This is a genomic window from Oleidesulfovibrio alaskensis DSM 16109, from assembly GCF_000482745.1.
Classification (GTDB): Bacteria; Desulfobacterota; Desulfovibrionia; order Desulfovibrionales; family Desulfovibrionaceae; genus Oleidesulfovibrio; species Oleidesulfovibrio alaskensis.
The window spans coordinates 230,687-288,357 of sequence record NZ_KI519494.1; the positions used below are offsets into that span (position 1 = coordinate 230,687).

At 57.5% G+C, this 57,671-nt stretch carries 50 protein-coding genes (1 of these 50 cut by a window edge); 39 read left to right on the forward strand and 11 right to left on the reverse strand.

The annotated features are described in order from the left end of the window. Window positions 1–218 precede the first annotated feature (218 nt). Window positions 219–578 (forward strand): YhdT family protein, encoded by a 360-nt coding sequence (locus H586_RS19260; RefSeq protein ID WP_011369049.1) that lies wholly within the window; start codon window positions 219–221, stop codon window positions 576–578. After that, complete coding sequence (gene panF / locus H586_RS0113040) at window positions 575–2,059, forward strand: sodium/pantothenate symporter (protein WP_011369048.1); 1,485 nt, start codon at window positions 575–577, stop codon at window positions 2,057–2,059. The genes H586_RS19260 and panF overlap by 4 nt, the downstream gene beginning before the upstream one ends. A 111-nt stretch (window positions 2,060–2,170) precedes the next feature. Here panF and H586_RS0113045 read toward each other — a convergent pair whose 3' ends face one another. Beyond that, complete coding sequence (locus tag H586_RS0113045; RefSeq protein ID WP_027182279.1) at window positions 2,171–3,076, reverse strand: glycosyltransferase family 2 protein; 906 nt, start codon at window positions 3,074–3,076, stop codon at window positions 2,171–2,173. Between the two features lie 259 nt (window positions 3,077–3,335). Between H586_RS0113045 and H586_RS0113055 the strand changes: the two genes are divergently transcribed. From H586_RS0113055 to H586_RS0113085, 7 genes are all read left to right on the forward strand, one after another. Continuing rightward, a complete protein-coding gene (locus tag H586_RS0113055; protein WP_027182280.1) occupies window positions 3,336–4,292 on the forward strand; it encodes a lysylphosphatidylglycerol synthase transmembrane domain-containing protein in 957 nt (318 codons plus the stop codon). A gap of 17 nt (window positions 4,293–4,309) precedes the next feature. Continuing rightward, window positions 4,310–5,041 (forward strand): class I SAM-dependent methyltransferase, encoded by a 732-nt coding sequence (locus H586_RS20230; protein ID WP_027182281.1) that lies wholly within the window; start codon window positions 4,310–4,312, stop codon window positions 5,039–5,041. A gap of 5 nt (window positions 5,042–5,046) precedes the next feature. Continuing rightward, window positions 5,047–6,936: an asparagine synthase (glutamine-hydrolyzing) gene (gene asnB, locus H586_RS0113065; protein ID WP_027182282.1), complete on the forward strand. Its 1,890-nt coding sequence runs from the start codon at window positions 5,047–5,049 to the stop codon at window positions 6,934–6,936. Between the two features lie 2 nt (window positions 6,937–6,938). Continuing rightward, on the forward strand, window positions 6,939–8,126 hold the full coding sequence (locus H586_RS0113070) for a glycosyltransferase family 4 protein (RefSeq protein ID WP_027182283.1): 1,188 nt from the start codon (window positions 6,939–6,941) through the stop codon (window positions 8,124–8,126). Window positions 8,127–8,145: 19 nt separating this feature from the next. Then, window positions 8,146–9,675, forward strand: coding sequence for an ArnT family glycosyltransferase (locus H586_RS0113075; protein WP_027182284.1), 1,530 nt, complete (start codon window positions 8,146–8,148; stop codon window positions 9,673–9,675). A 136-nt stretch (window positions 9,676–9,811) separates the two neighbouring features. After that, the gene (locus H586_RS0113080) at window positions 9,812–10,363 is read left to right on the forward strand and encodes a hypothetical protein (RefSeq protein ID WP_011369041.1); all 552 of its coding nucleotides are present in this window, start codon (window positions 9,812–9,814) and stop codon (window positions 10,361–10,363) included. Window positions 10,364–10,470: 107 nt separating this feature from the next. Continuing rightward, entirely contained in the window at window positions 10,471–10,914 is a 444-nt protein-coding gene (locus H586_RS0113085; RefSeq protein WP_011369040.1) for a DsrE family protein, read from the forward strand. Window positions 10,915–11,226: 312 nt separating this feature from the next. Here the strand turns inward: H586_RS0113085 and H586_RS19270 are convergent, their stop codons facing one another. After that, on the reverse strand, window positions 11,227–12,363 hold the full coding sequence (locus H586_RS19270) for a substrate-binding domain-containing protein (RefSeq protein WP_081428192.1): 1,137 nt from the start codon (window positions 12,361–12,363) through the stop codon (window positions 11,227–11,229). Window positions 12,364–12,701: 338 nt separating this feature from the next. Here H586_RS19270 and H586_RS0113100 point away from each other — a divergent pair, with 338 nt between their 5' ends. Next, window positions 12,702–13,541, forward strand: a complete 840-nt coding sequence (locus H586_RS0113100; RefSeq protein WP_027182286.1) for an ABC transporter substrate-binding protein — start codon at window positions 12,702–12,704, stop codon at window positions 13,539–13,541. A gap of 335 nt (window positions 13,542–13,876) precedes the next feature. On the opposite strand, the gene H586_RS0113110 is transcribed toward H586_RS0113100, so the two are convergent. The 6 genes from H586_RS0113110 to H586_RS0113135 all read right to left on the reverse strand — a co-directional run bounded on the left by H586_RS0113110 (window position 13,877) and on the right by H586_RS0113135 (window position 21,150). Further along, window positions 13,877–15,307, reverse strand: a complete 1,431-nt coding sequence (locus H586_RS0113110) for a sensor domain-containing diguanylate cyclase (protein WP_011369037.1) — start codon at window positions 15,305–15,307, stop codon at window positions 13,877–13,879. A gap of 213 nt (window positions 15,308–15,520) precedes the next feature. Next, the gene (locus H586_RS0113115) at window positions 15,521–16,195 is read right to left on the reverse strand and encodes a S1 family peptidase (RefSeq protein WP_027182288.1); all 675 of its coding nucleotides are present in this window, start codon (window positions 16,193–16,195) and stop codon (window positions 15,521–15,523) included. Between the two features lie 18 nt (window positions 16,196–16,213). Then, window positions 16,214–17,119: a glycine betaine ABC transporter substrate-binding protein gene (locus H586_RS0113120; protein ID WP_027182289.1), complete on the reverse strand. Its 906-nt coding sequence runs from the start codon at window positions 17,117–17,119 to the stop codon at window positions 16,214–16,216. 37 nt (window positions 17,120–17,156) lie between these two features. Then, on the reverse strand, window positions 17,157–18,794 hold the full coding sequence (locus H586_RS0113125) for a BCCT family transporter (RefSeq protein ID WP_011369034.1): 1,638 nt from the start codon (window positions 18,792–18,794) through the stop codon (window positions 17,157–17,159). A 288-nt stretch (window positions 18,795–19,082) separates the two neighbouring features. Then, a complete protein-coding gene (locus H586_RS0113130; protein WP_027182290.1) occupies window positions 19,083–19,856 on the reverse strand; it encodes a sulfite exporter TauE/SafE family protein in 774 nt (257 codons plus the stop codon). A gap of 322 nt (window positions 19,857–20,178) precedes the next feature. Then, window positions 20,179–21,150: a class I SAM-dependent methyltransferase gene (locus tag H586_RS0113135; RefSeq protein ID WP_027182291.1), complete on the reverse strand. Its 972-nt coding sequence runs from the start codon at window positions 21,148–21,150 to the stop codon at window positions 20,179–20,181. Window positions 21,151–21,848: 698 nt separating this feature from the next. On the opposite strand from H586_RS0113135, the gene H586_RS0113145 reads away from it, so the two are divergent. From H586_RS0113145 to H586_RS0113180, 4 genes are all read left to right on the forward strand, one after another. Next, complete coding sequence (locus tag H586_RS0113145; RefSeq protein ID WP_034619287.1) at window positions 21,849–23,015, forward strand: amino acid permease; 1,167 nt, start codon at window positions 21,849–21,851, stop codon at window positions 23,013–23,015. Between the two features lie 190 nt (window positions 23,016–23,205). Next, a complete protein-coding gene (locus H586_RS0113150) occupies window positions 23,206–23,781 on the forward strand; it encodes a YceI family protein (RefSeq protein ID WP_011369029.1) in 576 nt (191 codons plus the stop codon). A 478-nt stretch (window positions 23,782–24,259) separates the two neighbouring features. Continuing rightward, window positions 24,260–26,422, forward strand: a complete 2,163-nt coding sequence (locus tag H586_RS19275; RefSeq protein ID WP_051364020.1) for a methyl-accepting chemotaxis protein — start codon at window positions 24,260–24,262, stop codon at window positions 26,420–26,422. 885 nt (window positions 26,423–27,307) lie between these two features. Continuing rightward, window positions 27,308–29,470 (forward strand): methyl-accepting chemotaxis protein, encoded by a 2,163-nt coding sequence (locus tag H586_RS0113180; RefSeq protein ID WP_027182295.1) that lies wholly within the window; start codon window positions 27,308–27,310, stop codon window positions 29,468–29,470. Window positions 29,471–29,683: 213 nt separating this feature from the next. Here the strand turns inward: H586_RS0113180 and H586_RS0113190 are convergent, their stop codons facing one another. From H586_RS0113190 to H586_RS0113200, 3 genes are all read right to left on the reverse strand, one after another. Next, entirely contained in the window at window positions 29,684–30,553 is an 870-nt protein-coding gene (locus H586_RS0113190; protein ID WP_011369024.1) for a choline utilization transcriptional activator, read from the reverse strand. Between the two features lie 301 nt (window positions 30,554–30,854). After that, window positions 30,855–31,121, reverse strand: a complete 267-nt coding sequence (locus tag H586_RS0113195; protein WP_011369023.1) for a hypothetical protein — start codon at window positions 31,119–31,121, stop codon at window positions 30,855–30,857. 4 nt (window positions 31,122–31,125) lie between these two features. After that, complete coding sequence (locus tag H586_RS0113200) at window positions 31,126–32,205, reverse strand: membrane protein (protein ID WP_011369022.1); 1,080 nt, start codon at window positions 32,203–32,205, stop codon at window positions 31,126–31,128. A 938-nt stretch (window positions 32,206–33,143) separates the two neighbouring features. Here H586_RS0113200 and H586_RS21250 point away from each other — a divergent pair. From H586_RS21250 to H586_RS0113335, 25 genes are all read left to right on the forward strand, one after another. After that, a complete protein-coding gene (locus H586_RS21250; protein WP_011369021.1) occupies window positions 33,144–33,770 on the forward strand; it encodes a BMC domain-containing protein in 627 nt (208 codons plus the stop codon). 81 nt (window positions 33,771–33,851) lie between these two features. Next, entirely contained in the window at window positions 33,852–35,360 is a 1,509-nt protein-coding gene (locus H586_RS19280) for an aldehyde dehydrogenase family protein (RefSeq protein WP_081701854.1), read from the forward strand. A 31-nt stretch (window positions 35,361–35,391) separates the two neighbouring features. Continuing rightward, window positions 35,392–37,932, forward strand: a complete 2,541-nt coding sequence (gene cutC / locus H586_RS0113215) for a choline trimethylamine-lyase (protein ID WP_011369019.1) — start codon at window positions 35,392–35,394, stop codon at window positions 37,930–37,932. A gap of 56 nt (window positions 37,933–37,988) precedes the next feature. Next, on the forward strand, window positions 37,989–38,921 hold the full coding sequence (cutD, locus tag H586_RS0113220) for a choline TMA-lyase-activating enzyme (RefSeq protein ID WP_011369018.1): 933 nt from the start codon (window positions 37,989–37,991) through the stop codon (window positions 38,919–38,921). A gap of 49 nt (window positions 38,922–38,970) precedes the next feature. After that, the gene (locus H586_RS21170; RefSeq protein ID WP_027182296.1) at window positions 38,971–39,594 is read left to right on the forward strand and encodes a BMC domain-containing protein; all 624 of its coding nucleotides are present in this window, start codon (window positions 38,971–38,973) and stop codon (window positions 39,592–39,594) included. Between the two features lie 4 nt (window positions 39,595–39,598). Beyond that, a complete protein-coding gene (locus tag H586_RS0113230; protein ID WP_011369016.1) occupies window positions 39,599–41,059 on the forward strand; it encodes an acetaldehyde dehydrogenase (acetylating) in 1,461 nt (486 codons plus the stop codon). Window positions 41,060–41,113: 54 nt separating this feature from the next. Then, entirely contained in the window at window positions 41,114–41,398 is a 285-nt protein-coding gene (locus H586_RS0113235; protein WP_011369015.1) for a BMC domain-containing protein, read from the forward strand. A 292-nt stretch (window positions 41,399–41,690) separates the two neighbouring features. Beyond that, entirely contained in the window at window positions 41,691–42,395 is a 705-nt protein-coding gene (locus H586_RS19285) for a phosphate propanoyltransferase (protein WP_034619297.1), read from the forward strand. Continuing rightward, window positions 42,376–43,197, forward strand: a complete 822-nt coding sequence (gene eutJ / locus H586_RS0113245; RefSeq protein WP_011369013.1) for an ethanolamine utilization protein EutJ — start codon at window positions 42,376–42,378, stop codon at window positions 43,195–43,197. The genes H586_RS19285 and eutJ overlap by 20 nt, the downstream gene beginning before the upstream one ends. Window positions 43,198–43,207: 10 nt before the next feature. After that, window positions 43,208–43,801, forward strand: a complete 594-nt coding sequence (locus H586_RS0113250) for a hypothetical protein (RefSeq protein WP_027182297.1) — start codon at window positions 43,208–43,210, stop codon at window positions 43,799–43,801. 13 nt (window positions 43,802–43,814) lie between these two features. Beyond that, entirely contained in the window at window positions 43,815–44,090 is a 276-nt protein-coding gene (locus tag H586_RS0113255) for a EutN/CcmL family microcompartment protein (protein ID WP_011369011.1), read from the forward strand. Between the two features lies 1 nt (window position 44,091). Next, window positions 44,092–44,640, forward strand: coding sequence for a BMC domain-containing protein (locus H586_RS0113260; protein WP_011369010.1), 549 nt, complete (start codon window positions 44,092–44,094; stop codon window positions 44,638–44,640). A gap of 3 nt (window positions 44,641–44,643) precedes the next feature. Continuing rightward, complete coding sequence (locus tag H586_RS0113265; RefSeq protein WP_011369009.1) at window positions 44,644–44,994, forward strand: hypothetical protein; 351 nt, start codon at window positions 44,644–44,646, stop codon at window positions 44,992–44,994. Window positions 44,995–45,016: 22 nt separating this feature from the next. Further along, on the forward strand, window positions 45,017–45,298 hold the full coding sequence (gene eutM, locus H586_RS0113270; protein WP_027182298.1) for an ethanolamine utilization microcompartment protein EutM: 282 nt from the start codon (window positions 45,017–45,019) through the stop codon (window positions 45,296–45,298). A 371-nt stretch (window positions 45,299–45,669) separates the two neighbouring features. Further along, window positions 45,670–46,779, forward strand: a complete 1,110-nt coding sequence (locus tag H586_RS0113280) for a 1-propanol dehydrogenase PduQ (protein WP_011369006.1) — start codon at window positions 45,670–45,672, stop codon at window positions 46,777–46,779. 92 nt (window positions 46,780–46,871) lie between these two features. Beyond that, the gene (locus tag H586_RS0113285; RefSeq protein ID WP_027182300.1) at window positions 46,872–48,200 is read left to right on the forward strand and encodes a 4Fe-4S dicluster domain-containing protein; all 1,329 of its coding nucleotides are present in this window, start codon (window positions 46,872–46,874) and stop codon (window positions 48,198–48,200) included. Between the two features lie 15 nt (window positions 48,201–48,215). Then, the gene (locus H586_RS0113290; RefSeq protein ID WP_027182301.1) at window positions 48,216–48,767 is read left to right on the forward strand and encodes a BMC domain-containing protein; all 552 of its coding nucleotides are present in this window, start codon (window positions 48,216–48,218) and stop codon (window positions 48,765–48,767) included. A gap of 81 nt (window positions 48,768–48,848) precedes the next feature. Continuing rightward, window positions 48,849–49,208, forward strand: coding sequence for a BMC domain-containing protein (locus tag H586_RS0113295; protein ID WP_011369003.1), 360 nt, complete (start codon window positions 48,849–48,851; stop codon window positions 49,206–49,208). 14 nt (window positions 49,209–49,222) lie between these two features. Next, window positions 49,223–49,645: a EutP/PduV family microcompartment system protein gene (locus H586_RS0113300; RefSeq protein WP_011369002.1), complete on the forward strand. Its 423-nt coding sequence runs from the start codon at window positions 49,223–49,225 to the stop codon at window positions 49,643–49,645. 591 nt (window positions 49,646–50,236) lie between these two features. Continuing rightward, a complete protein-coding gene (locus H586_RS0113310) occupies window positions 50,237–52,048 on the forward strand; it encodes a methyl-accepting chemotaxis protein (RefSeq protein ID WP_027182303.1) in 1,812 nt (603 codons plus the stop codon). A gap of 777 nt (window positions 52,049–52,825) precedes the next feature. Continuing rightward, window positions 52,826–53,743 (forward strand): hypothetical protein, encoded by a 918-nt coding sequence (locus tag H586_RS0113315; RefSeq protein ID WP_155891399.1) that lies wholly within the window; start codon window positions 52,826–52,828, stop codon window positions 53,741–53,743. A gap of 55 nt (window positions 53,744–53,798) precedes the next feature. Further along, window positions 53,799–54,791: a methyltransferase domain-containing protein gene (locus H586_RS0113320; RefSeq protein WP_027182305.1), complete on the forward strand. Its 993-nt coding sequence runs from the start codon at window positions 53,799–53,801 to the stop codon at window positions 54,789–54,791. A gap of 23 nt (window positions 54,792–54,814) precedes the next feature. Beyond that, window positions 54,815–55,492 (forward strand): imidazole glycerol phosphate synthase subunit HisH, encoded by a 678-nt coding sequence (hisH, locus tag H586_RS0113325; RefSeq protein ID WP_051364022.1) that lies wholly within the window; start codon window positions 54,815–54,817, stop codon window positions 55,490–55,492. Next, window positions 55,485–56,351, forward strand: a complete 867-nt coding sequence (locus H586_RS20235) for a HisA/HisF-related TIM barrel protein (RefSeq protein ID WP_051364023.1) — start codon at window positions 55,485–55,487, stop codon at window positions 56,349–56,351. The genes hisH and H586_RS20235 overlap by 8 nt, the downstream gene beginning before the upstream one ends. A gap of 83 nt (window positions 56,352–56,434) precedes the next feature. Then, window positions 56,435–57,671 carry the 5' portion of a PEP/pyruvate-binding domain-containing protein gene (locus tag H586_RS0113335; protein WP_027182307.1) on the forward strand. The gene runs 1,142 nt beyond the window's last position, so the window shows 1,237 of its 2,379 coding nt (coding positions 1–1,237); it begins with the start codon at window positions 56,435–56,437; its stop codon lies off the right edge, out of view.

Here is a 57,671-nt window from a genome sequence, read left to right on the forward strand (position 1 = left end):
GCGTGCTGCCAATGTGACAGCCGTGTGACCGGCCGGTGCGCTGCTGTCGGCGGCAGCAAGCCGCTGCCGGGTACACGGGGCAAGGTTGACACTGCTGCCGGTGCCGCATACAGACGCAGGCGCACCGCCGGGGTGGTGCTGTCCGGCGGCGCGGTCTGCGGGTACTGCCGGTTTGCAACCATGGTTTTTTGTTTTTCCAGACGCACAAGAGAGTTGTTATGAAAACGCGCAAGGACCGCCGGTTCACACAGGCCAACAAAGAGGCCGGTTTTGCTCTGGGGGCGTATGCTTTGTATTTTATCTGGTGGTATGTCTGTGCCTACGGGCTGGGTGACAGCGACCCGGAGCAGTACGGTTATGTGATGGGACTGCCGGAATGGTTTTTTTACAGTTGCATTGTGGGGTACCCGCTTATCACGCTGTTGCTGTGGGGTATTGTGAGGTTGTTTTTTCGCGAGGTGCCGCTGGATGACGGTCAGGACAGCACCGCACAGGCTGCCGGAACTGCCGGGGACACGGCGTATGGTGCCGGCGGCGGGGCGGGTGCTGTTGCAGACAAGGACGGTGGACAGCAATGAGCGCTCCGCTGATGACTGCCATTCCTGTTGTGCTGTACCTTGCCTTTTCGTTCGCGGTGGCGTTGTGGGCGCGGCGCAAGGCTGATTCGCAGGCCACATCACAGGGTGTTCTTGAGGAATATTATATCGGCGGACGCACCATGGGCGGCTTTGTGCTGGCCATGACCATCATCGCCAGCTACACCAGCGCCAGCAGCTTTGTGGGCGGGCCGGGAGTTGCCTACCGGCTGGGGCTCAGCTGGGTGCTGCTGGCCATGATTCAGGTGCCCACAACCTTTCTGACACTGGGTGTGCTGGGCAAGCGCTTTGCCATTGTGGCGCGCAGAACCGGTTCCGTGACACTGACGGATTATCTGCGGGCACGATATGCCAGCAATACAGTGGTCAATCTGTGTTCGCTGGCGCTGCTTGTTTTTTTCATGGCAGCCATGCTGGCTCAGTTCATCGGCGGGGCGCGGCTGTTTCAGGCTGTTACGGGGTATCCGTATGTGGTCGGGCTGGCGCTGTTCGGCATAACGGTGGTGCTGTACACTTCGGTGGGTGGCTTTCGTGCCGTGGTGGTTACTGATGCCGTGCAGGGCATAGTAATGGTGATTGCCGTGGTTGTGGTGCTGCTGGCCGTGGTGGACGCAGGCGGAGGCATGGCACAGTGCGTGGCCACGCTCAAGGCTATCGATCCCGGTCTGATTACCCCTTCGGGGCCTGATAATGCGGTGCCCAAACCGTTTATTCTTTCTTTCTGGGTTCTTGTCGGCCTTGGTGTTATCGGCCTGCCGCAGACGGCGCAGCGTTGCATGGGATACAAGGACGCGCGCGCCATGCACAACGCCATGGTCATCGGGACGCTGCTCATCGGCTTCATGATTCTGTGCGCCCATCTGGCAGGCACGCTGGGACGCGCCGTGCGGCCGGACCTGCCTGCGGGTGACCTTGCCATTCCCACGCTTATTGTCGACCTGCTGCCGCCTTTCTGGGCAGGGGTGTTTATTGCCGGACCGCTGGCCGCCATCATGTCCACGGTGGATTCCATGCTGCTGCTGGCTTCCGCCGCCATCGTCAAGGATCTGTATGTGCACTACCGGCTGCAGGGCGATGCTTCAAGGCTGAAACCGGTCACGATGAAAAAGATGAGTCTTGCCAGCACCGGTGTCATCGGTGTGCTGGTTTTTCTGGCGGCCGTGGAACCGCCCGACCTGCTGGTCTGGATCAACCTGTTCGCATTCGGCGGGCTGGAGGCCGTTTTCCTGTGGCCCATTGTGCTGGGGCTGTACTGGAAAAAAGCCAACGCCGCCGGAGCCGTGGCTTCCATTGTAACCGGTGTGTCCGTTTTTATCAGTCTTACGCTGCTCAAACCGGACATGGGCGGTATTCATGCCATTGTTCCCACCACACTGGCGGCGCTGGCGGCATTCATAGCAGGGGCCTGTTGCGGGCGTGCTCCCGACAGCCGGGTGGTTTCCGTGTTCTGGGACGAGCGCTGACCGGCCACGCGCGGCAGAAAAGCGTAACGTAAAGCCCCCGCAGCACACGACAGATGTGGCGCGGGGGCTTTTTTGCGTATCAAGACAGACTGGCGGTTTGTGTTTACAGCGCTATTTGCAGGAAAGCTGCTCCATTTTTATGTCACGCAGCAGCAGGTCTCTGCGCAGCCCTGAAATCTGATCCGCGAGCAGGGCCATGCAGAAAATGAACAGACCGCCCAGACCGCCCACCACTGTGGCGGTGGTTATATCCAGCCCTTGTGTGGCAAAAACGTACATCTGGTTGATGAACGTGGCAGCGAACAGTATAAGACTGAGCGGCAGAAATACACGCAACGGTTTGAAAAGAGTGATCAGCCGCAGGATGAGCATGAGCGTGTAAAAACCGTCTCTGACCTGCTTCACGGTGCTTTTTCCGATGCGCTCATCAACTGTTACAGAAACGAACTGCACACGGCAGCCCAACTGCAGCAGACAGACAAGAGTGCTTGTGGAAAACGAAAAACCGTCGGATGTGAGCGACAGCAGGCTGAGCATGAATCTGCGGCGGAGTATGCGCAGGCCGCAGTTGATATCCGGAATTTTTCTGCCTGTGATGAAGTTTGCAGCGTGCGCCAGTACCCATTTGCCGGGCATTCTGACAAAAGGCACATGAGAACTTTTGTCCCGCTTGCCGATAAGCGCGTCCACGTCGTCGTCTTCCAGCCTGGCCGCCATGGCTTCCAGATCTGCAATGCGGTGCTGTCCGTCAGCATCCATGGAGGCAACCCACTCGGTCTTTGCCGCCAGAATACCACGCTTGATGGACGCGCCGTATCCCATGTTCACCTCGTTGGTGATGACGGTGACCGCGGAGTCGAATTCCTGCAGGGCAGCCACAGTATCGTCAGTCGAGCAGTCGTTGACAACGATGATTTCCCATGCGTTTTCTTTGGCTTTGTTGATAAGCGGCGGCAGGGACTGGCGTAAGCCGGAAGCATCGTTATATGAAGGAATAATAATGGTTATGTTGCTCATGGTGCTGCAAGTTGTTGTTTTTTGTAGTGTTTTTTAACTTTGGTATGTAAGTGGAGATTTGCGGGTTGTCAATCAAAACTTAAAATCTGTATCGGTATGCCGTCTGCGGTCAGAGGGCTGGTTGCTTTCACGTCTTTTATCCTCTAAAGAAGGCCACTGCGCGTGTGCTGCTCCGTATGTTTTATGATGGCGCATGCGTACCGCAGCCTCCGGCTGCGCATTCAGAGAGTATATGGTCAAACATCTGTCCGGAAGCGGTATGAGTGATCGCAAAAAATGGCTGGTGCTGCTTCAGATTGCCGTGACAGCCGGGTTGCTGGCCTGGGTTTTTGCCGGTACTGACTGGCAGCCGCTGGCTGCATTGTTTAAAACCATTGATCCGGCACTGATGCTGGCCGTTTTTGTGCTGATCAACATCTGCTATCTGCTGCAGGGATGCAGACTGTTTCTGCTTCTGCCCAAAGAAAATCCCGGCGACGGGTCTGTCCGCTGCCGGGTCACTTTTTTTCCTTATCTGTATCACTTCTGGCGATCGACCTTTCACGATATTTACGTGCCGGGAAAGCTGGGCGGAGATATTGCACGCTTTGTCTATCTCCGGCGCATGGGGCTTGAAAGTTCGCGTCTGGTAGTGCCTTTTCTGGCCTTCCGGCTGCAGGGGCTGGCACTTTTGTGTTATGCCGCCCTGTTTATACTCGCCGAAGCTGTTTTTTCGTTTAACGCATGGTGGCTTGCGGCGGCAGCGCTGGCAGTTGTGCTTTGCTGCCGGTACGTTGCCGGTAAGCTGCTGATGCTGCCCGGCGTACTGCGTTTCTGTGCCCGCTTTCCTGTGCTGGATGCCGTGGTGCACAGTACCCGCGCTCTTTTGAGCGATCCTGTACGACTTGTGCTTACGTCGCTTATCTATATTATTTTTCTTGCCGTCACAGTGCTGATATACGGACTTGCGGCGCAGGCCATGAATATCGTTCTGCCGCCGGACAAGCTGCTTACAGGAGTGCCGGTACTCATGTTTGCGGCTATGGTGCCGGTAACCATACAAGGGCGGGGGCTGACGGAATTTCTGGCCGTGGCCATATGGGGCGGCACCATATCAAATGAACAGATAGTGGCCACATGCCTGTGCATCTTTGGCTGCACTCTTGCCATGCAGCTTTTGGCGGGCCTTTTCTGGGGGGGTAATGCCCTGCACAGCCGCGGATCTGCACCTTCTTAGCAAACCGAAGGGTTATTATGTCGAACGAATTTGATTCAGACCGTTATTCCACATACTGGGCCGAGGAATGGCTCGATGTGAAGCAGTACTCGCCTATCGGGCGGCATACCCGTCGCAAGATAATGCAGCTTCTTGCCAGATGTCCCGCTCCCGACACGTTCGCCGACTTCGGTTCCGGCGAGGGCAGTCTGTTGTCCATGGTGCACGCCAAATACCCTGCTGCACGGCTTTTCGGGTGCGACTTTGCCTCAGAATCCGTCAGACGCTGCCGGCAGCGTCTGCCTCAGGCAGAGATCGTGCTTAAAGACCTGACAGACCCGGAGCCACCGTTTGCCGGGCGTGTCTCTGTGGGCGTGTGTTCAGAAGTGCTTGAGCATATTGAAGATGATGCCCGTGCGCTGCACAACCTGGGCACATGGGCCGAGCATATTATCATCACCGTGCCCGGTGGAGAGCTGGATGAGTCATCGCGGGCTGTCGGGCATCTGCGGCATTATACCAAAGACTCTCTGCGGGGGCTTGCACGCCGCGCAGGGCTTGAGGTGCTCCACCTGGAAGAATGGGGATTCCCCTTCAGCTACCCGTGGTACGCACGGGTCAGAAACAAGGCCGGTTACGGGATGATGGTCGGCAGATACAGCATGCGCAAAAAACTGCTCTGCCATGCGTTGTATCTTCTCTTTTTCGGCAATGACCTTTTTTCTTCGGGCAACAAGCTGTTCATGCTGTGCCGCGGCAGTAAAGCGTAACGGCCATGTGCGGAATAGCAGGATATTGCGGCGCCTGTGGCGTTGCTGACACCACAGAAAAGGAACGTGCCGGACGTCTTGAGGCGCTGCTGGCCGGTATTGTCCATCGCGGTCCCGATGATGCGGGCATTACCTGTGCGCATAATGTGGCCATAGGCATGCGGCGGCTTTCCATCATCGACCTTGCTGGCGGGCATCAGCCCATGTTGTCCGGAGACGGCCGCTATGCGCTGGTGTTCAACGGCGAAATATACAACTTCAGAGAACTGCGCAGCGAACTGGCGGAGGCGGGATACTCATTCGCCACGGACAGTGACAGCGAAGTACTGCTCAAGGGGTATATGGCGTGGGGCAGGGGGGTTCTTGACCGGCTTGACGGCATGTTCGCCTTTGCCGTGCATGACAGACATGCCGGTACAGTGTTTCTGGCGCGTGATCATCTGGGTATCAAGCCGCTGTATTACATCCATTTGGGCGGGGTGTTTGCTTTCTGTTCCGAACCTGCTCCGCTTCTGGAACTGCCGCAGGTCCGCCGCAGGCTTGACCACGACGCGCTGGCAGCGTTTCTGAGCTTTAAGTATGTGCCCGCACCGGATACGTTTATCAAGGATATCAAAAAGCTCGCAGCAGGCCACACGCTTGAGTATTCGCCGCGCGGCGACATGTTGCGCACGGAGCGTTACTGGCAGCTGCAGGGCCGCGAAGGCAGCAGTGATGCGGGTGAACTGGCTGAAAGACTGACCCGTGCGGTTGACAGCCAGATGGTCAGCGATGTGCCGCTGGGGGTTTTTCTGAGCGGCGGCATAGACAGCGGGCTGCTGACATGGGCCGCCGCAGGGCAGGGCGGAGAACATTTCACGGGCGGCTATACCGTAGCCTTTGACGAGACAGGCCGTAAAAAAGGCCTGTGCGCGGGCGGTTCATTTGATGAAAGCCGTCTGGCCGCCCTGAGTGCCGCGCATCTGGGTGTGCCTCTTTCCAGCACTACGCTTGCAAGTCCGGCACAGGCGACACTGGATGACTGGATACGGCGGTTTCAGGAGCCGTTTGCCAATACCAGCATACCGGCCAATTTTTTGCTGTGCCAGTGGGTTGCCCGGCACGTCAAAGTCGCCCTGAACGGTTCAGGTGCCGATGAGCTTTTCGGCGGGTATGACAGGTACTACGCCGTGCATCCTCCGGCAGCCCTGCGCGCCCTGCACTGTGCGGCGCCGCTGCTGCGGCGTGTGGCGGACATGCTGCCGGTAGGGGGCGGAAAGAACTCTCTGGTGCACCGTGCCAGACGCTATCTGGCAGGCTGTGCACTTGCCCCCGCGCAAAAACATGCCGGCAGCATCAGACTGTTTACCGATACCCAGCTTGCAGCCATTGCTCCCGGTGTTGTGCCGGCGACTTTTGTACAGGATGCTTTTGCCGGTGCGCCTCAGGGCAGCCTGCTGTACAAGGCCACATGGACAGATATGCAGACCATGCTGCCGGACGACTATCTGACTCTGGTGGACAGAACCAGCATGGCGGCTTCGCTGGAAGTACGTGTACCGTTTCTTGCCAGGGATTTTGTGCAGTACGCCTTTTCATTGCCGCCGGCCGCAAAGATTGCGGGGTGGAAAAAGAAAACCGCCCTGCGTGCGCTTGCCGCAAAGCACCTGCCCGAAGACATTGCACGCCAGCCTAAAATGGGGTTTGAATCGCCGGTGGGCCGGTGGTTCCGTGACGGGCTGGGTGAGGCACTGTGCCGGCAGCTGGCGCAAAGCCCGCTGCAGAATATTATATCGGTACGGGGGGTGCAGGCGCTGGCACAAAGCCACAGCGCCGGTCAGGTGGACGCAGCCAAGCCGCTTCTGGCTTTGTACACCCTTGTGCGCTGGATGGATATGTACAGGGTGGAACTTTAGCCATGCAGATCAGCTTCATATCACACGAATATCCCCCTGTGAGCGGCGGCGGGTCCACGGCCCTGCACGAGTATGCCTCGGGGCTTGCCGCCCGCGGTCATGCGGTGCAGGTGGTAACCGTAGGCACCGGAGCTCATGACACCGTCGACACAGAGGACGGCGTGCAGGTTGTGCGTCTGGCTGCCGGCAGAAAAAGCCTTCTGGCTCCTTCCAAGGCGGAGCTGATACGTTCCTGCGCCGCGTTACGGCTCAAGTCCATGCCGCATTTAAGACGGCATGAACCGGAAGTTCTGGTGGCTTTCTTTGCTTTCCCTGCCGGTTTTCTGGCAGCCCCGCTGGCTGCAAAGCTGAATATACCTCTGGTCGTTTCGCTGCGCGGCTCTGATGTTCCCGGATTTTCCGCAAAACGCCTCGGCGTGTTCGGTCCGCTGCTGCCGTATCTTTTCCGTCGGGCCACACGGCATGCTGCTGCTGTGGTGCCCAACGGGCGGCGGCTGGCAGACATGGCCGCACCGTATCTGCATACGGGGTCCCGGGTGCGGGTTATACCCAACGGAGTAGACACCCTGCGTTTTGCTCCGCAGGGTGCGGAGCACGGCAGCATGGGCGGCCCGTTACGGGTGCTTTTTGTGGGGCAGATGATTGCCAGAAAGCAGTGTCTGGTGCTGGCGCAGGCGCTGCATGAGGTGGCGGCGCGTGGCGTGCCCCTGCAGGTCAGTTTTGCCGGTTCCGGGCCTCTGGAGCAGGATATCCGCAGGATCGTTTCTTCTCTGGACCCTGTTGTCGGTGTGACGTTTACCGGCCATGTACCGCGCAATGCCATTGCAGACCTGTACGGCGCACATGATGTGCTGGTGCATCTGTCGCAGGCTGAAGGTGTTTCCAATGTCCTGATGGAGGCGCTGAGCAGCGGGCTGTGTCTTGTGGCCGCGGATACCGCCGCGGACGCCGCCATTGACGGAGTGCCCCGGCAGGCGCCCGCTGAAGACGGCGGTATCATACTGCTGCCCGTGGACTGCGGTCCTGCCGTTCTCGGGGCGACCCTTGCCGGACTGGCCTGCAACCGCTCACTGGTGGAGGAGCAGCAGCGCCTTGCACGCCGGACAGCTTTGAAAAACAGCTGGCAGGTCCGGGTCGGCGAGCTGGAAGACCTGCTCACCGGCAGTATTGCCGGTTGTCAGGCATCTTAGGGAACTCATGGAGACAACGATGGCTGCTTTTCTTCCTCGCCATGCCGACGGGCGGCAGGTTTTTTTTACGGGCCTGCTGATTGCTCTGGGCGCTGTGCTGTATCACTGCATTCTGGTGCAGCCCATCGACCACGGGGGCGACGCACTTTTCAAGTGGCAGGTGCACAGGCAGATGCTTGCTCTGGGCGCCATTCCGCCGCAGTTTTATGAAAATCCGGCCCATATGCTGCGCTGGGCCAGCAATCTTCCGGTTCTGGGCGTGCAATGGCTTTTTGATTCGCATCCCAGTTCGTATTTTTTGTGTCCTGTACTTATCGCGGCAGGCAATGCCGTGTGGTGTTTTGTGCTGGGGCGCAGACTGGGCGGTCAGGCTGCGGGCATTCTGACGGCGCTGGCCTTTACCGCTGCGCAGACAACACTGCACTGGGGTACGCAGTTTCTGCCCATGAGCACCGCTACATTTTTTATGCTGGGGGCGTTGTGGTTCCTGCTGCGGTGGATGGAACGGGAACACTATTCTGACCTGCTGGCGTGCAGCGTGATGTTTTTTGTTTCCTACGGCGCAAAGGTTACAGCAATCTATTATGTGCCGGCCATATGCATTCTGCTGGTGTACCATGTGCGCTCAAAGGGAAACAGCTTCAGGGACGCTGTGCCGCATGTAGGTACTTTTCTCGGAGTCCTTGTTCTGCTTTTCTGCATTGAAACAGTTCTGATAAGCAGCTTTACGTCAATTTCCGGCGGACGCTTTGCCGGCATTCTGGCAGGGCATAATCCGTCTGTATGGGACAAGGATATTTTTGCGGCACAGGATGCCAGATGGTATGATCCGCTTATCGGAATATACAGGGACTGGCGGCCCTCATCAAAATCGCTCTTGCAATACATCGGCAATTTTTTTGTGTATACGCGTCATCCGGGCAAAACCCAGAGTATTACGTATTACGCGGCATTCATTCTTTGCGTGTATGCGTTGCGGACCCGCAAAAAAACGTATTATCCGGCTGTTGCCATATATCTGTCGGGTTTTTTTGCCAGTGCCTACGCCATAGTGTCGGTTTTTCCCTTTGTGCGTCCCGAGCGGGTACTGTTCCGCTACCACACTATTTTTTACACACTCGGCCAGATGATGGTAATCAGCTTTCTGCTGCATACGCGTTTCCCTCTGATTGCCAGATATTGCAAGTGGTTTAAGGATAGTTATGTCCGGCCGCTCAGGGTCGTGCTGCTTCTGGCTTTTTTTGCCCCTTTGGCGGTTGAAGCCGTAAAATACTTTCCGGTTCCCAACAGCATCATAGCCGCTGCGGATGCGTACGACACAGTACAGCAAGCACGCGGCGAAGGGCGCGATGTATTTATTCCGGTACATAAGTGGCCGGAAAGAACAGAAAAGCTGCAATGGAAGTATGTGGCGTTTTACAGCGACCTGAAGCGGGTTCCACCTCCGTATTCTGAAGAGACTCCGCATATTGTTGTCAACGGGCAGCGTTATTTTCGTGTGGAAGAAGGTACAACCCGCGAAAATCCCATACTTCTTGATCATTACTGACCATAACTGCCGGTGACGGCTGTCTGCCGCCGCCGGTAACGGGGCATTTCCGGATACCTCATCTGTCCGGCACCGTGTACATGCTTCCCCCGGCCATCAACCGGGGGCTTTTTTTCTCTTTTTTACAGGACATTATATGAAACGTATCGCTTTTATCATGCTCTGCCTTTTGGCCCTTGGCTGCACTGCTGCGAAAAACAGGCATGACTCCGGAATGATAATAACGCCTGCAGAACTTGCAGAGATGAACGGGGCACAAGTTGAAAATGCTCTCATCAACGGACACCCTGCAAATTATTTCACGCTTGCCGCCAAGCTGTTTTCGGAAGGAAATAAGCAGGAAGGAGTGAAATGGTTTTATGTGGGTCAGATCCGCTACAGAGCGTATCTGCAGGCCAATCCTTCGTTGGACCCTTCCGGTGATCCGGCCCTGTTCTCGTCGCTGATGTATACGGTGGGAACGCCCCTGAACGGGTATATCGGCGGCGACACCGATGCATGGATGGCCACCATCGACAGTGCCGTGCAATGGCATGACGGACATCCTGACAACTTCCTTGATAAAGATAAAAATCAGGCGGTGTATGCAGCTGTCTTGTCTGGTCTGGACAGTCTGAAGCAATATATTGCCGACAATAAGGATGCCATCCGCAAGGAACGTGAGGCCAACGGTCTGGAAAACCGCTGACCGCAGGCATGCGGAAGAAGCGGCGCGCGGATAATCATGGCGGCAGGTGAAAGGCCGGGTAGTATACCGGAATAGCCGATAATTTCACCGGAACAGAGGAGAAAACCATGAAGAACCGCTGTTGTGTTGCCATTTTGGTGCTGTTATGTGTGTTTCTGGCCGGTATTGCTCCTGCAGGAGCGGATGACGGGGACATACAGCGCGTCGTGACAAGTGTGACTACGGATGACGTAAACCGCGCAGCCATGGCCATTGCCTTTACCAGAGGCATCATGCAGGAAAAACAGGTGGAAGGGATTTTGTTTTTCAATGTATATGGTGTGAATCTGGTTAATGCGGGCAAGGATTCGCCTGTGTACGGCAATGGAAAAACCGTGGCGCAGATGCTCAGAGAGTTTATGGACGCCGGCGGTGTGGTCATGGCGTGCCCCATGTGCATGCAGCATGTGGGCGGCATGACATCCGCAGATCTGATACAGGGAGTCAGCGCGGTGAAAGGCGGCGGAGTCAAGGCCGTATCCGGTCCCCGCACACTGGCGCTTTCTTACTAGCCGTATCCTCCGGTATGGGCAGGCCCCGTGTGCCGGATTATACGTTAAAACATGTCAGGTATCAGGCAGGCGGCACCTCGTGCGCCTGCCTTTTTTTATGCGGGGGAGGCCGCAGGAGTACTGTACAACCGTTGCGGCAGCCTGATTGCTGCCGAAGGGGAGTCCCCGCTGGTGCGCACAGCCTCAGGCGTGACACAGTGCCGTGCAGTGGCTGCGCGCATGGGTACGTGCCGGTAAAAGCGCACCAGATTCACCGGCGGCAGCCTTCGGCTGTCACGCCTGCAACGCTGTCTGCAGGCGGACCGCGCAGGCCTACTGTGAAGGCACGGCGGCCGTATTGCTTTCAGTAAGGTGACCGGTGCCGGAATCATCCCACCCAGAGTAGCGGAAGGCTCTTTTTTTCAGGTACTCAAGGGTGTCGTGTCCGATGTCTTTGCGGACAAGGACAAATTCGCCGGAAAAAATGACAGGTATTTCATGCGGACGGCCTTCAAGGTCCAGTCGTATGGCTTCCGCCATGGCCACACCGTTATCGTCGTTCATCCGCATCACGGTCACATCCAGTTTCCCCGCCAGCAGGGCTTGCAGCTCCGCACTGCCTCCTCCCCAGCCGTTAAGCAGTACCTTACCCTGCATGCCCGTCTGCTCCATGGCTTCTGCCGCTCCCAGCGCCGTGTCTGTGGCGCAGGCATATATCAGGTCGACATCCTGCGAAGAAAGTATGTCCAGTGTCGCCTGCCTTGCCTTTGCGCGTATGCCGTCGGTGTAATAGGTACCGGCAAGCTTCCAGTGGGGGTGAACGAATGCTTTAAAGGTGTCACCGCGCATGGTGCTGACATAGCCCTGCGAAAAGTACAGCATGGCATAGGTGCCGCCCTGCGGGCGGTTCAGCATGAAGTGGTCTGCCAGCAGCCGTGTGCCGCTGATGTGGTCGAAACCTGCGTACAGCAGTGGCTGCCTGTCTTCCCAGCTGCGTAGCGGAGTCGTGATGTTCTGCAGTATTATCTTGGGTCTGCCGCGTTCAAGTACCTGCTCTATCATTTTTTTGTGCCGCCCCACATCAAGGGTGAAGACAAGATAGTCCGGGTCGGCCTGCAGTGCTTCGCGCAGTTGCTGTTCCTGCAGGCGTACATCCAGTGTGGGGCGAGAACGGAATTCAAGCAGTTCATAGCGCAGCCCCAGCTCGTCCATGCGTGCTTTGAAAGAAGCGGCGCTGCGTTGCCAGTAGTCGGAAGCCTGAACTCCCGGATGAATGAAGGCAATGCGTATGTGTGGCAGATTGCGCGTAACAGGGGTGGCACCACCGCGCACCAGTGTCTGAAAGCGCATCATGGTGCGCAGTTGAGCGGGGTGTTTTTTCTGATATTCTTCGACGGTATAATATTCTTCTGCAGAAAGCTGCGTCGCCTGAACCGCGGGGGCAACGGACAGTACAGCCCAAAAAAGCATCGGAAAAAACGCCGTTGCGTGTAGAAAAAAAGTGCTGGTGAAACGCATGAGCCATCTCCGGTGCTGCGTTGTCTGCAGTGGGCCGGCCGCCGTGAAGTCTGACCGGAATTGTTTGTAAAATATGTTTAGTTACAGGATATTATATCTTGTTGCATGGGGTTTTTGCCGGGTGAAATGGGGTACAGACCGTATTGTAGAAAGACTGTGCGGCAGGGGCCATTATAGACATCGTGTACATAGTGTTGTTATTTTCAGTATCTTTAAGTTTTTTTAAGCATGTATATTGACCGGACGTTTTTTTTCTGCTTTCTCCAAGGAAAAAACCGATGGAGGATGACATGAAGAAACTTGCTGTGACCTTGGCGCTCGTGTTGTGCCTGCCCGTGATTGCCCTTGCCGCGGACTGTACAGCTGTTTACGGCGACGGATCCACCACGCTGAAGCTGGCGACGGGAAGCCCGGGAGAGCTGGGCCTGCTGGAAGAACTGGCAGGTGCGTTCAATGCGGAGCATGACACTACGCTGTGCTGGGTGAAGGCCGGTTCCGGCAAGTCACTCAAGTTGCTTCATGAAGGCGACGTTGATCTGGTGATGGTGCACGCGCCCGCAGCAGAGAAAAAAGCCGTGCAGGAGGGCTGGGCCGGTGAACGTACGCTCATAGGCTCCAATGAATTTTATATTGTGGGGCCGGAAAATGACCCTGCAGATATCGCTTCGGCTGCTTCAGCGGCAGATGCCTATGCACGCATTGCTTCGGCACAGGCGCTTTTCTTTTCGCGTGGTGACAATTCCGGAACCCATAAAAAAGAACTGGCCATCTGGAAGCAGGCAGGAGTCGCCCCGCAGGGGGCATGGTACACCGTAACAGGTGACTTCATGCAGGCCACGCTGCTCAGAGCCGATGCCGAAAAAGGGTATTTCATGACCGATTCGTCCACATGGGTGGCCACCAAAAAAGAGGTCCATAATCTCAAGGTGCTGTTCAGGGGCGATATCTTTCTGGTGAATACCTATCACGCCCTGCTGGGAACAAAGGGGCACAATGCCGCACTGGCAGACAGCTTTATCAAGATGCTGGGCAGTGACAAAGGGCAGCAGATGGTACGTGACTACGGAAAAGATCTGTACGGCGAAGGCATGTACAATGACGCGGAATACGCTGCGCAGTATGACCATTAACAGATAATGCCGCCGCGGCGGTGACGGCGCCGGCAGTTCTGTACGGAGCAGGCGTCATTGCACGGATGCTGGCGGAAGAACGGATACCGCAGGCGGCGGTAACACAGGGTGCATCGCCGGACGCTTCAGAGCGTCCGGCGTTTTTGTTGCGCGTACATGGGCTGGCGGATTGTTACCGGCCGCATAACGGGCTGCGGGCAGCGGGAACGCATGCGCGGTGCCGTGCAGGGGCAGAACCTGCAGCCGGCGGTCTCTGCCGGCAGACCGGGATGGACGGCATCCGGTTGTGTCCGCCTGCATCCTCTGCCCGTGACGGGCGGCACATGTCAGCCTGTTTACAAATCTTCCGCTGCCATGACGCAGTCGCCGCCCCGTGCTTTTGCCTGATACATGGCGTTGTCGGCCCTTCGGGTCAGGGAGGTCAGGTCGTCGCTGTCGCGGTAGGCCGCCACACCGGAACTGAACCCCACAGGAATGTCGGGAGCGGCGCATACTGCGGCGGATATGCGCCGTGCCAGCGCCCGGGCGCTTTCTTCATTTCCGTCCAGCAGGATGATGAATTCGTCTCCGCCCCAGCGGGCCAGAAGATCGGTGGGGCGCAGCCTGCCGCGTATGACGCGGGCCATGGATGCCAGTACTTCGTCACCGGCAAGATGCCCCAGCCTGTCGTTTACTTCCTTGAAACCGTCCAGATCGATGATCAGTATGGAGAAGGGGATTCCGTCGCGCGACGCCCTGTATGCGGCCAGGTCAAAGCGTTCCTCCAGCTCGCGGCGGTTGGCTGCTCCTGTCAGCGGGTCTGTTCTGGCAAGATGCTCTATGCGTGCCTGATATTTGTTAACCGCCAGCACGCACAGGGCCAGTATGACAAGTGTGGAGACAAACCCCATGGCCAGCGTGCGCATGAAGTTGCCTCTGGCCGTGCGCAGGGCTGTCATTTCATCCTGCACCACCAGCAGATGCCATTTGAATTCCGGGATATAGCGCGACGTAAGCAGGTAATGTCTGCCGCCGGCGTCGTACTGCAGGCTGACTGCATCGCCCTGACCTGCCAGTATGTCCGGCGCAATGTCACGCAGCCCGTCCATTTCGGTTATGTAGGCTTTTTCCACCAGTGACGTGTCCGGATGTATCTGTATCAACCCGTCCTGATCGATGAGGAAGGCCTGACGCAGATACGTGCGCTGTGCTTCATCCAGCAGCTCCAGAGCCTTATCCAGCGCTATGCCTGCCCCGGTAACGCCCAGCAGCCTGCCGCGGTCGTCTTCAAGGCGGAAGTTTACAAACACGGTCATGGTGTTGCCGGCAGCCTGATTGACGTCGATATCAAGGTCGTATGGCTCTTTGTACCGTGTGAATGCGTAGAACCACACATCATGCGGATCGCGCGGACCGATTTTTTTCAGAATGCCGTCCGGTGTGTAATAGCGGTCGGTTACCGCCGAAACGAAAAAGGTGCTTAAAAATCCATATTCCTTTTTGATTCTGGAAAGATACCGGCGCACTGCGTCCTCATTCTGTTCGCCTCCGGTCACCCAGTCGCGCAAAAAGGTGTCGTTGGCCATGGCCGAAGACACCAGAAGGGGACGCATGAGCGCACTGTGAATTTCGGAATAAATGTTTTTGCCGGTCAGCGGCAGGGCGGAGCGGAGCAGATCGTCACGCACTGCATTGCGGGTGACAACATAGTTGATGATGCTTGTCGCCAGAAAAACTGTAATGAGAATGGCCGCCAGTGCGGAGATGAGACGTGTTTTGAGCTGCATTGTCTGTTCCGCGACGCGGAGCCGCCGTAGGGGTGCAGAGGATGATGATGCGTGTGCCTGCGCCGGAAACAGCGCCTGACAGGGGCCTGCCCGCGGCAGCGGGAAAATGTGCCGCACGAAAATATCTTAGTTGCACAGGTGCTGCGGGTCAACGCTTTGTGCAGGCAGATAAAATACCAAGCCCGCCTGTCCGGGCGGGCTCGGGGAATGTTATCAGATGGGTTCCAGCCCTTCTTTTTCCAGCAGCGGAACCGCGTATTCGATGGATACCGCATATGAAAAGCTTGTCGGCATGGGTTCTGTGCCGTCCACAACGGGAGTTGCTTCCAGCGGGTCAAACCTGCCGCTGACAATGCCTATGACGCGCAGGTCGTCCAGCCCCACCAGCGGGCCGCCTTTTGATCCGCCGTGTACTCTGCTGTCAAACAGAAACATGTTTGTTTCGTTTGTTGACCGCATTTTGGCGCAGATGACAGCCTGCTGCAGCACCTGCGTGTAAATGCACTGAAAGCCGAAAGCAAAACCCAGACTGGCAACGCCGTTGCCTTCCGAAACATTTTCGGGAACGCCGATGACATGGTCGGGCATGGTTATTTCCACAGGGTCGGTGAAGGCCAGCAGGGCCATGTCCCGTTCTTTGTCCATCCGGGCAAGCCGCACGGGAATGGCGGCCAGCGCCTCGCTGCTTACCGGATGAAACCCCGCCTCGGCAGGGGCGGGTACAACCATGAGCGTATCGTCGGGGCTGATGGCATGCGCCACGGTAAGCAGATAGCCCTGCGGGTGAATGACAAAAGCGGAAGCCAGAAAAACAAGCCGGTTTCTGCTGTCGGTTTTAAAAAGCTTCATGCAGCCGTTACGATAGCGCATATGAACATCTTGAAGCATATATGATATTCTCCGTGGTTACGGTTGTTCGGCCAGCCAGCGGGTAACCTTTTCGGGATGCGTGCGAATCCAGCGGAGCGCTTTTTCGTAGGGGAAAAGCCCTTCGTCGTCCTGAATCCACAGCATCAGCTGGCCCATGTCTTCGGGAGACCAGTAAAATGCGTCCAGCAGGCGGAATACCGCCTGATTCTCTTCGGCCAGACCCTTGCGGGTCATGGTATGTATGCTGCCGCTTTCAGAAAAAACGCCTTCGGGGTCTTCCAGAAACTCCAGATTCCAGCGTGCGAACGCCCAGTGCGGCAGCCAGCCGGTAAATACGACCCACTCCTGATGCCGTACGGCGTGCGAAAGCTCCGCCATCATGGCCACTTCGCTGCCGGACTCCAGCCAGAAGCTGTCCCTCAGCCCGTAGACATCAAGAGCCCGTTCCGCCTTTTCCATCACACCGGCATCGGGTTCTATGCCGATGATGCGGTGACGGTAACGCTGGGCATCTTTACGCAGTGCGGGTATGGATGCGGTGGTCACATACGGCCTGTTGCGCAGCCCCGTACCGGCTGTAAATCTGCCTGCCGTTACCCGCGGAACCACCAGTCCCGTGCGGGTGCCTTCCAGATTGGGGCCCAGGTCGTCCAGCATACCGGCGTATCTGGCGCGGTAGGCGGAGTGTGTGTGCGGCAGCCATGCGGAAAGCATGGCGTCCGCCTCGCCGGCGGCCACCATGCGCCACATTTCTCCGGCGCCGGCAGCCACCAGCGTGCAGGGAATCCCCAGTTTTTCCTGAATGAGCGCCTTCATCAGATTGGCACTGGCTATGGAGGACGACCATTGCGCATATGCTATGGTCACGGGTTTTTCAGCCGCGCGGACAGGGCCGGCTGCCAGAATAAGCACCGCTGCGACAAAAACGATAACTCTGCGCATGATGGTTCTCCTTGTCAGGCTGAGGAAACAGGGGCTGCTACCAGAACTTGCGCCTCCCGAAGGTTCTGTCCAGTACAGGTTTGCGCTTCACCCGGAAGCGTACCTGCTGCTTGGGAATACCCAGCGTAAATTCCTGCGGGCCGGAGTATTCTTTGAGCCCTTTGTGCAGTGAATAGCACATGCCGAGCAGGATGACCGCAAAAGGCAGCCCCGTGGTGATGGTGGCTGTCTGCAGCGCCACCAGTCCGCCGCCCATCAGCAGCACCGCGGCCACAACGCCTTCGAGCAACGCCCAGAAAAGGCGTGAAAGAACAGGCGGGTTGGGGTCTCCGCCCGAAGTTATGATGTCAATGACCATGGAGCCGGAGTCGGAAGAGGTCACAAAGAAGGTTATGACCACCACGATGCCCAGAAAGCAGGTGACAGAGCTGAGCGGGAAGTTTTCCAGCATGACGAAAAGGGATACCGGCAGGTTTTCCTGCACGGCGGTGGCAATGCCGCCTGCCCCGAACATTTCGATGTTCAGTGCTGTGTTGCCGAAGATGGTGATCCACAGAAACGTGATGAACGTGGGTACCAGCATGACTCCCATGATGAATTCGCGGATGGTGCGCCCGAAAGATACCCGGGCGATGAACATGCCTACAAAAGGTGACCAGGCGATCCACCAGGCCCAGTAAAAAATGGTCCAGCCGTGCTGCCATTCGGTATGTTCATATGTCTCGTTCCATGTGGAAAGCTGCGGCAGAAACTGAATGTAATAGCCTATGTTTTCCAGTGTGGCGTTAAGGATGAAAAGCGTGGGACCGAGAAAAAGCACAAACAGCGCCAGCATGCCGGCAAGAACGATGTTGATCTCACTCAGCCGGCGGATGCCTTTGTCAAGACCCGCGACGACACTCCATGTGGCAACAGCGGTGATGGCCGCAATAAGAATGACCTGAATGCCCGTGGACTGTCCGATACCCCACAGATGGTCCAGTCCCGCATTGACCTGCTTGACTCCCAGACCCAGCGACGTGGCCACCCCGAACAGGGTTGCCACCGTGGCCATGATATCGATGGCGTTGCCCACAGGGCCGTAAATCCGCTCGCCCAGCACGGGGTAGAATGCGGTCCGGATGGAAAGGGGCAGACCTTTGTTGAATGAAAAAAAGGCCAGCGACAGGGCGACAACGCTATACACAGCCCACGGATGCAGGCCCCAGTGCAGAAACGTGATGTCCATGGCTTTGCGGGCGGCTTCCGTTGTTCCCGGTTCTGTCAGCGGATTGGCAACATAGTGGAACATGGGTTCTGCCACTCCGTAAAACAGCAGGCCGATGCCCATGCCAGCGGAAAACAGCATGGCAAACCACGCCATGGTGGAAAATTCTGGCTCGGCATCGGGACCGCCCAGTCGGATGTCTCCGTAGCGGCTGACAGTAAGCAGCAGAACAAACAGCAGTACAATGTTCATCGTGGCGATGAAGAACCAGCCCGTGTAGGTGGACATGTAGGACTGCATCGTCTGGAATACGTCGCCAAGAAAATGCTGGAAAACTAAGGTGATGCCGACGAAGAGGAAGATAAGCCCCGCGGAGCCGAAAAAGACCCACGGATGTACTTCCAGATGAAACCAGCTCGGTTTCGTATCTGCTTCAGGAGTGGAGTTTTTGTTGCTTTGTTCGTTCACAGTCTCATCCTTGTGTAGGGGGCGGCCGTCCGGCACGCTCCGTTCAGCACGGAGCGCATCCTGCCCGGCGTAAACCGGAATAAGCCGGTACGTATCCCGTCACGCAGTTGCGGTTGCGAAAACGACTATCCCCCGAAATGTTTTTGGTGGTTTTTAGGCCAAAAATAATACGTCAAAGCAGGCCTGCCGTCAAAGCTGCGGCCGGATAATTGTCAAACCATCCGGTGAGGCATGACGGACCGTAAGAGAAACAATCAGGTGCAGGGCAAAAAAGCTGTGCCGTGATGCTTAGATATTGCGGATAATGAGTATGATTGCGCTTAACGCGGAAACAAGGAATACCACCGGCCGGGTGTAGCCCGCGTCGCACAGTGCCGCGGCACGGCGCGAGGCCAGATAGCCCAGTGCCACAGCGGGAGCCAGCATCAGCGCTACTGTCAGTTCGCGTTGGCCTATTTTACCCACATAGGCCAGTGCCGCCTGAGCCATGATAATGGAAATGAGACCTACAAACGCCAGCGTGCCGCGCAGCCTCGGTCCCGGCTCGTTCTGAAGAGCCAGTGCCAGCGGCGGCAGGCCGACACCGCTCACCGTGCCCATGAATCCGCCCACCAGACCGGCGGAGAGCAGAGTGGCTTTGCCCTGCGGCACCGGCAGCCCCGAAGCGCTCATGCCGACAGCAGCCAGAATGAGCGCGCTGAGCAGCAGGGCTGTTTCCCGCTGCGGCAGACTGCTGATGAGAGCTGCGGCGACAACGGTTCCTATAAGGTAACCGCCTATGGTCCCTCTGACACTGGGCATGCTTACATGTCTGCGGCCGCTATAGGCCATCAGTGCCGTGATGATGCTGACCAGCAGCACAACAGGACCGGGAAGAAACACCGGGTCGATGATGTTGAGCAGAGGGCCGATGAGCAGAGCCAGACCGAATCCGGCGACTCCCTGTGCGAAAGCGCCGAAAAACACAATGATAAACGCAAGCCCGAGGCTTGAGAGTGAAAGTCCTGTTTCAAGCATGGAATAATGAAAAAAGGCTAGATGTGAGTGTGTTGTATCCATCATTGCCGCCCGTGCCGTGATGAGAAAGCACGGGACGCTTTTGCAGTACGGTCAAGCCGTCCGCGGTACGATGTTGCGCAGCGTGGCGGCTTCCTTCCGGTCTGCGGCAGGCGGGAAGAAGGCCGTGCCACCTTCAATGGTATGGTTGGACATGAAATGAAATGTGTCAATTCATAATTCGCCCATGCGGGGCGTAAGCATGGTGAACCAGCCTGAACGGGATGAAAAACACGAAGATGCAGCATGCATTGCACGGAGCGCTGTTCTGAGTTTGCTGTTTTTGCCGTCGGTGCAGCTCGGTTTTTCTATCTGCTGGTTGAGTGTACTACGGTGCTATCCCGTCTTTTTTCTGTCCGATGCACAGCCCTACTGATTCATTGATGTTGTCAAGTGAACCGGAGAGTATTGTCAGGTTTTCGGACAGAAATTGAAGCGTTTCTGTCCGTTCTTTGACACCGCCCGGTGTGTCCAGTTCTGTCGCCTCACCGGAGAGAATATAATCAAAAACAAAAATGCCGCCCGGCGCCAGATGGTCCAGCAGATGTCTGGCAATGGTCAGGGGTTTGTGCAGGTGCTCAAAAACAGTGGTGATGACAATGAAGTCGTAGACTTTTCCGTCCTCAAGCGGCTGATCGAATTTTTCGGGAGAGATTACCGGCATGTCGGTGACGGCGTCGTCCCGCATGTATAAATGGCGCGCATAATGGAAAGGAAAGTTGGCGATATCCGTAAGTGTCCATGATACTGGGATATGGTTATAATAGTTTTTCCATGTGCGGTAGTACGGAGCGAGTGAGCAGCCGAATTCAAGAGCGCGCATGCCCGCAGACAGGTGCCTGAAGGCTTTGTAGGCGCGTATGGGGCGCAATGCGAGCCCGTAAACGTAAGAAAATGTGGAGTATATGTTGTGCGGCTTCTGCCAGTTGGCAAGGTGCAGGTCAGGACTGTCCCATCGGTAATCCGCAGGATTCTGGACTTTCAGCCTGTATGCGTGACGCAGGGCGTGAAAATCGGCAATATAAAGGGGACGGCCGTTAAGGGCATTGCGCCAGTAGTCCTCAAAGTCCGTGAACCATTTTTTTACAAAACCGCACATGACAAGCGGTTCCATGTACCGGGTCTTTTGCAGCAGTGCTGTCGTAAAAAAAGACAGCTTGTTGCGCAGAAAGGATTTTCGGACAGTGTTCTTTTTGGCCGACTTATATGCTTCATCCTGTCTGCTGTAAGCTGCAGGAAGATTTATTCTGAGGTCGTCATAGCCGTTGCCGCCCGGCAGCCAGTCCTGTTCATCTGACATGAGGTTTCCTTTACTGAAAATTGCCGGCTTGAGGCCGGAACAGCTTTAACGCCGCTGTTGCAAAAGAGGCGCAGCAGAATTTTATACTATTCTGCATTACAATATATCAAGCGGTAGTGTGTGTAAATGGTGATTGATTATGGATTGTTGAGGTTGTACGGCATGCGCTGCCCCGCCGGATGCATGCAGTCTTGACCGGTCCGGTATCAGCTGAAAAGGCCCGCGTGCGGCCGCACATGCTGCCGTAAATGCCGTCAGCACCGGGAGTGCTTCCGGGCTTTTGTGATATATGACACTTGTCTGCGGCGGCGCTTGCTGCTTTTTTTTGTCGCTGCGTAGCCGCAAATGTCGAAAAGGCTATTGACGCAACTTGACGCCGCGCTGACCCCGCATGTACTGTGCGTCCACTGTGAAGGGGACGGCGCGGCAATGCGGTGCCGCGTCTCTGCCTGCCGCTACGGAAAGCAGGCCCGGCCGCGTGACGGCGCCGGGCATACCGCCGGTCAGCACCGGCGTTTTTTTCGTGCGGCGGTACGCACGGCACACCGCACCGCGCAGGCGTATGCGTCTGTTTTTTCTGTGTCGTTCTCCCCTTGTTCCGTATCTGCTTTTATCCGGGGCACAAGCGGGCAGCGTGGGTGCCACGCCGCCTGCCTGCCTCCGTGCGGCCATGCCGCATGAAACAAGGGGTGTGATCAATGTTGGATTCCAGACATTCCGGCGCGGCCTGTATTGTGGCGGGCACCGCCATAGGGGCGGGCATGCTGGGGCTGCCCATGGTTATCGGTCCCATGGGCTTTCTGCCGGGAACATTGCTTATGGCCGTGGTATGGGCCATGGCGCTTTTTTCCGCGCTGCTTCTGCTTGAAGTGAATCTGAAAATAGGCGCCGGAAAAAATTTCAATAATATGGCCCGCGAAGTGCTGGGCCGCGGCGGGCAGATAGTGGCCACGGGCAGCATGGCTTTTTTGCTGTATGCGCTGCTGGTAGCCTATCTGACCGGTGTGGGCGGTCTTGTGGCACGTACCGGCGGCGCGCTGGGCATGGCCGTCACTCCGCAGGCCGGCAGTCTGCTTTTTGCAGTGGCCGGCGGTGTGGTGGTGCTTATCGGCACGGCGCTTGTGGTCAGAGTCAATAAAGCGCTTTTCTACGGTATGCTTGTGGCCATGGTTGTGGCTTTTGCCAGCCTTGTGCCGGGGGTGGATGTGGCGAACCTGACCACGGCGGCCCCCCGCGAAAAGCTGGTACTGGCCTGCCTGCCCGTGCTGTTTACGTCTTTCGGGTTTCATACGGGCATACCGAGCATCGTCCGTTTTTTGCGCAGCGATGCCCGCAGCCTGCGAAGAGTCATTCTGGTGGGTACGGCGTTGCCCGTCATCTGTTACTTTCTGTGGCTTATGGTGTCGCTGGGAGGTATGCCCGCTGCGGACATCAGCCGTATGGGCGGTAATGTGGACACGCTTGTTTCCGCCCTTGCCGGCAGTTCGGCATGGCTCGGATCGGTACTGTCCGCTTTTGCCGCTCTGGCGCTGATCACATCGTTTCTCGGGGTGGCGCTGGCACTGTTTGACCTTCTGGCCGAAACATTCCGGCTTAGCGATTCTGTGCTGCACCGGACGGTTACGGCAGTGCTGGTGTTTGCCCCGCCGGTGACTGCCGCGCTATTGTCGCCGGGCAGATTCATTCAGGCACTGGCCCATGCGGGCGCCGCGTTGACCATCCTTGCGGTGTTTCTGCCCTGTGCCATGGCATGGAAGCTGCGGCGCGACAAAGTGCAGGCGTCCTATCAGGTGGCGGGCGGTACCGCCGCGCTTGTGGTGACCTCTGCTTTCGGTTTGCTGGTGGTTTCGGCAAGCTATCTGTAAGTTTCCTGCTATGCCGGTCCAAGGCTCCGCACGATGTGCGGAGCCTTTTGTTTTGCACAGTGAGCACTACCGGCTGAATTTTTCACGCGCGTTGACGTTGCGGCGCTGTCTGCTTATGTAGACTGGACATCCCCGCGGCCGCTTTGCCGGCCCGAACGCAAGACTGGTCCGTGTGACCGGGAGGTGCATTATGAAACGTCTTCTGCTTGCTCTGCTGTTGGTGCTTGTTGCGTCCTCTGCGCAGGCCGCTGTGTGGAAGGTGGATACAGATCATTCCGCCGTGCATTTCAGCATACAGCATATGATGATAGCGCAGGTGCGCGGCGCGTTTCACGACATCAGCGGTTCTGTGACGTTCGACGGCGCAGTGCCGTCCGCCTTTGACATCACTGTAGAAGTGGACAGCCTTGATACCGGCGTGGACAAACGGGACGATCATCTGGAAAGCGCCGACTTTTTCGACGAGCAGCGTTTTCCGCTGATCCGTTTTGTAAGCACGGCGGTCACTCCTTCCGGCGAGGGGTACGAGGTGACCGGCAATCTGACCCTTAAGGGAGTGACCAGACCCGTGACGTTCATGCTGGGGGGGCTGGACAGAAGCATTACCGACCCGTGGGGCAATGTGCGCAGGGGCGGGGTGGCAACATTGACCATTGACAGGCGCGATTATGACGTGCGCTGGAATGCTCCGCTGGACGGCGGCGGGCTGCTGATAGGCAATGATGTTGATATCATTGTTGATTTTGAAGTGCTTGAGCCGCGCTGACGTCAGCATTCTTTTGTGAAGATATCGGGCAGCCCCCACGGGGGGCTGCTTTTTTTTGTGCCGCCGTCTGCCGGCTGCTGAAGCAGAACAGCCGCGGTATTGTAACATTCTGCGGTTATATCATGCGCGGTGTATCTGCTCCGCGCAGCGTTCTTCCGGCTGATGCTGAAATACTGTTGTCTATTTCGGGATATGTTTTTCTGTGTGCGCGCGGGCTGCGTTGCATTGCTCAGGTGTCAGGTCATGGATTGTTTTCTCTTCAGGCAGAGCCGGTCCGTTATTTATTTCCTGCACCGGATGGGCATTTTTTGCTTGCATGTATATACTTGCTTACTGTTATAACATAAGCCGCAGGCAATATGAAAATGCATGCAGTGGTCAGGTTTTCTGCCGACAGTCTGCAACTGGCGCGGTGCATGGTTGCAGATGGCACATTATGGCGGTTTCCGGCCGCCGTTTTACAGACGGGGGAGCAATAATGCTTAAGAATCTTGGACTGACATGGAAGATCATGATCATACTGGTCGTGGTCGTTCCGGCAATGCTCGGTCTGACACTGTACATGACAGGGTCTTTTACCGAGCATATGGAGCGGACAGCCCGTGAACAGAGCCTGGAAACGGCTTACAGGTATGCGGGAAAAATTGATGCCGACATGAGTCTGGCCATGCATTCGGCCAGAGCGTTTGCCCGGCTTGCGGAAAGTATGATGGGGCACGAAGGGCGCCCCACGCGTGAAGCGCTGCGTGACAGCATGGAAAACTTTCTGCGCGACCATACCAACCTGCTGGGTATGTTCGCAACGTTCGAGCCGGATGTCTTTGACGGCATGGACAGCATGTACCGCGGGGCCACATATCACAACAAGGACGGCCGGTTCGTGCCGTGGGTTCACTATGAGGGCGGCGTCATAAAGACCATTCCCAGCGTGGGGTATGATGTGGATGACGCAGACGGTGCATGGTATCATCTGCCGCGCAAAACCGGCAAAGAAATCATAATGGAGCCGTGGGCCTACGAAATAGGCGGCGAGTTTGTCATGATGGTGGACATGCTGGTACCCCTGCGCAGGAACGGGCGGTTTGCCGGTGTGGTCGGTATTGACTATCCGATGGGCACCATCGATGAATTCGTGAAAGACATTAAAATGTTCGATACCGGTTATGCTTTTCTGCTTTCCGCCACGGGCACGTACGTGGCGCATCCGCAGAACCAGCTGGTGACTGACAAGGCGAATATATTCAGCCAGCCGCAGACAGAAGCCGAGCTGCGCGCCGGTCTCAAGCGGGTGCAGCAGGGCGAGGATTTTTCCATCACCGTTGAGCGTGACGGTAAACGTCACCTGCTTACTTTTGTACCCATTTTCATAGGCCGGGCCGACACGCCGTTTATTCTGGGTCTTGACGTACCCGTGGCCGAGGTGCTGGCCGCAGCGTACGGCATGCGTAATAACGCGCTGATGATCGGCGGTGTGACGGCAGTCTTCATTCTGTTGATCATTCTGTACATATCGCGGGTTATCAGCAGACCCATTCAGGAAACCGTGCGTGCGGTGGAGGGGATAGCCTCGGGCAACCTCGGTACGCGGCTGCCTGCGGATTCGAAAGATGAAGTGGGACGCATGCAGGCTTCGGTTAATCATATGGCCGAAGAACTGGCGCGCAACATGGGTGAAATCAAGACGCAGCAGGCAGCTGCCGAAGAAAAGACGCGTGTGGCGGAACAGGCCATGCAGGATGCGCAGGAGGCCCGCAGGCAGGCGGAGGAAGCACGTCGGGAAGGCATGCTGATGGCCGCCGGCCGTCTGGAGCAGATTGTGGCGCATCTTTCCAGTGCTTCGGAAGAAATCTCGGCTCAGTCCAATGAAATACGGCATGGTTCCGAGATTCAGCGGGACCGCATAGCCTCTACGGCCACGGCCATGGAGGAAATGAATGCCACGGTGCTTGAGGTGGCCAGAAACGCCGGTGAAACAGCGGACCAGACCAATGCCTCGCGCGCCAGCGCACTGGAAGGGGCGCAGGTGGTCACAGAATCTGTGGCAGCCATGAACAGTATCAAGACCAATGCCGATGCCCTGAAGGAAAACATGGCGGCACTGGGCACGCAGGCCCAGTCCATCGGGGCCATTATGACGGTCATCGAGGATATAGCCGACCAGACCAATCTGCTGGCGCTGAACGCAGCCATCGAAGCCGCCCGTGCCGGTGACGCCGGACGGGGTTTCGCCGTGGTGGCCGACGAAGTGCGCAAGCTGGCGGAGAAAACCATGGGCGCCACCAAGGAGGTCGGCCAGTCCATCAAGGCTATTCAGCAGGCCGCGCGGCAGAATATGGAAGCCATGGAAGCCACGGTGGAACGCATCGGTCATGCCACCACGCTGTCACAGCGTTCAGGTGAGGTGCTGCATGCCATTGTCGCCGCAGTGGAACAGTCAGCCGACAGGGTGCAGAGCATTGCCACGGCAGCCGAACAGCAGTCGGCAACGTCCGAGGAGATAAACAGCGCGGTCGAGGAAATAAACCAGATAACACTGGACACCGCGCAGGCTGTGAACGAAGCGGCCATTGCCGCTGAAGAGCTGGCCCGTCAGGCACAGGAGCTCAGTGCCATCATCGACGACATGAAAAATCAGGGATAAGCCGCAGGCTGCGGTGTGATGCCGCATGGCTGTTTTGTGCAGTCCGGAACTTTGTATCCGGCGCCGCGCACGCCATGCGGCATCGGTCCTTCGGAGAAAGCGGCAGTGTGCCTGCGTGATGATGCAGGCGCGCTGCCGCTTTGTGCTGCAGATGCAAATATGGAACCGGCTGAGGCTCCTGCCTCATGAACAGCCCGTCAATCGGGCCTGTTATGTCAGTGCCGCGTTGCCGCGGTCGGGTCTGATGCGTAAACGTTTCTGCGTCCTGCCGTGCATCTTCATGTTTCCGGCGCACCGCCCCACAGGCCGCCATCCGGCACGGGGCATCCGGCGTACTGTGTGCTGTCCGCAGTGGAATCTGCGGGGCACGCAATGGCCGTCCTGTTTTCTGCTGCAGTCTTCCGCCAGTGCTCCCTGACAGCATTTCTGGCGGCTGCGGCTTTTCCCGCGTGGTTTCGTGCTGTTGCCTGTATTCTTCTGCCCCATGTTTGCGGGCGGCAGCGTTTTGCTGCTGCCTTTTTTCATTTCTGCTTTCCCATGATGTTCATGCGACAGGGCCGGTGCACATCCGGCGCGTATCGGCAAGCGCCTGTCCGGCATGGGCGCCCGTCACTCCGCGGGGGCACATGCGCCGCCTGCCCGGAAGTGGATGCCGGGCGGTGCCTGTGCGGCTTTATGGGGAGTTGCCATCAGCGCGGGGCTGTCTCCTGTGTGCCGGTGGCTGAGGAAAAAATATCAGCGAGCGGCACGCAGCTTTGCTGTATACTGACAAAACTGCCTGCACTGCGCGGGTATGGCCGGCAGCTGCCGATGCAGACTGTGTGCGGTACCGGACAGAAGGTTGGGGCTATGGGCCGAAAGCGGTTTTACAGCGGAGATAGCGGTATGCTGAAGCATCTTGGTTTGAAATGGAAAATAATGGTTATTCTGGCGGTGGTAGTTCCGGTGATACTGGGGCTGACATGGTACCTGACCGGAACATTTATGAAGCTGATGGAACGGACAGCCGGTGAGCAGAGTTTTGAAATTGCTTACCGTTATGCCAATAAAATAGACGCAGACATGAGCCTTGCCATGCATTCGGCACGGTCCGTGGCGCGTCTGACAGAGACCATGATGGGGCATGAGGGGCGTTTTACCCGCGAAGCCCTGCGTGACGGCATGGAAAATTTTCTGCGGGATCATCCCAACCTGCTGAGCATCTACGCCGCCTTTGAGCCCGATGCGCTGGACGGTGCCGACTCCCGTTACATGAACAGTCCGTATCATAACAGCGACGGGCGCTTTGTGCCCTGGGTGCACTATCAGGGCGGGGCCATAGTGACGGAACCGTGTACCGGATACGAAAAAGATAACGCCGACAGTGTCTGGTATCATCTGCCGCGCAAGACGGGCTCAGAAGTGGTTATGGAGCCGTGGGCGTATGATCTGGGCGGAGAAAAAGTGCTGATGGTCGAAATGGTGGTGCCGCTCAGGAAAAACGGCAGCTTTGCAGGGGTAATTGGTGTGGGGCTTCCTATGGGCACCATTGACCGTTTTGTGCGCGAAATAACCGTGTTCGGCTCCGGGTATGGTTTTCTTATTTCCGCCGCGGGCACATATGTGGCGCATCCTCAGACGGATCTTGTTGAAAACAAAGTAAATATTTTTGAGCAAAAAGATGTATCGCCTGAACTCAGGGCCGGGCTGCGCAAGGTTCTGGAGGGCGGCGATTTTTCTCTGAAGACGGAGGAGGACGGGGCGCCGTTTCTGCTTACCTTTGTGCCGGTGTTCATAGGCAGGGCCGAAACGCCGTATATCTTCGGCATTAAAGTCCCGCTCAATGAAGTGTTGGCGGGGGCTTTCTCCATGCGCAACTATGCCCTGCTGGCCGGTTGCGGCGCCACCATACTTATTCTGCTGCTCATCCTGTATGTCGCGCGCGTCATTTCGTTGCCCATCAATGCAACGGTGCATGCCGTGGAACAGATATCTTCGGGAGACTTTTCTGTCCGGCTGCCTGCGGATTCGAGAGATGAAGTGGGCAGAATGCAGGTGGCCGTCAATGACATGGCTGCCGAGCTTGCGCGGAACATGGATGAAATACGCAGGCAGCAGACCGCTGCGGAAGAAAAGACCAAGCTTGCTGAAGAAGCGACGCAGCAGGCGTATGAAGCCCGCAGACAGGCGGAGCAGGCCCGCCGGGAAGGCACACTGCAGGCCGCGCGTCAGCTTGAGGAGATTGTCGCGCATCTGTCTGTGGCGTCAGAGGAAATATCTGTTCAGTCGCGCGAAATCAGACAGGGGTCTGAGGTGCAGCGCGAGCGCATAGCCTCGACAGCCACTGCCATGGAAGAAATGAACGCCACAGTGCTTGAGGTGGCAAGGAACGCGGGCGAAACCGCTGATCAGGCCAAAACTTCGCGCGATAATGCAATGGAAGGAGCCGGAGTGGTCAACCAGACCATGGAGGCCATGCAGGCCATCAAGCGCAATGCGGACGGATTGAGCCTGAATATGAACCGGCTGGGCGAACAGGCGCAGTCCATCGGTACCATTATGAACGTTATCGAAGATATAGCCGACCAGACAAACCTGCTGGCGCTGAACGCCGCCATAGAAGCCGCCCGCGCGGGCGATGCCGGACGCGGGTTTGCCGTGGTGGCGGACGAGGTGCGCAAGCTGGCGGAAAAAACCATGGGGGCCACCAAGGAAGTGGGGGACTCCATACGGGCCATCCAGCAGGCTGCCAGCCAGAACGTGCATGCCATGGAATCAACCGTGGAACATATAGATGCGGCCACCAGACTGTCTTCGCGTTCGGGTGAGGTGCTGGCGGCCATCGTAAGCGGTGTTGAACAGTCTGCGGACAGGGTGCAGAGCATCGCAACCGCCGCGGAACAGCAGTCCGCCACATCGGAAGAGATAAACCGTGCAGTTGAGGAGATTAACCAGATTACGCTGGAAACAGCGCGCGCGGTGGGAGAAGCCACGGTTGCCGCCGAAGAGCTGGCCCGTCAGGCGCAGCAGCTCAGCATGATTGTGGAAGAAATGAAAAGTCAGGAATAGACATCGTGCGGTGCGGGGCCCGTATCCGCCCGTGTTCACCCGTATCCGCCCGTGTCCGGCACATTTTGATAGTGCAGGGCGTTTGGGGCCGGCCATTGCGGATGATACCCGGATGTCTGTACATGGTGGAAAAAGAAGCGGACGCGGTGTTACGGGTGCTGCGGCTGCAGAAAGAAAAGCCCGCACTGCGCAAGCAGTGCGGGCTTTAAGTTATCAGAGCTCGTCTTCCTGTTCCGGCACGACGACTGTCTGCCGTGATGCCTTGATCATTATTTCGGTGACGAATTTGGCGGAATTTCTGGTTGTCCAGTAGTCTGTCACATAGCGTTCGTACGATTCATCGCCCAGCGTGTATCCGTGCTGACGGGCCCAGCGGCGTATCTTTTTGTATGTCTCGGCAATGTCTTCGTGCGGGCCGATGTGGTAGCAGGCCGCCATCATGTGCCCGCCCATATCGGTGGTGTATTCATCGTGGCAGGGCATCAGGGTTTTCTGCAGTATCCTGACGGGCTGTTCTTTGTCCTTCATGCGGGCTGCATGTGAGGAAAAGTTGAGAATGACCGGCCCTGTTATTTCGTTATTCAGGCTTTCCACATAGTTGGTGAAGTCTATGTTGATGATGGCCGCCTTGATGTTGGTGTCATATGTCTGGTTCAGAAACAGATACCGCGACGGCTCAATATACTTGATGGAGACTTCCTGAATGTTGTTGTCAATGACCATCTCCGCTTCCAGAATCAGGTCATACCAGTCTTTTACAGACATGTGCTTGCGTCTGATCTCTTCCTGCTCTTTTTCCAGCTCCTGAATTTTGGAAAGAAAAGAATTGCGGATGGCGCGGTAAACGTTGGCTGTGCTGCCTTCGATAAATTCGCGCATTTCGTCGAGCTTGAAGCCCATCTGTTTGTAATATTTGATTACAGGTACAGCCAGAAGCGATTCGTGCGTATAGTAGCGATAGTTGTTGTAGTCCTGACGCTGCGAGGTGATAAGGCCGATCTTGTCATAATAGCGCAACGCCTTTTTTGAGATGTTGCAGATCTGGCTGACATCGCCGATGGAATATTTCGTCTGCTGCTTCACAGCCTGCTCTCCTTGTCAGTAGACGCTGCGCTTGTCGCATGAAATTGCACCGCACTGCAATTCCGGCAGACGGCAAGTTATAATGGTATCACTCACCGTTGTGCGCAACGTATCCGTTCAGTTGGCAAACCATAATCAGGACGGCTTCCGCATCAGTATGCTCTCGTCTATTCCCCGTGGTCAGCAGAAGCCATCTGCGGGCGGCATGTTTGCGCCCATTCTAGCACATGCGCCGTCATGTAAAAAAGGGGGCCGCCCCGTGCGGGACAGCCCCTTATGACATGCGGCAAGGGCGCGCCGATCAATCCTTGATGTAGCGGTTGATGGTGGCTGCACCTTCTTCGTGAGCGCGGAAGTACACACGCAGCTCATTGCTTTCGTCCATATCAAAGCGGGATTCTTCCAGAAGACCGTTGGCTTCTGCCGTCATCAGCGCGCTGAGAATGGAATCTTTCTTAAATGCCTTGAAGTGTCCGTACTGGTCTTTCAGGGCTTCCATAATTTCGCAGGCGCTGGCTTCCTGCACCTTGGTGACGTGCTTCAGAATAGCGTAGTTGAGCGGTTTCATCGCGTTATCCGTTCCTTTTTTTCAGCAGGTCCATGGGGTTCATCGAAATAAGGAAGATGCCGAAGACCATGACAACGGCAGCAGCCCAGGCGATGGGAGGCATGGACCAGCCGTCGTAGCCGAAAGCCACGCCCAGCACAATCCAGCAGCAGAAGGGGCCCCAGAAGGAGAATGTGCCGTTGCAGGCCATGCCCAGTGCGGCACCGCACATGGCGTTGCCCTTGTACCAGAACATGAAGGTCAGGTAGGCGCTCAGTCCGGCCAGTGCAAACCACACCATGGCTTCGCCGTCGCCGAAGGCGGTGGCAACCATGGTCACAGGATTGACGTCGGAAATCATGCTGAAGAGGGGAACAAGAATGATGAGGTTCGAAACTCCGGAAGTGACCTGACGGATGGTGATGCCGATTTCAGGGTCGATCATGGAAGTGCCGTAACCGCATACGCAGCCTTCGATACCCCAGCACAGGGCTGCAATGAAGCCGAAAAGTATACCGGTAAGCAGGCTGGGCGGAGCTTCGGTGCCCATGCCGGTGCTGCCGATCATGGCGCTGGCGCCGAAGCAGATGGCGATACCCAGCAGCATGCGGGCGTTAAGTTCCTGCTTGAACAGGAAGCGGCCCAGAATGGCGCCGATGGCAGGGCACAGCGCGCTGATGGGCACCACGATGGAACCGGCCTGCTGCAGACCCACAACGTAGGCGGTGCTGGCCAGCGGGCCGCCGATAATGGCGGCGACAACCATCACGAAGCCGGGTCTTGTTTTGATGCAGCGCACAAAGTCGCCGAAACGGCCGCGGATACCGGCAATGCCCATGGCCCACAGAGCGCTGGAGCTGTCGGTGGTGGCCGCGCCCAGTGCAGACAGCAGATACATGACGGCAAAGGCGGAGAGGCCGGAATTTTCGCCGTACCATTCCACCCAGACGCCCTTGGACATGCCCAGCGTCATGAACGCGGTGTAAAAGCCGTAAAGCAGACCGGAAAGCAGGGCGATCATGATGCCCTTGCGCCGGAAGTCCGCAGCCAGCTTGTTTTTGGCAACCAGCGCTGCCGGGTTATTCATTACTGCAGTTTGCCCCATTTGATTCTCCTTGCACCTTGGTTGAACATTAAAAACTCCATCCTTCCAGACCCTTGCGATTGCGTGGGGATTCGCAGGGATCTCCAATTATTGGAATAGCATTCCCCTTAAGGGGAAGGTCAACGTCAAATCGTCACGTTGAGGCCGTGCCGCGTCCGGAAGGCATGGTGCAAAGACTAAACATACGAAATTCATTGACTAAAACGCTGGTGAAGAATTGTGAAAAAAATATCTTGTTTGCCCGAACAATCAACAAAAGGTTCCCGCGACCGGAATGTCGCCGCTTTGCGCGCAACCGGGCTGTTTTCTGTGTGGTGCCGGAGCGGGATGTACATGATTGTACCATGTTAATACCATGTAATAATTCGATTAATTTTGCTACCGCGTGCCGGAATACAGCTTGTCATACCGCAGTGTGCAGGTGGATTGTCTGTCCTGTCCGGCAAAAGTGGCGTTACCGTTATTTCAGGCGAAGGGACTCTTTTTTTCTGATTGTTTCACACACTCATGTGCGGTGTTTCCCTGTCTGTAATCATAGAAACGCTCTATTTTGCGTGTCGTTTTCGCATGGTGGAAAAGTTTTTAAATCAATCGGTTATCTGGTGTCGTTCAGGTGCTTTACGCCACTGCCGTACCTGTGGCCGGGGGCGGGCTGCAGGCACAGCGTTCACCCTGGGGGATGGCTCAAAACGGATGGGAGGATGTGTTCAGAAGGAGAAAAACGAGGCTCAGAAGGGGGAAAAAGGGTACAGATTCCGGCTTTTCACGGGCAAATGATGAATGAAAATATATTGTTATATTTTTCTCAAAGTTTTTTCCAAAAGGCGGTTGACTTTCCCCTTTGGGGGAAGGGCTAGGGTTTAGTGAATCTGGGAGAAGTAGACCGGAGGGGGTCTGCTCCGGAAAACAATTTACAGCAAAGCACGAGGTAGCAGCGTATGGGAGAATACATCCGGTACCAGGGCGAAGAGGCGCTGGGGCTTATTGAAACGCTGGGAATGGTTCCGGCCATCTACGGCGCCGACAGCATGCTCAAGGCCGCCAACGTCCAGCTTATTTCTTACGAAAACGTGGGCTCCACACTTGTGACCGTCATGGTCAAAGGTGACGTGGCCGCGGTGCAGGCTTCGGTTGACGCAGGCTCGGTGGCCGCGGCGGGCATAGGCAAGCTGACCGCGCACAATGTCATGCCCCGGCCCATCAGGCCCATCGGCGACATTGTTTCCGTGCATGCCATCACCGACGACGCACCCGCTGGCGACGGCAGCCGCCCCAGAGCCATGGGTCTCATCGAAACGTTCGGCATCGTATACGTGCTTGAAGCTGCGGATGCAATGCTCAAGACCGCAGACGTCGAGCTGATCGGCTACGAAAACGTGGCTTCGGGTTATATTTCAGTTCTGGTGCAGGGTGACGTGGCCGCCTGTCAGGCCGCCGTGGCCGCGGGCGTAAAGGCCGTGCAGGCCATGGGTACAGATGTTTACAGCTCTGTGGTCATTCCCACTCCTCATCCGGATGTGGCCAAGATTACAGCCCGTTACGCCCTTGAGAATCTGCTGCCCTAGTGGTGACGGACAACGGGCAGCAGTGCGCACGGGGCGTTCTGAATGGTCGCCGCAAGGACACAGGAAACGGCAAAGGGGTAGATGATGATTGTCGATAACGATCTGATTTCCATACAGGAAGCCAGAATTCTGGCAGAAAACGCAGGGCGCGCACAGCGGGTTCTGGCCACGTTTTCTCAGGAACAGCTGGACGAGATCGTCGAAGCCGTAGCCGAAGCCGTGGGGGCGCAGGCGCAAGCGCTTGCGGACATGGCGTACGAAGAAACCGACTACGGCAACCCGCATGACAAGGCAGTGAAAAACCGCTTTGTATGCACGCAGGTGCGCGAGCAGCTGCGCGGCATGCGGTGTGTCGGCGTCATCGGACGGGATGAGCACGCACGCACCATGGACATTGGTGTACCCGTAGGCGTCATTGCCGCGTTGTGTCCGGCGACCAGCCCCGTGTCCACAACCATCTGCAAGACGCTCATAGCCGTCAAATCAGGCAACGCCGTAGTTTTTTCCCCTCATCCGCGCGCTGCCAGAAGCATAGCCGCCGCGCTTGATATCATGATTGATGCCGCGCGGGCTCACGGTCTGCCGGAAGGATGTCTTTCATACATGTCCACGGTAACCAAAAGCGGTACCGCCGAACTGATGAACCATCCTGCCACATCGCTGGTCATGCTTTCGGGCGTGCCCGGCATGATAGGGCTTGCGCGCTGCAGCGGCAAACCCGTGATTTACGGCGGCACCGGCAACGGGCCTGCATTTGTCGAACGCTCGGCCGACATCCGCCGCGCCGTGGCCGACATCATGCTCAGCAAGACGTTCGACAACGGTATCGCGCCGTCCGCGGAACAGTCCATCGTGGTCGATTCCTGCATCGAGCGGGAAGTCAGACATGCCCTGCAGGAGTGCGGCGCATACTTCATGACGGACGAGGAGTCCCTGCGGCTGGCGGAGCTTCTTTTCTGTGCCGACGGACGCCACAAAGCCGGCATGGTTGGTGTGTCTGCCCCGGTTCTGGCGCGCAGGGCAGGCATCAGCGTGCCCGACAACGTGCAGCTGCTGGTGGCAGAACGTAAATATGTTTCCGAAGCAGACCCGTATTCAAGGGAACTGCTTTCCCCCGTCCTTGCCTATTACGTGGAGGACGACTGGATGCACGCCTGTGAAAAGTGCATCGAGCTGCTGCTCCACGAACGCAACGCTCATACTCTCGTGATCCATTCCAGTAACGAAGAGGTGATTTTGCAGTTTGCCCTGAAAAAACCTGTGGGCCGTCTGCTTGTAAACACTCCCGCCACATTCGGCGGCATGGGTGTGACCACTAATCTCTTCCCGTCCATGACGCTGGGCAGCGGGTCCGCAGGGCGCGGGATCACCGCCGACAACGTGTCGCCGATGAATCTCATCTACATACGCAAGGTCGGTTACGGCGTGCGGCAGTACACCGGCGCACAGGACGCCGCGGGATACGGTTCCCGCGTTTGCGCCGCGCAGGGCGTCATGGCCCCTCATGACAGCGATTCCAGAAAAATGCAGGCGTTGCACCGGATCCTGATGGAAGCGATCGGGGTCATGGACGGGGCAGCACACAGATGAAGGAACTTATCCGTTAAAGGGAGGATGCAAAGTGGATCTCCAGGACTTTTCACATAAGCTCGCGGAAGCGACAAAGAACCTTACTCCGGCAGAACGTGCTTCGCTGAAGAAGATTTTCGAGGGCGTATCCGCCGAGGTCTTCAGCCAGCCCGCTCCTGTATCCGCCGTGGCAACAGGTGCAGAATCCGGCATTCCCGACGGGCCTACGCCCCGTCACGTCAAGCTGAAGGAAAACTTCCTCAAGCAGGTGCCCAGCATCACCGTTCAGCGCGCTGTGGCCATCACCAAAATCGCCAAGGAAAACCCCGGTCTGCCCAAGCCGCTGCTGCGCGCCAAGACTTTCCGGTATTGCTGCGAAACCGCCCCGCTGGTCATTCAGGACCATGAGCTTATCGTGGGTTCGCCCAACGGTGCCCCGCGTGCCGGTGCGTTTTCTCCGGAAGTGGCATGGCGCTGGCTGCAGGATGAGCTGGACACCATCGGCTCACGTCCTCAGGACCCCTTCTACATTTCCGAAGAAGACAAAAAAGTGCTGCGGGAAGAGGTGTTCCCCTTCTGGCAGAACAAGTCCGTGGATGAATTCTGCGAAGGTCAGTACCGCGAAGCCGACCTGTGGGAAATGTCCGGCGAATCTTTCGTGTCCGACTGCTCCTACCATGCGGTGAACGGCGGCGGCGACTCCAACCCCGGTTACGACGTAATTCTGATGAAGAAGGGTATGCTTGATATCCAGCGTGAAGCCCGCGAAAAGCTGGAACAGCTGGATTACGCCAACCCTGAAGACATCGATAAAATCTACTTCTACAAGTCCGTCATCGAGACTGCCGAAGGCGTGATGATATACGCCAGGCGTCTGTCGGCCTATGCCGCCGAACTGGCAGCCCGGGAAACCGACCCCCGCCGCAAAGCCGAACTGCAGAAGATTTCCGAGGTCAACGCCCGTGTGCCCGCACATGCGCCTTCCAACTTCTGGGAAGCCATTCAGGCCGTGTGGACCGTGGAATCTCTGCTGGTGGTTGAAGAAAACCAGACCGGTATGTCCATCGGCCGTGTTGACCAGTACATGTACCCCTTCTACAGGGCAGACATCGATTCCGGCCGTCTGACCGAGTACGAAGCTTTTGATCTGGCCGGCTGCATGCTGGTGAAGATGTCTGAAATGATGTGGATCACCAGCGAAGGTGCTTCCAAGTTCTTTGCCGGGTACCAGCCTTTTGTGAACATGTGCGTGGGCGGCGTGACCCGTGAAGGCCACGATGCCACCAACGACCTTACCTACATGCTGATGGATGCCGTGCGTCACGTGCGTATCTACCAGCCCACGCTGGCCACCCGCGTGCACAACAAGTCTCCGCAGAAGTATCTGAAGAAGATTGTGGACGTTATCCGCTCCGGCATGGGCTTCCCCGCGGTGCATTTTGACGACGCGCACATCAAGATGATGCTGGCCAAGGGCGTGAGCATTGAAGATGCCCGCGACTACTGCCTGATGGGTTGCGTGGAACCGCAGAAATCAGGCCGTCTGTACCAGTGGACCTCCACCGGCTACACCCAGTGGCCCATCTGCATCGAACTGGTGCTCAACCACGGCGTGCCGCTGTGGTACGGCAAAAAGGTAACCCCCGACATGGGCGACCTGAGCCAGTATGACACCTACGAAAAGTTCGAAGCCGCCGTTAAGGAACAGATCCGCTGGATTACCAAAAACACCAGTGTGGCCACCGTCATTTCACAGCGCGCTCACAGAGAGCTTGCCCCCAAGCCGCTCATGTCGCTGATGTATGAAGGCTGCATGGAATCGGGCCGCGACGTTTCTGCCGGCGGTGCCATGTACAACTTCGGCCCCGGCGTGGTCTGGAGCGGTCTTGCCACCTATGTGGACTCCATGGCCGCCATTAAAAAGCTGGTCTACGACGACAGAAAGTACACCCTCGCGCAGCTCAACGAGGCCCTGAAGGCCGACTTTGCCGGGTACGATCAGATTCTGGCCGACTGCCTTGCCGCACCCAAATACGGCAACGACGATGATTACGCCGACATGATCGCAGCCGATCTGGTGCACTTCACCGAAACCGAGCACCGCAAGTACAAAACTCTGTATTCCGTGCTCAGCCACGGTACGCTGTCCATCTCCAACAACACGCCTTTCGGCCAGCTGCTCGGCGCCTCCGCCAACGGCCGCAGAGCGTGGATGCCTCTTTCCGACGGCATCAGCCCCACACAGGGTGCGGACTACAAGGGCCCCACAGCCATCATCAAGTCCGTTTCCAAAATGGCCAACGACAACATGAACATCGGCATGGTGCACAACTTCAAGCTGATGTCCGGCCTGCTGGATACCCCCGAAGGTGAAAACGGCCTGATAACGCTCATCCGTACCGCCTGCATGCTGGGCAACGGTGAAATGCAGTTCAACTATCTTGATAACGAACTGCTGCTGGACGCCCAGAAGCATCCGGAAAAATACCGCGACCTCGTGGTGCGCGTGGCCGGATACAGCGCCTTCTTCGTGGAGCTGTGCAAGGACGTTCAGGACGAAATCATCAGCCGTACCATGCTGCATGGTTTCTAATTAAGCCATGGTAATGCCCTCGGGATTTGAGAACCGCAACACACAGAGACGACACCGTGATTGAAAGAAAAGCACTGATTTTCAACATACAGAAATACAACATGTATGACGGTCCGGGCGTGCGGACTCTGGTGTTCTTCAAGGGGTGTCCCTTGCGCTGCAAGTGGTGCTCAAATCCCGAAGGGCAACTCCGGCAGTATCAGGTTCTGTACAAGGAGAACCTGTGTGTGCACTGCGGAGCCTGTGTGCCTGTGTGCCCTGCGGGCGTGCACACTATCTCTGCCTCCACATTGCGCCACGGGTTTGCGGAAGGAGCACAGTGTATCGGCTGCCGCCGGTGCGAAGATGTCTGTCCTTCCTCTGCGCTTGCCGTGGTGGGCGAGCAGAAAACCATATCGGAACTTCTGGAAGTCATCGAAGAGGACAGGCCTTTTTATGAAACCTCCGGCGGCGGGGTGACGCTGGGCGGCGGCGAAGTGCTCATGCAGCCCGAGGCGGCCGTGAACCTGCTGGCTGCCTGCAAGCAGCACGGCATCAACACCGCCATCGAAACCTGCGGCTATGCCAAACAGGAAGTGGTCATGAAGGCTGCCCAGTATGTCGATCTCTTTCTGTACGACGTCAAACATATCGATTCCGCAAGGCATTACGAACTGACCGGCGTGCGTAACGAGCTGATTCTGAGCAACCTTACCTGGCTGCTGGAAAACAAGCACAATGTGAAAATACGGGTGCCGCTGCTGCGCGGGGTCAACGACAGTGAAGACGATCTGCGCGGACTGGTCGAGTACCTCAGACCGTATCAGGATTACAAAAATTTCAAAGGCATAGACTTGCTGCCCTACCACAAGATGGGTGTGGGCAAGTACAAGCAGCTGGGCTGGGAATACCCCATTGAGGGCAACCCCGCACTGAGCGATGCCGACCTTGAACGTGTCGAGGCCTGCATCCGCAAATATGACTTTCCGGTTTCGGTGATCCGCCACTGATGGAAACACACAGTTCACACACCTGCTGTGAACGGGGAGAATCACGTTTATGACGGCACTCGGGCTTATAGAAACAAAAGGACTGCTTGCGGCGGTGGAAGCGGCTGATGCCATGCTGAAAGCCGCTGATGTGCGCCTTTTGGAAAAGAACCTCGCAAGCGGGGGCCTTGTGACCATCACCGTGGCGGGCGAAGTGTCCGCCGTGCGGGCAGCAGTTGACGCGGGTGTATCGGCTATCAGGCGCGTCAACGCCGCCTCGCTTGTTTCAGAGCATGTCATCGCCCGTCCTGACGAAGGAGTGAGCCGCGTCGTGTCTCTGGTACCTCCGGCTGCCGTGCCGCCCGCCGCACCGCCTGTACAGGCTCCCGCGGGGGATTCCGGCGCACAGCAGCCCGCACAAGAAGCAGCGGAGGCAGAACCGCAGACCGGCACCACCGTTGAAGAACAGACTCCGGCTGCTGTTGAAGCAAGTCCGGCGCCGGCAGCCGCCGCCCCCCGTACGGAAACGGTCCGGTACGAAATTTCGCAACTGAAGAAGATGAACGTCAGCAGGCTGCGGCAGGTTGCCCGCGGGGTGAGCGGTCTTTCCATACCCCGCGAGGCGGTCAAATCTGCGAACAAAAAAGATCTGATTGACGCGATCATCAATTCATACAGGCAGATAGAGGAGTAGTCCCATGGTAGACAAGGATTTATTGTCCATTCAGGAAGCCCGTGCGCTGGTGCGCGCCGCCCGTGTTGCTCAGGCTGAGTACGCTCAGCTGGGTCAGGAGCGCGTGGACGCCATCGTCAAGGCGATTGCCGATGCCGCCGCCGCTCAGGCAGAGCAGCTCGCCGCACTGGCAGTGGAAGAAACCGGCTTCGGCAAGGTGCAGGATAAAAAGCAGAAGAATATCCTCGCCAGTGAAAAGCTGATCGAAGCCATCAAGGATATGAAAACCATCGGCGTGCTGAACGACGACAAGGCCAGAAAGGTCGTCGAGATAGCCGTACCCATGGGGGTCATCGCAGGGATTGTTCCCTCCACCAACCCCACGTCTACGACCATCTACAAGTCCATTATTTCGCTGAAGTCCGGCAACGCCATTGTGTTTACGCCGCACCCCAGCGCAAAGAAGTGCATCGGCAGAACCGTGGAAATCATCCGCCGCGTGCTGCATGACTGCGGCGTGAGCGAAGATCTGGTGAGCGTCATGAGCGTGCCCACCATTGAAGGCAGCGGCGAGCTGATGCGTCAGGCCGATCTTATTCTGGCCACCGGCGGTCCCGGCATGGTCAAGGCCGCATACAGCTCCGGCACGCCCGCTCTGGGTGTGGGCGCCGGCAACGTGCCCGCCTTCATTGAGCGTACCGCCGACATCGAAGACGCCGTGGCAAAGATTTTTGCCAGCAAGACGTTTGACAACGGCACCATCTGCGCTTCTGAGCAGTCCATCGTCACCGAAGCCGTCATCGCCGACAAAGTGCGCGCAGCGCTGGTCAGAAACGGCGGTTACTTCCTCGAAGGTGAAAAGCTGGAAAAGGTCAAGCGCGTCATGGAGCGCGGCAACGGCTCCATGAACCCCGCCATAGTGGGCCGCGACGCCCTGCACATTGCTAAACTGGCAGGCATCGAAGTTCCTGCAGGTACCCGCCTGCTTATTTCCGATGAGCCCGGCGTGGGACCCCGTTACCCCTTCTCCAAGGAAAAACTGACAGCTCTTCTCGGCTTTTACGTTGTGGAAGACTGGAAGGAAGCCTGCGAAATGTGCCACGCCCTGCTGAAAAACGGCGGCATCGGCCATTCGCTTGCCATCCATTCGCGCAATGAAGAAGTCATCCGTGAATTCGGCATGAAGAAGCCCGTTTCGCGCATGCTGGTAAATACGCCCTCAACGCAGGGTGCCGTGGGCCTTTCCACCTCGCTGTTCCCCTCGTTCACGCTGGGTTGCGGCGCCGTGGGCGGCAGCTCCACTTCCGACAACGTCACGCCGCTGAACCTGATGAACGTGCGCCGCATCGCGTACGATCTGGGCACCGTGTGCTGCCAGCCCGCCGCACCGGCAGCCTGCGCGCAGCCTGCATCGTCTGCCTCGTCCTCCATTGACGTGCAGGCCATCACGCAGCTGATCGTGGAACAACTGAAAAAAATGGCCTAAGCCCCGGCTGTGGCTTGTAACAATATATAAAAACAGACTTTTAAGGAGAATAGCATGTCCTCTTCCAACGCACTCGGTATGATTGAAACCAGAGGTCTTGTGGGCGCAGTAGAAGCAGCTGACGCCATGGTGAAGGCCGCAAACGTCACCCTGATCGGCCGTTCGCAGGTGGGCGGTGGTCTGGTGACCGTGATGGTCCGCGGCGACGTGGGCGCAGTGAAGGCTGCAACCGACGCAGGCGCAGCTGCCGCCAACAATGTGGGCGAGCTGGTAAGCGTGCACGTGATTCCCCGTCCCCACAGCGAAGTGGAAATGATTCTTCCCAAGGTGGAAGGCTAACCATTCCGGCTCACGGGTGCCCCTGCGGAGATTCTGTCCGCCGGCGGTAATCCCGTGACGTTACCGGGCTGCGGAGGAGGCATCTCCTCCGCGCCCGGCTGAAAGCGTCCTTTGTGTTTTCATAGGTGCCGCAGGCGCACCCCGGACGCACACGCACCATGCGCATAAAAAGGCTGTCCGCATGGCAAGCGGCTGACACACTTTTTACAAGACGGCCATAACAGCGGAAACCGGACAGCAGGCCCACAGCGGCCGCATCAGATGCCGGATCATATTTGTAAGCGGAGCTATCATGAACGAAAAAGCCATGCAGGAAGCCCTTGAGGGCGTTATCCGCAGCGTCATGGATCAGTTGGGGAGCCGCGGCGGTGAAGTTTCCGCCTGCGGCGTGAACACGGATGAAGAAATTCCCGTGGAGCTGTCGGCGCGCCATGCCCACCTGAGCGAAGAAGACGCCATTGCCCTGTTCGGCGGGCCGCTCACCCCTGTGCGCGAACTTTCCCAGCCGGGACAGTTTCTGTGCAAAGAGCGTGTACGGCTTATCGGTCCCAAAGGCGTCATCGACAACGTTGCGGTGCTCGGTCCTTCGCGCGGCCGTTCACAGGTAGAAGTTTCCAAGACCGACGCCCGCATTCTGGGCACATCGGCCCCTGTGCGTCAGTCCGGTGACGTGGCGGGCACTCCGGGCATCATTCTCGCTTCGCAGGACGGTATTGTGGGGCTGGAAGAAGGTCTGATCGTCGCCGCCAGGCATATTCACATGTCTACCGAAGACGCCGCCCGCTTCGGTGTGCACGACAACGATCTGGTCAGTGTCCGGCTTGAAGGCGAACGCCCCCTCATTCTGGAAGACGTGCTGGTGCGTGTCAGCGATTCGTTCAGGCTGGCCATGCATATCGACGCCGACGAAGGCAACAGCTCCGGCTGGAACAAGAGCGTCAGCGGCAGAATAGTGGGCAGAAAGTGCGGAGCGGATAATGGACTTTGCCGCTATTGATAAGCAGATAAGCGCGCTCGAGGCGTGCATAGATTCCACTGTGGAGGTCACCCCCGGCGAACAGCTGTCCGTCGGGGTCGACCTGGGTACGGCATACATCGTTGTGGTGGTGCTTAATGCCGCAGGCAGTCCTGTGGCCTGTGCCATGGAGTTTGCGCAGGTCATCAAGGACGGACTGGTGGTGGATTATGTGGGTGCCACCCGCATTGTGCGCCGGCTTGTGCAGCAGCTGGAAGAACGTCTGGGCAGGCAGCTGACCCATGCGGCCATTGCCGTGCCGCCCGGCACCGGCCACAAAGACAGCAACACCCACCGCCATGTGGTGGAAGGGGCAGGGCTGGAAGTGACTGCGATTCTGGACGAACCCACGGCGGCCAATGCTGTTCTGGGTGTGCAAAACGGAGTCATTGTGGACATCGGCGGCGGCACTACCGGACTTTCGGTCATAGAAGACGGCAAGGTCACCTATGTGGCGGATGAACCCACCGGCGGAACTCATGTTTCCCTCGTGCTGGCAGGAAGCTACCGCATCAGCTTTACCGAAGCCGAAGAACTGAAAAAAGATCAGGATCGCCAGCGCGAAATTTTGCCCGTGGTGCGTCCCGTTATTCAGAAGATGGCTTCCATTGTGAACCGCCATATCGAGGGTCGCGATATTTCGGCCATCTATCTTGTGGGCGGCACATGCTGCCTGAAAGATTTCGAGACGGTGTTTGAAAAGGAAACCGGCAGACCCGTGTACAAGCCGGCCAATCCTTTTCTTGTAACGCCGCTGGGCATAGCCCTGAACTGCAACGCGTAGGAGCACATACGTGGATGTCAACGAACTGGCAGCAGCCATAGCCCGTCAGGTACTGCAGCAACTGCGGGAAACTCCGCGGAAAACCTGTGTGATGGTGCTGGAACAGCGCGATGCGCATCTTGCCGAGATGGTCAGAGGCTATCTGGGAGAAGATGCCGACCTGCTGTTCTGCGGTGAAGACACCGCAGGCAGAACGCCGTCGCGCTACATCCTGCCGTATGTGACATGCACCGAAATGGCTGATCTGGCAGCGGGCCGCGCCCAGACGCCTGTTCAGCAGGAAGTTCTCAGACTGCTGCTGTCCGGCGTGCCGGTCGAAGCGCTGGAGTTCGAGTACAAAACCTACGCCGAAACGGCACCGGGACCGCTTTTCAGCCTGTATCAGGCATACGAGAAAACGCTGGCCTCTTACGGCCTGAGACCGTTTGCGCATAAAGCGCCTGACGCGGTGCGGCACTGGCAGAATCTTGTGACCGCCCCCGTGGTGGAACAAGCGGCACAGACAGGTGCCGCCTGCCTGTGTGTGCGCCGCGATGCAGTGATTACGCCGCTGGCGGCGGAAGCTGCAAAAAACCTGAACATCAGCATACACAGACAGCTGTGAGGGTGGTGAACATATGATTATCGGCAAGGTGATCGGCAATGTGTGGGCCACGCGCAAGGAAGACGCCCTCAACGGACTGAAGCTGATGGTGGTGCAGCGCGAAGACGCCTGCAGCCGCAGCAGCCATGAAAGTTTTGTGGCCGTGGACTGTGTGGGCGCCGGAACGGATGAGCGTGTTCTTGTGGTTACCGGCAGCTCTGCGCGCAAGGCGCTGGGCAATCCCGATGCCCCTGTGGATGCCGCCATTGTGGGTATTATCGACGAAGTGAAAATTAGACCGGAGAGCTAGAGTGGATACGCTGGGGCTGGTTGAAAGCAGAAGCATCGCCGCCGGAGTGAATCTGGCGGACGGCATGGTCAAGGTGGCGCAGGTGGAACTTGTGCGCGCCGGCACCATCTGTTCCGGCCGCTACTTTATCTGTCTCGGGGGCGACAGGCAGGCCGTGCAGACGGCTGTCAGCCATGCGGAACAGTCCGGCAGCGCGCTTGCCGGCAGCTACGTGATTTCCGGCGTGTCGCCGCAGGTGCTGGCGGTGCTTAAAAAAAGCGTGCAGCCCGGTACCCCGGGCGCGCTGGGCGTTGTGGAATGCCGCACTGTTTCCGCCGGTATTGCCGCAGCGGATGCCGCGGTCAAACGCTCCGGCATCAGTCTGCTGCGTCTTGTGACAGGGCAGGGCATCAACGGCAAATCATATTTCGTGTTCAGCGGTGATGTAGCATCTGTGCAAGAAGCCGCAGACGCTGCAAAAACAGCTTTGGGCAGGCATCTTATCGAGTCGGTGGTCATAGCCAGACCGGACGCCTCGGTCGTCAGGGCCCTAACAAGCGGTGTGAGGTAAAGAATGAAAAAGAAACTTGTAGGGGTGGAGTGCCTTAACGAGTACATCTGCCAGTCCAGCAACAAATTGTATGCAGACAGCTCGGTTATTCTGACGCCCGGCGCCAGGGATGAACTGAGCAGACGCGGTGTGACCGTGGTGTACGGCCCCCGCCCCGAATCGGGCGAAGCACCTGCCGCCTGCCCGCCCGGATGCACGTGCCCGGCCTGCACCGCCGCAAAGGCGGACAGCGGACTTGAACAGCTTCTTTTTGCCGTGGCGGCCATGCTGAAGACCGAATACGGCATAACCGACCCTGAAGAGCTGAAGAACCTCAGCTGTCAGGCACTCAGAACCATCAAAGCGAACCTTTAAGTCGTAAGGAAAACTGGAGGACATAATGATGAATGCTCTTGGTATGATAGAGACCAAAGGTCTGGTTGGCGCAGTGGAAGCTGCCGATGCCATGGTAAAGGCTGCCAATGTTGAACTGATCGGCCGCGAACAGGTGGGCGGCGGTCTGGTGACCGTGATGGTGCGCGGAGACGTGGGTGCCGTAAAGGCCGCCACCGACGCCGGTGCAGCAGCCGCAGGCCGCGTGGGCGAACTGGTCAGCGTGCACGTTATTCCCCGCCCGCACAGCGAAGTGGAACTGATTCTGCCCAAGCGTTCCAAATAGATGACCGTGGGGCGTACATGTCGGGGACTCCCGCCGCGTGTGCGCCTGTGTGAAGATGCTGGACAGAAAGAGCACCGGCACATGCAGGGCATACCCTGTCCGCCGGCCTGCCTGAACGGCATCAGCCGGGAGTAATTTTTACATGCCTGCCCGATTCCCGACCGGCAGCAGCCGGTTTTCTGACGGCCGTGACAGCATTGCTGTGGCGTCGCGGCCGTCAGAAACCGCTCCGGCCCGCAAGGGCGGGCGCAACGGCGCAGCACACGGCCCGCATTGTCCGCATGGTGCGCGGACAGCCGCAGACGGCACGGCCGCAGTATGCCGCCGCAACATAATCAAATGCTCAACAATCGTATATTAAGGGGGCAAGGGTGACACAGTTCTACGGAAAAACAAAAATCTGCTATGGCGAAGATGCCCTTGAGACCCTTGAGCGCCTTCCCATCAAGCAGGCGTTCATCGTCACCGATCCGTTCATGGTGAAGACCGGTTTCATCGACAGGCTCATAAGCCATCTTGATCTGGGCGGCATCCGTCACCGCGTGTTTGACGGTGTGGAGCCGGATCCTTCGCTGGAAACAGTCACCAAAGGTACCCACCTGTACATGCAGGATCATGCCGAAGCTGTCATAGCGCTCGGCGGCGGTTCTGCCATCGACGCGGCCAAGGCCATAGCCTTTTTTGCCAGCAAGGTTGATACCTCGCGGCCGCGGCCCATTCTGGTGGCCATTCCCACCACCAGCGGCACCGGGTCTGAAGTCACGGCCATATCGGTTGTGACGGACAAGGTGAACGAGGTGAAGATTCCGCTCAATGACGAACAGCTCATTCCCGATCTGGCCATCCTTGATGCGCGGTTCACCCGTACGCTGCCCCCCTCGGTGACTTCCGTCACCGGTATGGATGTGCTGACGCATGCCATTGAAGCATATACCTCGCGCAAGGCAAACGCGTTTACGTCCATCTACGCGGAATATGCCATCAGGTATGTTTTCGAATATCTGCCCCGCGCGTACCGCTGCAGCGACGATATGGAAGCCCGTGAGAAAATGCTGCTTGCCTCCTGCATGGCAGGTATGGCCTTCAACAACAGCGGGCTGGGCATCACCCACAGCATAGCGCACAGCCTCGGCGGTATTTTTCATGTGCCGCACGGGCTTGCCAATGCCGTGGTGCTGCCTTTCGTCATTCAGTTCAACAGCTTTGACGCTGCGGTGCAGTACCGCGAAATCGCACAGATGCTGTCTCTGCCTGCCGGTTCGGTGGGCGAGGGCACCCAGAGCCTTATCAAGGCCGTGCGCGAACTGAACGAATCCATGGGAATACCCAACAGAATAGGTGCTCTTAAAATAGAAGAGAGTGCTTACCGCCAGCATGCCGATGTCATCGCCAGAAACGTGCTGGACGATATATGCACCGCAGGCAATCCGAGAATGCCTTCGCGGGCCGATATCAGAATGCTGCTGGAACAGGCATGGTAGACGCGGTGCCGTAAAGGTACCTCGGGCACAGATATACGCGCGTGTAGCTGTGTGACGACCGGAATCACGCAGACCATGAAAAGGGGAAGACGATGACTGGACAGACGGTGGAGTGTATTCGATCAGCAGGGGTTGTCGGAGCCGGCGGTGCCGGTCTGCCCACCCATATCAAGGCCGATGCCTCGGTGGATACTGTTCTGGTGAACGGTGCTTCATGTGAGCCGCTGCTCATGAGCGATCCCTACCTCATGCAGGCGCATCCCGATATCGTCATCCGCGGTCTTCTGGCCGTCATGGGCTGCACTGGCGCCCGTCGCGGCATCATCTGCCTGAAAGGCAAACACGCGGCAGCCATGGCTGCAGTGCGCGGGGCTGTGACCCGCGAGGGTTCCGGACGGCTTGAGGTGTTTGAACTGCGCGACTTTTATCCTGCCGGTGACGAACATGTGCTTGTGCACGAAGTGCTGGGCAGAACCGTGCCGCAGGGGGGCATCCCGTTGCAGATAGGGGCCGTGGTGAGCAACGTGGAAACCCTGTATAATGTTGCTCTGGCCATGGAGGGCACGCCCGTCACTCACCGTTATGTGACGGTGTCGGGCGAAGTGAAAAGGCACATGGTGGTCAAGGTGCCGGTGGGCACTCTTGTTTCCGACGTGCTGACCTTTGCGGGCGGTCCCGCCATAACTGAGTATAAAGTGGTGGACGGCGGCCCGATGATGGGCCGCGTCCTGCCCCACACCGGCAGACCCGTGACCAAAACGACCAGCGGCCTGCTGGTGCTGCCGCCCGATCATACCGTTGTGGCGCGCAAGATAATGGACCCCGAAAAAGTCCGCAGGATAACCACCAGCATCTGCTGTCAGTGTTCGCACTGTACCGACCTGTGTCCGCGCAATCTGCTGGGGCACTCGCTGCATCCGCACCGGCTTATGCGCGTGCTTGAGGGCCAGATGCACGCCGGTACCGTGGCGCGGGAAGCTCTGCTGTGTTCCGAATGCGGCCTGTGTGAAAAATTTGCCTGCCCCATGATGGTTTCCCCCCGCGAGATCAACGCGCAGATCAAGCAGGTGCTGCGCCGCGAGGGAGTGCGCTGGGAAAGCACAGGCGAAGAACCGGTGCCGCATCCTTTCAGAAAAAGCAGATATGTGGCCACCGGCAGACTGCTGCGCCGCCTTGATCTGGTGCAGTACGATACACACCCCGGCTACGCAGGCGAATATACGCCGCACATGGTGCGCATACCTCTTGCCCAGCATATCGGTGCCCCGGCCGTGTGCGTGGTGGCCCCCGGAGACACTGTCAGAACGGGTGATCTTATCGGAGAAATACCCGAAAAGAGCATGGGGGCGCGCGTGCATGCCAGCATCAGCGGCAGGGTCGAGTCCGTGGAAGACGGCATGGTAACCATCAAGGCTTGTTAAGGGCAGGTGAATATTATGGATTTGCGTACTATCGGATGTGTGGAGCTGAACAGCGTTGCCATGGGCATGCATACTGCCGATGAAATGGTAAAGGCTGCTGAAGTGGAACTGGTGGTGGCCCGTCCCACCTGTCCGGGGCGGTATATAGCCATTGTGGCCGGTGATACCGGCGCGGTGAAAAGCAGTGTGGAAACAGGCTGCCGCATAGGCGGTGAAATGCTTGTTGACTCTTTTGTGCTGGCCAGTGTGCATTCCGACGTTATTCCGGCATTGGGCGGCGCACCCGAAGATGCCTCCATAAATGCACTGGGTGTCATAGAAACCTGTACCTCCGCTTCCTGTATTCTTGCCGCGGATGCCGCGGCAAAAGCCGCACAGGTTCATCTGCTCGAAATCCGCTTTGCAGCCGGACTTGCCGGCAAGGCTTTTGTGGTCATGACCGGCGATGTCAGTTCGGTGCAGGCGGCCGTAGAAGCAGGAGTGGCCGGTGTGGGCGAATCCGGTCCGGTGCTCAGCCATGTGGTCATTCCTTCTCCCAGTGAAGGGCTGAAGGCCAGAATTTTGTAATACAAGGCGGTGCCGCAGGCGGCGGGCGGGCGCATGCGCCCGGGTACCCGCCGCCTGCGTTTTTCAACCGGAGGCACGGATATGTCTGTATTCGGTAACGAGCCGAGACAAAGGGTCATTCAGGAATATGTGCCGGGCAAACAGGTGACGCTTGCCCATGTCATCGCCAGTCCGCAGCAGGGGCTGTACCTCAAGCTCGGGCTTGACGGCGAGACAGCAGGCGCTCTGGGTATTCTGACCATCACTCCCAGCGAGGGGGTTATCATCGCGGCAGATATCGCCACCAAGGCGGCCTCTGTCGAAATAGGCTTCCTTGACCGGTTCGGCGGGTCTTTGGTGCTGGTGGGCGATGTGGCCAGCGTGGAAGCTTCGCTCAAGGCTGTGCTGGGATATTTTGACGATGTGCTGCAGTACGCCGTTGTGGGACTGACAAGGTCGTAGCGCGTGTTTACGTCATGAAGAAAGTCATGCTTATCGGTGAGACCGGAGCGGGCAAAAGTTCGCTTATCCGGGCGCTGTCCGGCGGGGAATTTGTTCCCCGCAGGGGTATGGCTGTGGAATACTACGGCCGGTTTATCAACACCCCAGGCGAGTTTCTGGAAAACCGCCGGTTTTACTATGCGCTTATCACCACCGCGGCGGACTGCGACCTGCTGCTGATGGTTCAGGACGCCACACGCAGCACGTCTCTTTTTCCCCCGCGTTTCGCTCCCATCTTTAACCGCAGGGTGGTGGGTGTCATTTCTAAAAGCGATGCCTCCGAAGCCCGTTTTTCCCGTGCGGAGCAGTTTCTGCTCAGTGCGGGGGCGCGCGAGATTGTCCGCGCCAGTGTTGTTTCTCCGGACGGACTGGATGCCCTGAAAACAGTTCTCTCCTGAAAACAGTTCTGGTCTGATAACGTTCCTGTCTGAAAACGTTTCCGCCCGCCAGCATTTGCCCGCCAGAAGTTATCACCTGCCAGCAGTTTTGTCTGGCAGCGGCTTTCTATTGGCAGCAGCTTTCTTGTGGCCGCTGTTTTGCCGGAAAGCAGCAGCCCGCCGTTTCCTGCCGCCCCCATGCTGCCTGAGTGCATCCTGCATCAGGCGTTCTTTATTTTTTCTGTATAATTTTTCACCTGTTGTGTTCCGGTGCCGTTTTGTATCTGCGCGGGCGGTTATTTCCGCGCACATGGTGATTGCGGCATCAGTAGCATACTGTGCCGGTTCCGGCAGTGGCCGCGTGTGCCGCCTTGCCCGCCGCAGCAGGGCGCCCTGCAGACGTTGCGGGGCAGGATGCAGGCGTGCACGATCTTTTGCCGTGCGTATCGGGGCTGAGAGAACTTTGTCTGCCATACGCAGACACCGCAGGGCATGAGCGCGGCAACTAGATTATATCGTAAATAATGTTGCAGAAGTGAACTGTGGATTATATATCATAATAAGCATAGGTTCTGTCTGTCCGTGGTACCTGTTTTACCAAAGGAGTCTGCAGTGCTCAGAAAGTTTACTATTGCAAGCCGTATCATTTTTCTGCTGGTGTTGATGCTGGTGTTCTCTACCATCGTCGGTGGCATTTATACGTATTTTCTCTACAAAGTGCAGGACAGGTCGCTTACGGAAACAGAAGCCGTGCTGCATGAAGGGTATGAGCGGAGCATGAAGTTTGCCGTGCAGACTCTGGCCACCAACCTTGCCCATGTGGCGCAGACGGCGCGCAGCAGCGGGCAGGATCCCGTGGAAGCGATGCGTGCGGCCATAGCGCCGGTGCGTTTCGGCGGAGACGGGTATTATTTTATCTATAATACGCAGGGGTACACCGTGGCCCATCCGCTGCGGCCCGATTTTAACGGGCAGCCCGGTATGGATAAGAAAGACCAGAAGGGCAACCAGTACATCAGGCAGCTCAATGAAAAAGCCATGAGCGGCGGGGGCTTTGTCACCTACTGGTTCAACAAGCCCAATGAGCGCGAGCCCAGCCCCAAACTGGCATACGCCCAGATGATCGAAGGCACTGATCTGTGGCTTTCCACCGGTGTGTATGTGGATGATATTCAGGAGGAGCGGGAGCGCATACGGGCAACACTTGAGGCCCTGCTGGATGAGGCCCGCAATATTGCGCTGACAGTTGTCGGTGTGCTCTTTTTGCTGCTGGTACTGCCTTTTGCCATAAGCATCGTGCGCAGTATTCTGCTGCCGCTGCGCGCGGCCACAGGCAACGCACAGCAGGTAGCTGCGGGTAATCTTGATGTGGTCATTGCCGTGGAGGGCAGGGATGAAATCACCCGTCTGGAAGATGCGCTGCATACCATGCTGGCCACGCTGAACAACAACATTAAAGAAATTGAAGTGAAAAGCCGCCATGCCGAAGAGCAGGCCAGAGCGGCAGAACAGGCGGCAAAACAAGCGGATGAAGCCAGAAAGGCTGCGGAAAATGCCAAAAGCGAAGGCATGCGCGCTGCTGCTGCCAGACTGGAAACCATTATGCACCATGTGACCTCGGCGTCCGAGAGCATTTCCGGTCAGGCGGAGGAAATGCGTCAGGGTGCCGAACTGCAGGCCGAGCGCATAGCAGGCACTGCCACCGCCATGGAAGAGATGAATGCCACTGTGTTCGAGATTGCGCGCAACTCTGCGGAGGCGGCCGAAGCAGGCATGCAGGCCGGTGAAAAAGCCAACGCGGGCGCCGACACCGTGCGTATGTCCATCAAATCCATGCTGCACACGCAGGAGCAGGCCGAACGGCTTAAAACCAACATGGCGCATCTGGGTACACAGGCTGAATCCATCGGCATGATTATGACCGTTATTGAAGACATAGCCGACCAGACAAACCTGCTGGCGCTCAATGCCGCCATCGAGGCGGCGCGGGCCGGCGATGCCGGACGCGGTTTTGCCGTGGTGGCCGACGAGGTGCGCAAACTTGCGGAAAAAACCATGGGGGCCACCAAACAGGTCGGCGATTCCATAGGGGCCATCCAGCAGGTGGCGCGTGAAAATATCGATTCCGTGGAAGCTGCCGTGGCCAGCCTGAACGAAGCCGTGGGCCTTACGGAAGAATCCGGCACGGCGCTTAAGGAAATCGTGGACAGCGTGGAGCGTACCGCAGGACAGATTCAGCAGATAGCCACGGCCGCGGAAGAACAGTCGGCCACCTCTGAAGAAATCAACAGAGCCATTGAGGAAATAAGCAACATCACCAGAGAGACATCCGAAGGTGTGAGCAGCACGGTTTCTTCTCTCAGCGACCTTGCAGAACAGCTGGACACGTTGAACAGTCTTGTTCAGGAACTGAAAAGCAGCTGACCGGAGCAGCATCTTTTGCGGCATACGGAGAGGCCGGTCCATGAACGGATACACGGCCGCACCCGCCTGAATCATACCGGAACATAGCACCATCAGGGGCAGACATCATATATGTCTGCCCTTTTTCTGTATGTATCCGCCCGATGTGCCGCAGCTGGGTCGCCGCAGGCGGGTGGCGCGGAAATTACGGTTTTTTCCGCAAAGACAGAAAAATGACACACGGGGAGCCGTATGGCCGCCGCCGCGGCAAGGCCGTCAGGGGCAGGCTGTCACCCCGTGATTTTTTTGTTGTGTCGGGTTGTCGCCGATGGGCGGTATTTTTCTGCCGGAGTATTGCCTGCAGCGGCATTCAGCGGTGCAGGCGGGAAATTTGTGGCATCAAAGAATAAGCTTTTATTTCATGCTGTTATAATGAATTGCGCTGTTGGCCACGGGGCGTTGACTGCGTCCTGTAATTTGCCGCAACAGTACAGCCGTATGCCGGTGCGGGCACGATAAGCTTTGCGGTGCAGACATGATAAGCCTTGCGGCGCGGGCTCTGCAACGCGTCTGCCCGTATGCGCGTGCAGGTGCCTGCCGTGTCTCTTCTCTGCTCTTTGCTGCTAAAGCTATTTTTTACGGCATGTTATGTTTTGTGCGTGCCCTGTGTTTTTTTCCGCGGCCGGACGTTGCAGTGCGCGTTATTTTTCTGTCTGCCCGAACATATGGAAAACTGGATTGTTTTTTGCAATATACGTCGGGGCACACCCATGTCCGGCAACAGATGAGGTTCACAGGATGATGATGAGCGAAGAGACAGTGCGGCGGCTTGCCGCGGACAGACCGCAGGTGACCGGCGAGATTCACACCGCCAACAATTTTTATGGGCACGATCAGGTGCTTAAAAAATACTGCGGCCACGCCCCTGATTACCAGCTCAAAGCTGTTGTGGAACACGGCGTGTTTCTGAACGACCCTGTACGTTATATCTGGGAAGCCGACAGGCAGGCTCCGCTGCCGGTCTTTTTGGCCGCAAGTAAGGCTCATGCAGACTACGTAACAGAGACTACAGACAAAGTCGGCATTCCTGTAGGTCCCATGATCATGTATGCGCTGCCTTTTGTGCCTGAGCCGCAGGCGCACTGCGCCGGGCGGGTGCTGGCGGTGCCTGTGCATTCTTCTCATCATGTCATCGCAAACACCGATGAAGAAGATTTTGTGCGCCGCATCGACTCCTGCGGGGTACCCCGCAGTCAGGTGAGTGTGCTGCTGTACTGGAAGGACATTCTGCTGGGGCACGACAGCTTCTATCGCGAAAAGGGCTTTGGCGTGCTGACGGCCGGGCATATTTTCAGCAACGGTTTTCTGTATCTTTTTGCTGAGATAATGCAGAATCACGACCTGATAGTGACCAACGCCGTGGGTACACACGTTTTTTATGCCGCGCTTATGCAAAAGCCGGTGTGGATTGTGCCGGGCAGCACGGTATTCACGACGCAGGGGCGCCCTTACTGCATTTACAGGTCGCCTGTGGAGCGCCGGGTGCGAGAGCTGTTCGGCTCTCTGCGCGATGCCCTGACGGATGAACAGCGCGAATATGTTAACGAACTGACCGGTGTGGCGTCGTTCAGAACGCCGGACAGGTTGCGTGATCTTCTTGACTTTGCCGAGTTCCGTCACCGCGGCGGGGCACAGCGGCTGCGCCGCAGTGCCTGACGTGCCGCACGGGCGCCGGCGGTGTGAAATTTGTTAGCAGCAGGGGAGCGACAGCGTGAAGGAAAATGATATCCGGCCTGAAAATCTTATGGCGGACAATCTTTCGTGCATCGAGGAAGACCGGGCCTTTCTGCTTGCCCGTAAAGACCGGTGGGTCGGAGTGCCTTGTCCTGCCTGCGGGGCAGACGATGCGGCACCCTATGGTGAAAAAGACGGTTTCGGGTATGTGCTGTGCGCTGCATGCGGCACGGTATACACTTCACCCCGTCCCGATGTGCGTACTTTGCATGCCATGTACGCGCAGTCCAAGAATTATGCCTATTGGAACAAGCATATTTTTCCCGCCAGCGATGCCGCCCGCAAAGAGCGTATCTATGCGCCGCGTGCGGTCATGCTGCTGGAGCATGCCCGTGCCTGCGGACTTGAGGGGGGTACCTTTCTTGAAGTGGGTGCGGGGTTCGGTTCGTTCTGCGAGGTGGTCAGGGAAACCGGATTTTTCGGCCGGGTGCTGGCTGTGGAGCCGGTGCACGAACTGGCGGAAACGTGCCGCGGCAAGGGGCTGGAAACGCTTAGTATGCCCGTGGAACATGTGGAAGGAACCGGTTTCGCCGATGTAGTGGCGTCGTTTGAGGTCATTGAACATCTTTTTGATCCTTCTGTCTTTCTGCACAAGGCGCACAGCCTGCTGCGCGCAGGCGGAATGCTGGTGTTGTCCTGTCCCAATTACAAGGGGTTTGACATGCAGGTCATGGGGCTGGCTTCCAAGTCGTTTGACCACGAACATGTGAATTATTTTCATCCGGTATCACTGGCCCGGCTTCTGCACCGCACCGGTTTTGATGTCAGAACAGTATTCACACCGGGCAGGCTTGATGCATCCATTGTACGTGATGCTGTGGAGCAGGGTGAGGCAGACGTGAGCGGCAGTCCTCTGCTTGAATATGTGTTCGGTGACGGCTGGGAACAGACAGGTGATGATTTTCAGGCATTTATCAGCCGGTACGGTATGTCGTCGCACATGGTGGCGGTGGCTACGCGCCGCGGATAGGGACAGGCGGAGGATTGGCAGCCATGCACGGAGTACTCATACGTTCCTACGCCGCACAGGGGATCAGGCCGCCGTCGGTGGGCGTTGTGAACTACGGTGCCGGCAATATTCTGTCCATTGCCAATGCGCTGTCATTGCTTGGTGCTGTGGTGCACGAAGTCTCCGCTCCGGAAGAAATCAGACAGGCGGAGGCGCTGGTTCTGCCGGGTGTGGGAGCGTTTCCCGCCGCAGCGCGGCGGCTGTCGGACAGCGGGCTTGCCGATGCCCTGCTCGACCATGCGTTGCACCGCGGCAGGCCGCTTCTGGGGATATGTCTGGGAATGCAGCTGCTGACGGAATGTTCCGAGGAGTTCGGCACCACTCGCGGATTAGGCATCATTGCCGGAAAGACATGCAGAATTCCTGTCCGGCTCTGTTCTTTGCCTCATGTGGGCTGGAATGAAGTGCTGCCGCAAGGAGACGACGGCATGTATGCGGGCATCCCGCAGCATGCACATTTCTACTTCGACCATTCCTATGCGGTTTTTTGTCCGGAGCCTTTCATTACGGGTGTTGCCCGTTATGAAGAGCAGGTCGTGGCCTCTGTCCGGCAGGGGACAGTATGGGGAACGCAGTTCCATCCTGAAAAAAGTCAGGTGTGGGGGCTGCGTCTGCTGCGCAATTTTCTGGATATGACAGCGGGGGGCAGGGACGATGCTTAAACAGCGGGTCATGGCCAAACTGCTCATCACAGGCAATACCTGCGTGCAGTCTCGCGGATTCGGCGCGTATACCCCGCTGGGCAGGCCCGATATCGCGGTGGCGTATCTTGATGCATGGGGGGCCGATGAGCTTGTGTGTCTGCACATAGACCATGCGGGCCGTGGCGATGCGGCGTATCTGGATGCCGTACGCCGGTATGCGGCCGGATGTCATGTACCGCTGGCTGTCGGAGGCGGCATGGGGTCGGAAGAGCAGATACACGGGGCGCTGAGCAACGGGGCCGATAAAGTTGTGGTCAACTCGCTGCTGCATATGCGGCCCGGCGTTATCACTGCGGCGGCAAAGCGTTTCGGTTGTCAGTCGCTCATTGTTTCGGTGGACGTGCAGAACGAGAACGGCCGGTATGTGGTTTACAGCCACGGCGGGCGGGTGCGTTCGGCCATGCCGCTGGAAGATGTGGTGCTGCTGGCCGCCGACTGCGGCGCGGGTGAACTGATGATCTGCCACATGGAAAGGGAAGGCCGCAGCTGCGGTTACGACAGTGCTCTGCTGGAAAAGGTGCGTTCGCTTACCGCACTGCCCGTCATCGCCAGCGGAGGGTACAGCAGCCCGGCCGATGTGCTTGCCTGTTTCAATGCGGGCATGTCGGGTGTGGCCATAGGGAACGCGCTGCATCATGCCGAGCACAGTCTTGCCGTTATCAAAAGTTGTCTGGCAGAGCGCGGGGCAAATATCCGCAACGACGGTCCCGTACGCTATGTGCCGGAACTGGTGGACGGTTCCGACCGTCCGGCAAAGCTGTCCGAAGAAACGCTGCTGCAGCTCCGTTTCCGCAAAAACGTTCCTGTCAGTATCTGACAGCAACACCCTGCCGCACCGGCAGTACGCCGGTATCTGCGCGGTATAACTGTAATGTAAGGTTGCCGTAAAAAGAAATTGCTATGTTTACATTTTGTACAAAAGCAAACACTCTGAAGAAAATGCAACCGTTGCTCACCAGAAGCGTGGTGCCTGACAGTTTTGTTCTGCGTGCATCGGAATGGAACAGCTGCAAACACGCGCTGCATGCCCGGATGCAGGAGCAGCTGGCGTGTGAAACCGTCATAGTGCGCAGCAGCGCCATTAACGAGGACGGACACGAATTTTCCATGGCGGGCGCCTATACAAGTATTCTTGATGTGCCGCTGCATGACGCTGCCGCGGTGGATGCAGCCATCAACAGGGTTATCGCTTCGTATCTGGCTCTGAACAAGCCTCATAAAGAAGATCAGGTACTTGTGCAGCCCATGATCTCCCGTATCAGTATGTCCGGCGTGGTGCTGACACAGGATTTGACCAGCGGCGCCCCCTATTATGTGATAAATTATGACGATTCGTCAGGTCGTGCCGATTCTGTCACAGCGGGCACAGGTGACACGAGCAGAACGCTTATTGTACGGCGCGAGTGCACGGCCAGCGTGCAGTCGTCACGATTCCGCAAGCTGATAGAGGCCGTGCAGGAAATAGAAGCTCTGACATGCAGCACCGCTCTGGATATAGAATTTATCGTGGACGCGGATGAGACAATTTATACGGTGCAGATACGCCCCATGGCTGTAAGCCAGAACTGGAACAGGGGCATAAGTAAGAAAATCAATGCCACGCTGGAACAGATAAAGTCCTTTATAGCCTGCCGCCTGCACCCTGTGCACGGGGCAGCCGGCAGCCGCTCCGTATGGGGCATCATGCCCGACTGGAATCCGGTGGAAATGCTGGGAGCCGCCCCGCGCAGGCTGGCATGGTCACTGTACAAATATCTCATCACGGATTCCGTATGGGCGCAGGCCCGGGCCATGATGGGGTACAAGGATATGGGCAGGCGTCCGCTGATGCACAGTTTCGGGGGGCGCATGTATATCGATGTGCGCGAGAGTTTCAATTCTTTTCTGCCTGCCGGCCTGCCGGCACCCCTGCAGGAAAAGCTGGTAGACATGTGGCTGGACCGGCTAGAGAAGCATCCCGAGCTGCATGACAAGGTAGAGTTCGATGTGGCGGTGACGGCTTACACTCCTGATTTCCGGGAGCGGGTCGCTCCTGCGTTGCTTTCGGGGCTGACGCCTCAGGAGCTTGATGTTTATGCCGCCGCTCTGAAAGATATGACATGCAGGATACTTTGCGGCCCTCAGGATATTCTGGAAG

Coding starts and splice junctions, on each gene's coding strand:
- H586_RS19260 (WP_011369049.1), top strand. CDS start 219: ATGAAAACGCGCAAGGACCGCCGGTTCACACAGGCCAACAAAGAGGCC.
- panF (WP_011369048.1), top strand. CDS start 575: ATGAGCGCTCCGCTGATGACTGCCATTCCTGTTGTGCTGTACCTTGCC.
- H586_RS0113045 (WP_027182279.1), bottom strand. CDS start 3,076: ATGAGCAACATAACCATTATTATTCCTTCATATAACGATGCTTCCGGC.
- H586_RS0113055 (WP_027182280.1), top strand. CDS start 3,336: ATGAGTGATCGCAAAAAATGGCTGGTGCTGCTTCAGATTGCCGTGACA.
- H586_RS20230 (WP_027182281.1), top strand. CDS start 4,310: ATGTCGAACGAATTTGATTCAGACCGTTATTCCACATACTGGGCCGAG.
- asnB (WP_027182282.1), top strand. CDS start 5,047: ATGTGCGGAATAGCAGGATATTGCGGCGCCTGTGGCGTTGCTGACACC.
- H586_RS0113070 (WP_027182283.1), top strand. CDS start 6,939: ATGCAGATCAGCTTCATATCACACGAATATCCCCCTGTGAGCGGCGGC.
- H586_RS0113075 (WP_027182284.1), top strand. CDS start 8,146: ATGGCTGCTTTTCTTCCTCGCCATGCCGACGGGCGGCAGGTTTTTTTT.
- H586_RS0113080 (WP_011369041.1), top strand. CDS start 9,812: ATGAAACGTATCGCTTTTATCATGCTCTGCCTTTTGGCCCTTGGCTGC.
- H586_RS0113085 (WP_011369040.1), top strand. CDS start 10,471: ATGAAGAACCGCTGTTGTGTTGCCATTTTGGTGCTGTTATGTGTGTTT.
- H586_RS19270 (WP_081428192.1), bottom strand. CDS start 12,363: ATGCTTTTTTGGGCTGTACTGTCCGTTGCCCCCGCGGTTCAGGCGACG.
- H586_RS0113100 (WP_027182286.1), top strand. CDS start 12,702: ATGAAGAAACTTGCTGTGACCTTGGCGCTCGTGTTGTGCCTGCCCGTG.
- H586_RS0113110 (WP_011369037.1), bottom strand. CDS start 15,307: ATGCAGCTCAAAACACGTCTCATCTCCGCACTGGCGGCCATTCTCATT.
- H586_RS0113115 (WP_027182288.1), bottom strand. CDS start 16,195: ATGCTTCAAGATGTTCATATGCGCTATCGTAACGGCTGCATGAAGCTT.
- H586_RS0113120 (WP_027182289.1), bottom strand. CDS start 17,119: ATGCGCAGAGTTATCGTTTTTGTCGCAGCGGTGCTTATTCTGGCAGCC.
- H586_RS0113130 (WP_027182290.1), bottom strand. CDS start 19,856: ATGATGGATACAACACACTCACATCTAGCCTTTTTTCATTATTCCATG.
- H586_RS0113135 (WP_027182291.1), bottom strand. CDS start 21,150: ATGTCAGATGAACAGGACTGGCTGCCGGGCGGCAACGGCTATGACGAC.
- H586_RS0113145 (WP_034619287.1), top strand. CDS start 21,849: ATGTTGGATTCCAGACATTCCGGCGCGGCCTGTATTGTGGCGGGCACC.
- H586_RS0113150 (WP_011369029.1), top strand. CDS start 23,206: ATGAAACGTCTTCTGCTTGCTCTGCTGTTGGTGCTTGTTGCGTCCTCT.
- H586_RS19275 (WP_051364020.1), top strand. CDS start 24,260: ATGCTTAAGAATCTTGGACTGACATGGAAGATCATGATCATACTGGTC.
- H586_RS0113180 (WP_027182295.1), top strand. CDS start 27,308: ATGCTGAAGCATCTTGGTTTGAAATGGAAAATAATGGTTATTCTGGCG.
- H586_RS0113195 (WP_011369023.1), bottom strand. CDS start 31,121: ATGAAACCGCTCAACTACGCTATTCTGAAGCACGTCACCAAGGTGCAG.
- H586_RS0113200 (WP_011369022.1), bottom strand. CDS start 32,205: ATGGGGCAAACTGCAGTAATGAATAACCCGGCAGCGCTGGTTGCCAAA.
- H586_RS21250 (WP_011369021.1), top strand. CDS start 33,144: ATGGGAGAATACATCCGGTACCAGGGCGAAGAGGCGCTGGGGCTTATT.
- H586_RS19280 (WP_081701854.1), top strand. CDS start 33,852: ATGATGATTGTCGATAACGATCTGATTTCCATACAGGAAGCCAGAATT.
- H586_RS21170 (WP_027182296.1), top strand. CDS start 38,971: ATGACGGCACTCGGGCTTATAGAAACAAAAGGACTGCTTGCGGCGGTG.
- H586_RS0113230 (WP_011369016.1), top strand. CDS start 39,599: ATGGTAGACAAGGATTTATTGTCCATTCAGGAAGCCCGTGCGCTGGTG.
- H586_RS0113235 (WP_011369015.1), top strand. CDS start 41,114: ATGTCCTCTTCCAACGCACTCGGTATGATTGAAACCAGAGGTCTTGTG.
- H586_RS19285 (WP_034619297.1), top strand. CDS start 41,691: ATGAACGAAAAAGCCATGCAGGAAGCCCTTGAGGGCGTTATCCGCAGC.
- eutJ (WP_011369013.1), top strand. CDS start 42,376: ATGGACTTTGCCGCTATTGATAAGCAGATAAGCGCGCTCGAGGCGTGC.
- H586_RS0113255 (WP_011369011.1), top strand. CDS start 43,815: ATGATTATCGGCAAGGTGATCGGCAATGTGTGGGCCACGCGCAAGGAA.
- H586_RS0113265 (WP_011369009.1), top strand. CDS start 44,644: ATGAAAAAGAAACTTGTAGGGGTGGAGTGCCTTAACGAGTACATCTGC.
- H586_RS0113285 (WP_027182300.1), top strand. CDS start 46,872: ATGACTGGACAGACGGTGGAGTGTATTCGATCAGCAGGGGTTGTCGGA.
- H586_RS0113290 (WP_027182301.1), top strand. CDS start 48,216: ATGGATTTGCGTACTATCGGATGTGTGGAGCTGAACAGCGTTGCCATG.
- H586_RS0113295 (WP_011369003.1), top strand. CDS start 48,849: ATGTCTGTATTCGGTAACGAGCCGAGACAAAGGGTCATTCAGGAATAT.
- H586_RS0113300 (WP_011369002.1), top strand. CDS start 49,223: ATGAAGAAAGTCATGCTTATCGGTGAGACCGGAGCGGGCAAAAGTTCG.
- H586_RS0113315 (WP_155891399.1), top strand. CDS start 52,826: ATGATGATGAGCGAAGAGACAGTGCGGCGGCTTGCCGCGGACAGACCG.
- hisH (WP_051364022.1), top strand. CDS start 54,815: ATGCACGGAGTACTCATACGTTCCTACGCCGCACAGGGGATCAGGCCG.
- H586_RS20235 (WP_051364023.1), top strand. CDS start 55,485: ATGCTTAAACAGCGGGTCATGGCCAAACTGCTCATCACAGGCAATACC.